Here is a 56,005-nt window from a genome sequence, read left to right on the forward strand (position 1 = left end):
CACGGGCAGCCCCGAGCCGTCGAGGGCGTACGCCAGGTCCGGTGCGGCCGAGCCGACGACGAGGGCAACGCCGTCGAACCAGCCGGGCCGCCAGAGCTTGAGCGGCAGCGGCGGCGCGGCGTGTGAGGGGAACGTCAGGGGCACGGGTTCTTTCTAGCCGAAGACTGGTGGACCCGCTCGCACGACGGAGAGCCGGAGGAGAAGCCCGGCTGATCCCTAACATGGGCTCGTGACCGTAGATCTGTTCGCGGGTCTGCCCGTCCGCGACTACCGTGCGGCGGCGGCCTGGTACGAGCGACTCCTCGGCGCCCCACCCTCGTTCCTGCCGAACGACACCGAGGCGGTGTGGGAGCTCGCCGAGCACCGGTACGTGTACATCGAGGTGCGGCCCGAGCACGCCGGGCACGCCATGCACACCGTCTTCGTCGACGACCTAGACGCCCGTCTCGCGCAGATCGCCGACCGGGGCCTGACGCCGGCCGAGCGCGAGACCTACGACAACGGGGTCCGCAAGGCCATCTTCCGCGACCCGGACGGCAACGAGATCGGCTTCGGCGGCGGCCCGGCCTGACCGGAGCCGGCCGGTGGCGGCGTCCGCCCTGCCGGACGGACGCCGCCGGTGGAGTCAACGCGGCTGGTACGCCTTCGGCAGGCGCATGCCCCGCTCGGCCATGAGCTGCCGCACGCGGTTCGGGTAGTTCGTGATGATCCCGTCGACGCCCAGGTCCATCAGCGCCGCCACGGTCGCCGGGTCGTCGCAGGTCCACGGCACGACCTTCAGGCCGCGGGCGTGCGCGTCGGCGATCATCTTCGCGTCCGGGTACAGCCGGAAGGCCGGATCGGCGATCGTGCCGTTCTGCGGGAAGCCGTAGTTGGGGGAGAGGGCGGTCACACCGGGGATGGCGGCCGCCGCGCGGACGAAGTCGCCGCCGAAGTCGTCCGCGTCCAGGCCGCCCAGCCAGGGCGAGGCGCCGGGCTTGCCGACCTGGAGGAAGTCGTAGTTGGTGAGCGCCACCAGCGGCCACCGCGGCGCGAGCCCGTGCATCACCCGCAGCGCACCCCAGTCGAACGACTGGATGGTGACCTGGTCCTCGATGCCCGAGGCGCGGATCTCCTCGAAGACCCGGCGGACGAACAGCTCGCGCGGTGCGGTCTGCTCGGGCGCGCCGGCCTCCACCTTCGTCTCGATGTTCAGCGTGAGCTGGTGGGCGCGCCAGCTCTTCACGAGGCCCAGCACGTCCCGCAGCTCGGCCATCCGGACACCGGCGATCTGCTCCTGCTCCGGGAAGCCGGGCAGCTGCTGGTAGCCGCAGTCCATGGTCTTGATCTGGGCCAGGGTCAGGTCCTTGATGTACTTCCCGACGTACGGGTACAGCGGGTCGCCCGGGGTCACCGGGCCGGTGTCGCGGCACTTCTGCGCACTGACCTGCCGGTCGTGCGTGACGACCACCTTCTCGTCCCGGGTGACCTGGGTGTCCAGCTCCAGCGTGGTGACGCCGAGGCGCATTGCCTTGGCGAAGCCGGCCAGGGTCTCCTCGGTGGTGAGCCCGATCCCGCCCCGGTGCGCCTGCAGGTCGAAGTGGGTCTTCTGCGGCAGCACGCCGGGGCCTCCGGCGGGAGCCGCGTGGGCGGCCGTGGGCACGGCCAGCACCGCCCCGGCGGCCAGCACCGTCATGAGCTGACGGACGGACATGGAAAAACCTCCGCTACTTCGGTTGAACGCGTGCGCAGCCGAAGCTAGGTGCGGGGGCGGTGTCCGCCGTGGCCCTGACGTGAGGAGACGGTGAACGTTCGCGGGCGCGCTGGGTGGCCCCCCGGCCGGGCCACGGCGTGCCGCGGCCCGGCCGGGGGGCGTCACCGGCGGGACTTGGGCAGGTCGAACTGGTCGGCCCGGCGGCAGTCCTTGGGGCCACCGATGGCGCCCGGCCCGACCCGGTCGAGGGCCTGGCGGGCCCGGTGCCGGCCCAGGTTCCAGGCGTACCAGGGGTCGGACTCCTCGAGGTCGTCGGCGATCCAGCTCAGCGTGCAGCGGCGGACCGGGTCGGGGAGCCGGGTCAGCGCGGGCGTCGCGTCGGCGGAGAGGGCCCGCAGGTACCAGGCGTCGATCTTGCCGGTCTGCTCGTACCGGAGGATGTTCCGCTTCGCCGCGTAGTCCTCCGGGTTCAGCACGGCCAGGCCGAGCAGCATGGCCACGGCCAGCGCGACCGTCGTGCCCGGGATCCACCGGCCCTGCCAGCGCACCCCGGCGGCCAGGACCATCAGGAAGACCGCGCCGAGCAGCAGCTCGAACGCCATCACGAAGATCCGCTCGCCGGTGAAGCTGTAGACCTTCTGGTACGTCCACATCCGGGACAGCGCCGACACCACGATCACCACGCTGAGGGCGCTGAGCAGGCCCAGCAGGACGCGCAGCAGCATCCGCTCGACCGGCCGCTCCCGGCTGGCCCAGCGGCTCACCCCGCCCAGCACGGCCAGGGTCAGCAGGGTGACGAACAGGAGCTGCCAGAAGCCGCTGCGGGCGTACTCCGAGTAGCTGAGCCCGGCCACCTTCCGCACGTGCCGCTCGCCGCCGAAGAGCACGGTGAACTGCACGATCACGAAGCCGACGAAGAGCAGCGTCAGCGCGCCGATGGCCGGCGCCCACTCCAGCACGCCGAGCCGGCGGGTGCCCGATCGGTCCACGGTGGACAGATCGGGCGGGGCGGCCATGGTGTAGACCGCCGCGACGGCGATGAGCCCGCCGACCGCGGCCAGGAAGATCCAGCGGAACACCGTACCGATGTTGATCTCGGGGACGATCGCGTTCAGCACCTCAGAGAAGGCGGCGTCGGCCGAGGCGAGCAGGCTGCCGAAGACCAGCAGCACCAGCACGGTGGCGACCACCGAGCCGGTGACCTTGCGAACCGTGCCGGCCTCCGGTGAGGCGGTGACGTGCCGCCGTACCCAGGGCAGGCCGCGGAACGCCGCGAACGGCGTGGCGGCCAGGCCGAACAGGATCGAGCGGACCAGCCGGCCGCCGACGATCGCCAGGGTGGCGCACCCCAGGGCGCCGAGTACGCAGAACGTCACCAGCCACCAGGCGTTGCGGAACGCCAGCACCGCCAGGAGGACCAGGGCCGCCGCCGCCCACCCGCCCCGGATCAGGCGCTCGGCGCGGGGCAGTCCGGCGGTACGCCGGCGCACCGCCACCAGGACGCCGAGAGTCAGCGTGAGCCAGCCCAGGAACCAGCCGATGCCGACCCGGCTCAGCGGCACGAAGAACGCGGTGCCGAGCGCCCCGGCCAGGACCGCGAGGGGGACCGCCCGGCCCGTGGCCTGCTTCGGGCCCGGCCAGCGCGCGCCGAGGAACGAGGTCCGCGGCGTCCTCGGCCGGGGCGTCCAGACGGCGGCGGGCGGGTAGCCGCCCCAGGGCTGCTCGGGATACGGCGGCGGGACCGGGGCGGCGGCCGGCGGGGCTGCCGGCGAGCCGGTCGTCGCCGGTCCGGCGGTGGGGACTGCGGCGGCTGCCGGCGCGGGCACGCGTTCCGGTTCCGTCCTGCTAACCGGTGTCGGCTCGGTGGCCGTCGGCTCCGCAGCGGCGGCGGGCATTTCGGCTGCTGCGCCGGCGGGCGTGGCAGCACGGTCGACGCGAACCGCCGGCGCGCCGCTCGGGGCCGGGCTCTCCACGGCCGGCGCGGCGGCCTGGGCGGGGACGCCCGGCGCGGCGGTCCGAGTGGGCGCGCCCGCCGCGGGGACCAGCATCCGTGGGCCGGCCGGCTGCCCGGAGGCGGTCGCGGGCTGCCCCTCGGCCACCGGCACCAGCGGCACGAACAGCGCGTAGCCACGGGTGCCGGGCGGCACGACCACGGGGATGGCCCAGGCCGGCTGCCCCTCCGGTCCGGGCCACGGCATCGCGGGCGGCGCGCCCGCCACCTCGGGCACGACGAGCAGGTGGGGCGTCACGTCGGCGGGGACGTCGCCGGTCGTGGACCCGGCCGCCGGGGCGGGTCGGGGCGCATCGGGCGTCTGTGGCGGCTCGGGCACGGCTCGCTCCTTGATCGCGGGGTGCCGTCACTGTAGGGCCCCACCCCGTCCCGCCGCCGCCCCTGCCGTCCGTTCGGTCAGCACACCCGAGCCGGGCCGTGGATCCCCCGCACCGGCGCACCGATCGAACCTTTGCCGCCCCGCCTCCGTACCAGTGCGCGGGAGGTGGATGACATGGCCGTACGCCGCACACTCGCCGCGCTCGCGGCCGTCGCCGCGACCCTGCTGCTCACCGCCGTGCCGGCGAGCGCCCACGGCGCACCCACCAGCCCGTTGAGCCGGGCGGCGGCCTGTGGTCCCGAGGGTGGCCGGGCGGACACGCCGGCCTGCCGGGCCGCGATCGCCGCCGGGGCCGCCGTGCGGGAGTGGGACAACATCCGGGTGGCCCGGATCGACGGGCGGGACCGGGAGCGCATCCCCGACGGGGAGCTGTGCAGCGGCGGGCTGTCGGCGTACCGGGGGCTGGACCTGCCCCGGACCGACTGGCCGGCCACCACGCTCACGGCCGGCGCCCGGTACACCTTCCGCTACCGCACCACGATCCCGCACAAGGGCACGTTCCGGTTCTACGCCACCACCGCCTCGTACGCCCCGACCCGCCGCCTGACCTGGGCGGACCTGGAGGAGAAGCCGTTCCTGACGGTCACCGACCCGCCGATCCGCGAGGGCGCGTACCAGATGCCGGGGCGGCTGCCGGCGGGGCGCACGGGCCGGCACATCATCTACACGATCTGGCAGAACTCCAACACCCAGGACACCTACTACTCCTGCTCCGACGTGGAGTTCCGGTCGCCGTCCGGCGGTGCGGCGACAGCGCCGCGTACCAGGAAGCCGGCCCCGCCACCGGCGAGCGCCGCGCCGCGTGCCGTGCCGCGGGCCGCGACCGGCGACCGGGCCGGTGAGCCGGCGGCGGGGGTGCCGGTGGCGGCGGTGACCGACACCCGCACGTTCCCCCGGCCGCTCGTGTTCGGTGCGGCGGCCGGGGTCAGCGTGCTGCTCGCCGCCGTGGTGGCGACGCGGTTGCGGCGGGCCGGCAGCGTGCCCGTCGGCCGGCCGTGCGGGGTCCGCAACCACCGCGCCGGCCGGCGCCGGATCTGGTAGGCCTCAGCCCAGGTGCCGGTCGATCTCGGCGAGTTCCTCGGCGCCGAGGTCGAGGTTGTCCAGCGCGGCGACGTTCCCCTCCAGCTGGGCGACGCTGCTCGCCCCGATGATCAGGCTGGTCATGCGGGGGTCGCGCAGCGCCCAGGCCAGCGCCAGCTGGGCCAGGCTCTGGCCGCGCCGCTCGGCCACTGCGGCGAGCCCGCGGATGGTCGCCATCTTCTCCTCGCTGAGGTCGCTCTCGTTGAGGAAGACGCTGGTGCGCACCCGGGAGTCGGCGGGAATGCCCCCCAGGTAGCGGTCGGTGAGCAGGCCCTGCGCCAGCGGGCTGTAGGCGATGCAGCCGGCGCCGGCCTGCTCCAGCGTGTCCAGCAGGCCGTCGGCCTCGGTCCAGCGGTTGAGCATCGAGTACGACGGCTGGTTGATCAGCAGCGGGGTGCCCAGCTCGCGGAGGATCTCGGCGGCCCGGGCGGTCTGCTCCGAGTTGTAGTTGGAGATGCCGACGTAGAGCGCCTTGCCGGAGCGGACGACTGCGTCCAGCGCGCCCATCGTCTCCTCCAGCGGGGTGTCCGGGTCGAACCGGTGGGAGTAGAAGATGTCGACGTAGTCGAGGCCCATCCGGCGCAGCGACTGGTCCAGCGACGAGATCAGGTACTTGCGCGAGCCCCACTCGCCGTACGGGCCGGGCCACATGAGATAGCCGGCCTTGCTGGAGATGACCAGCTCGTCCCGGTACGGCTTCAGGTCGGTGGCGAGCATCCGGCCGAAGTTCTCCTCGGCGGCGCCGGGCGGCGGGCCGTAGTTGTTGGCCAGGTCGAAGTGGGTGATCCCGAGGTCGAAGGCGCGCCGGACGATGTCCCGCTGCCGCTCGTACGGGCGGTCCGGCCCGAAGTTGTGCCACAGCCCGAGCGAGATGGCGGGCAGGCGCAGGCCGCTCCGGCCGCTGCGCCGGTAGATCATCGAGTCGTAACGGTCTTCGCTGGCGAGGTAGGTCACGCCTCCGACCCTAGTCCCGGCCCCTGACCAGGCCGGAGCGGAGGTGGGCCGGCGGAACCGGCGTGCGGTCCCGCCCGCTTGGGTAGCTTCGAGTCCATGCGCTACGTCCCGCTCGACACTCCCAAGCCCATCTCGAAGATCGGCCTCGGCACGTGGCAGTTCGGCTCGCGGGAGTGGGGCTACGGCCCCGACTACGAACAGCGGGCGGCGCAGATCGTCCGGCGGGCGCTCGACCTGGGCGTCACGCTCTTCGACACCGCCGAGATCTACGGCTTCGGCCGCAGCGAGCGCATCCTCGGCGCGGCGCTGGGCGACGACCGGGCCAAGGTCGTGGTCGCCAGCAAGATCTTCCCGGTGCTGCCGCTCGCCCCGGTCGTGCAGCAGCGGGCGGTCGCCTCGGCCGCCCGGCTCGGCGTGGCCGGCATCGACCTCTACCAGGTGCACCAGCCCAACCCGGTGGTCGCCGACACCACCACCATGCGCGGCATGCGGACGCTCCAGGACGTCGGGCTGGTCGGCGAGGTCGGGGTCAGCAACTACGGCCTGCGCCGCTGGCGGTTCGCCGAGGCCGCGCTGGGTCGCCGGGTGCTGAGCAACCAGGTCCGCTACAGCATGGTCGACCGCGGCCCCGAGAAGGACCTGATCCCGTACGCGGAGCAGGCCGGCCGCATCGTCATCGCGTACAGCCCGCTCGCGCAGGGCTTCCTGTCCGGCCGGTACGACGCGCGGAACCCGCCGGCCGGTGCGGTGCGGCGGGCCAACCCGTACTTCCTGCCGGCGAACCTCGACCGGGGCACCGAACTGATCGCCACCCTGCGCGAGATCGCCGACGCGCACGACGCCACGCCCAGCCAGATCGCCCTGGCGTACGTGCTCCGCCAGCCCAGCGTGGTGGCCATCCCCGGCGCGTCCGGGGTGGAGCAGGTCGAGCGCAACGCGGCCGCCGCCGAGATCGACCTGGCCGACGACGAGTACGCCGCGCTCGTCACCGCCGCCCACGCGTTCCGCCCGGTCACCGGGCTGGCCGCCGTACCCAAGCTGATCCGCGCCCGCACCGGGAAGTGACCACCATGGACGACATCACCGCACTGATCCTCGACGACCACGCCGCCTTCCGCCGCGGCTTCGCCCGGCTCGACGACGCCCGGGACCCGGCCGAGCTGCTGGCCGTCTGGGAGGCGCTCGCCCTGCACCTCGACATCCACGCCGAGGCCGAGGAGGCCATCCTCTACCCGCACCTCGTCAAGCACGGCGACGACGGCGCGGAGGAGACCGAGGACGCCATCGGCGACCACAACAAGATCCGCGACGCCGTCGCCGAGTCGAAGCTGCACGAGGTGGGCTCGGACGCGTGGTGGGCGGCCGTGTGGCGGGCCCGCCGGGAGAACAGCGAGCACCTGGCCGAAGAGGAGGACGAGGCGCTGCCCGACTTCCGCCGGCACGCCAGCGTCGAGCTGCGGGCCGAGCTCGGGCAGCGCTGGCTCACCTTCTACGGCGAGCACAAGAACGGCCGCAACCTGCCCTTCCGCGACAAGGACCCGGAGCGGTACGTCCAGGATCACCGCTGACCCGATCTCCCCGGCACGGGGGAGTCGGTGAGCCCTCGTCGGGCGGCAGAATGACCGGGTGACGGTCCCGGGCGTGCTGGCGCCGCTGGTGCGCGGGAGCACCTGGCGGCGCGCCGTGTTCCTGCTCCTCGGCGGGGTGCTCGCCCTGCCGTACGCGCTGCTCGTGGCGGCGTTCGCGCAACTGCTCGGCAACGCCGGCGTGCCCCGTCCGGTCGGCGGCGGGCTGCTGCTGGTCGGCGGGGGGCTCGCCGCCGTGCCGGTGTTCCTCGCCGGCAGCCGGGCGCTGGAGATCGCCGCCGCGCGGGCGCTGCTCGAGGTCGACCTGCCCGAGCCCGCGCCGGGCCACCGGATCGACCGGGAGACCCGGCTGCGCTCCGCGCTCTGGATCGCCCTGCACCTGCTCACCGGCGCGCTCGTGCTGTTCGCGGCGATCAGCGCGTTCCCCATGGCGCTGGTCTTCCTCGCCGGGCTGGCCGGCGTGGACACCGGCGCCGGCCCCGGCGACGGCTTCGGCCCGTTCGACCCGGACCGCCCGGTCGTGGCGGGACTGGCCGGGCTGGCCCTGCTGGTCGCGCTCGGGTACGCGGTCGCCGGGCTGGGCGCGCTCGCCGCCTCGATGGCGCCCGTGCTGCTCGGCCCGGCCCAGGCCGAGCGGATCGCCGCCCTGGAGGCCCGGTCCGCCCGCCTGGCCGAGCGCAACCGGCTGGCCCGCGAGCTGCACGACTCGGTGGGGCACGCCTTGACCGTGGCGACCCTCCAGGCCGGCGCCGCCCGCGAGCTGCTCGACACCGATCCGGAGTTCACCCGCCGGGCGCTGCGCGCCATCGAGGAGACCAGCCGCCGGGCGATGGACGACCTGGACCACGTGCTCGGCCTGCTCCGGGAGACGGCGGACGGGACGGCGCCCGCGCCCACCGCGCCGCAGGCCACCCTGAACGGGCTGGACCGCCTGGTCGCCGACACCCGGGCGGCCGGCCTGGCCGTGGAGTCCCGGGTCAGCGGGGCGCTCGACGGGCTGCCCGCCGTGGTGTCCCGGGAGGGCTACCGGATCGTGCAGGAGGGGCTGACCAACGCGGCCCGGCACGGCCGGGGACCGGTGCGCCTGCGGGTGGCCGTACCCCCTGGTCGTCTGGAGATCGAGCTGGTCAACGCGCTGCGCGGCACAACCGGGCCGGGTGGCGGCGGGCGCGGCCTGGACGGCATGCGGGAGCGGGTGCTGCTGCTCGGCGGGCAGCTCACGGCCGGCCCGGAGGGCGACCGCTGGCGGGTCCGGGTCACCCTGCCGGCGCCGAGGGGGGAGACCCGGTGACCATCGACGTGCTGATCGTCGACGACGACGAGCTGATCCGGGTCGGCCTGCGGGCGATCGTGGACGCCCAGCCGGACCTGCGGGTGGTCGGCGAGGCCACGGACGGCGCCGAGGTGCCGCCGCTGGTGGCCCGGCTGCGCCCCCGGGTGGTGCTCATGGACGTCCGGATGCCGGCCATCGACGGCATCCAGGCCACCCGGCGGCTGCTGGCCGCCTCCGCCGACCCGCCCCGGGTGCTCGTCGTCACCACGTTCGCCAACGACGAGTACGTCTACGAGGCGCTGCGCGCCGGGGCCAGCGGGTTCCTGCTCAAGCGGGCCCGCCCGGCCGAGGTCGTGGAGGCGATCCGGGTGGTGGCGGCCGGTGAGTCACTGCTCTTCCCGGCGGCGATCCGGCGGCTCGCCGGCGCGTACGGCGTCCGGGGCGGCGACGGGCTGCGCGCGGCCCGGCTCACCGAGCGGGAGGGCGAGGTGCTGCGGCTCATGGCCGCCGGGCTGTCCAACCCGGAGATCGCCGACCGGCTGGTGGTCGGCGTGGAGACCGTCAAGACGCACGTCGGCAACGTGCTGGCCAAGCTCGGGGTGCGCGACCGGACCCAGGCGGTGATCGCCGCCTACGAGTCGGGTTTCGTAATGCCGGCCGGCTGAGGAGTCCCTCCGGTGGGGGAGGCGGTCCACCCCGGCGCGGGAGGGATCCGGAGGGCGCCCGGCCGACGCTGGGAGCATGACGACAACGACCGATTCCCCACCTCGTCGGGCCGCCCGGACCCGGCTCGACCTGGCCGCCCCGCTCGCCGCCGCCTGGCTCGGCGGCTGGGGCGTGCTCGCCCTGGTCTCGACACTGACCGGCGCCGGCTACCCGTTCGGCGCCAACGACCCGCACGGCGGCGACGTCAGCCTGCTCCGGCTGGTCCCGGTCGACACCGGAGCGCCGATCTTCGCCGGGGTGCTGCTGCTCGCGGCGGTCGCGGCCCTCGCCATGAGCGGCCCCGCGACGGTACGCCGCCCCGGCCTGCCCCGCGCGCTGCTGCTCGGCTACGGCTGGGCGGTCGTCTTCGCGCTGACCGTGGTCGTCCCGGACGCCCGGGTGCTGATCGTGCTCGGCTACCTGCCAATCCTGATCATCGGCGCCCCGTTCGGCTGGCCGCCCGTCGACTACGGGCAGATCTTCGACTGGCCGCTGGCGGCCCGGTGCGCCGCACTCGTCGGCGGCGTCCTGCTGGCCGGGGCGCTGCTGCTCTGGCAGCGGCGGACCGCCGGCGCCTGCCCGGCCTGCGGCCGGGACGACCACGAGCGGGGCTGGACCTCGCCCGCCTCGGCGGCCCGCTGGGGGCGCTGGGCCGCGTACACGGCCGCCGTGATCCCCTTCGTCTACGCGCTCACCCGGTTTGCCTGGGCGGCCGGTATCCCGCTGGGCATCTCCCGGGACTTCCTGGCCGAGATGCGGGAGACCGGGCTGGTCTGGGCCGGGGCCGGGCTGGGCGGGTTCGCCACCGTCGGGGCGATCCTCACCCTCGGGCTGGTCCGCCCCTGGGGCGAACGGTTCCCCCGCTGGATGGTGGGCCTGGCCGGCCGGCGGGTGCCGATCAAGCTGGCGGTGATACCGGCGACGCTGGTCGCCGTGGCGGTGACGGCCGCCACCCTCGGGCTCATGAGCAACCCGGAGTTCTGGCGGATGGCCGGCGGGTTCAGCCTGGCCTCCGCGCCGGCGCTGCTGTGGCCGCTCTGGGGCGTCGCGCTGGGCGCGGCCACCCTGGCGTATTACCTGCGGCGGCGGGGTGCGTGCGCCCGCTGCGGGCGGCCCGTCCCCGGTCGGTGACGGGGCCGGCAACCCGGAAGGCGGCGCGCGGTCACCCGGCCGAGATAGCGTGGGTCGGGTGACTGCGCCCAACCAGGTTCCCCCGGTCCCGCCCGCCGACCTGCCCGGCACGCTCGGCGAGCTGCGGGCGTCCGGCCATCACTACCGCACGGTCAAGCAGGAACTCCGCGACAACCTCCTCGCCCGGATGCGCGCCGGCGAGGAGCGCTTCCCCGGCATCGTCGGGTACGAGGACACGGTGCTGCCCGAGGTCGAGCGGGCCCTGCTCGCCGGCCACGACATGGTGCTGCTCGGCGAGCGCGGCCAGGGCAAGACCCGGCTCATCCGCTCCCTCGGCGCGCTGCTCGACGAGTGGACCCCGGTGCTCCCCGGCTCGGTGCTCAACGAGCACCCGATGCACCCGCTCACCCCGGCGTCCCGCGCCCTCGTCGCCGAGCGCGGCGACGACCTGCCGATCGGCTGGCTGCACCGCTCGATGCGCTACGGCGAGAAGCTCGCCACCCCGGACACCAGCGTCGGCGACCTCATCGGCGACGTCGACCCGATCCGGCTCGCCCAGGGGCGTACCCTCGGCGACCCGGAGACCATCCACTTCGGACTCGTGCCGCGCACCAACCGGGGCGTCTTCGCCGTCAACGAGCTGCCCGACCTGGCCGAGCGCATCCAGGTGGCGCTGCTCAACGTGCTGGAGGAACGGGACATCCAGGTCCGCGGCTACCAGCTCCGGCTGCCGCTGGACCTGCTCCTGGTGGCCAGCGCCAACCCGGAGGACTACACCAACCGGGGCCGGATCATCACCCCGCTCAAGGACCGCTTCGGTGCGGAGATCCGCACCCACTACCCGCTCGACCTGGAGCTGGAGCTGGCCCTGATCCGGCAGGAGGCGGACCTGCACGCCACCGTCCCGGAGCACGTGCTGGAGGTGCTCGCCCGGTTCGCCCGCGCCGTCCGCGAGTCGCCGTCGGTGGACCCGCGGTCCGGCGTCTCCGCCCGCTTCGCCATCGCCGCCGCCGAAACCGTCGCGGCCGCCGCGCTGCGCCGCGCCGGCCTGCTGGCCGCCGCCGCCCACGAGGCCCCGGTCGCCCGGGTCGGCGACGCCGTCTCGGTGACCTCCACGCTGCGCGGCAAGGTCGAGTTCGAGAGCGGCGAGGAGGGCCGGGAGATCGAGGTCCTCGGTCACCTGCTGCGGACCGCCACCGCCGAGACGTTCCGGGCCCGGCTGGCCGGGCTGGACCTCTCCGGGTTCACCGCGCTGGTCGCCGAGGGCGCCGAGATCGAGACCGGCGAGCTGGTCTCCTCGGCCGAACTGCTCCGCCAGGTCGGCACCGTACCCGGGCTGGCCAAGGTGCTCGACCGGCTCGGCCTCGGCGACGCGCCCACCCCCGAGGAGGCCGCCGCCGGGATCGAGTTCGTCCTTGAGGGCCTGCACCTCACCCGCCGGCTGGGCAAGGACGTCACCGAGTCCGGGCGCACCGTCTACGGCGGCCGGGGCTGACCATGGCCGGCAACCGGTTCCGGTACGGGCAGTGGCGCGGCGGGCCCGACCCGCTCGCCCCGCCCTACGACGTACGCGCCGCCGTGGACGCGGTGGGCGCGGAGGTCCTCGCCGGCGGCAGCCTGCGGGACGCGCTGCGCGACCTGCTGCGGCGCGGCCCGCAGGGGCGCGGCGGCCTGGACGACGTGGCCGCCCGGGCCCGCCGGCTGCGCCGGGAGGCGCTGCGCCGGGGCGACCTGGACGGCGCGGTGACCCGTGCGCAGGCACTGCTCGACCAGGCCCTCGCCGCCGAGCGGGAGGAGCTGCGCGGGCGGGACGACGACGACGCCCGCTTCGCCGAGGCGGTGCTGGACAACCTGCCCCGCTCGACCGCCCGGGCCGTGGAGGAACTGTCCGGGTACGACTGGGCCAGCGACGAGGCGCGCGCCAGCTACCAGCGGATCCTCGACGGGCTGCGCGGCGAGGTGCTCGAGCAGCGCTTCGCCGGGCTGCGCGACGCGGCGCGGGCCGCCGCCGACCCGGCCGCCCAGCGGCAGCTGGCCGAGATGATGCACGACCTCAACGACCTGCTCGCCCGGCACGCCCGGTCCGAGGACACCACCGACGCGTTCGCCGAGTTCATGCGGCGGCACGGCGAGTTCTTCCCGGAGCGGCCGAAGGACGTCGACGAGCTGATCGACGTGCTGGCCCGCCGGTCGGCGGCCGGGGAGCGGCTCATGCGGTCGCTGTCCGACCGGCAGCGCGAGGAACTGGCCGGGCTCATGCGCCAGTCCCTCGGCGAGCAGCTGGCCGGGGAGCTGTCCCAGCTCGACGCCCACCTGCGGTCGCTGCGCCCCGACCTCAACTGGCAGCGCGGCGAACGGGTCCGAGGCGACCAGCCGCTCGGCTACGGCGAGGCCACCGGCGCGCTCGGCGAGATCGCCGAACTGGACGAGCTGCTGGACTCCCTCGACCAGGACCACCCCGGCGCCACCCTCGACGACGTCGACGTCGAGGCGGTCGCCCGGACGCTCGGCCGGGACGCCGCCGACGACGTACGCCGGCTGCAGGAGCTGGAACGCGAGCTGCGCAGGCAGGGCTGGGTGACCCGGGACGCCGAGGGGCTGACGCTCAGCCCGAAGGCGCTGCGCCGGCTCGCCGGCACCGCCCTGCGCCGGGTCTTCGCCGACCTGACCGCCGGCCCGCGCGGCCAGCACGACCTGCGCTCCGCGGGTGCCGCCGGCGAGGTGAGCGGCGCCTCCCGCCAGTGGGAGTACGGCGACGAGCAGCCCCTCGACGTGGTGCGCACCCTCACCCGCGCGGTCCGCCGGGCCGGCCCCGGGGTGCCCGTGCAGCTCGCGGTCGAGGACTTCGAGGTGATGGAGACCGAGCGGCGGGCATCGGCGGCGGTGGCGCTCTGCGTCGACCTGTCGTACTCGATGATCTCGCAGGGCCGTTGGGGGCCGATGAAGCAGACGGCGCTGGCCCTGTCGCACCTCATGGCGACGCGCTTCCCGCAGGACGCCCTGCAGATCATCGGTTTCGGCCGGGAGGCCATGCCGCTGACCCAGCAGGAGCTGGCCGCCGTGGAGCCGGACATGGAGCAGGGCACCAACCTCCAGCACGCGCTGCGGCTGGCCGGGCGGCACCTGCGCCGGCACCCGGGCGCCGAGCCGGTCGTGCTGGTGGTCACCGACGGAGAGCCCACGGCCCACCTCGACCCGGAGGGCGGGGAGGCGTACTTCCACTGGCCGCCGCTGCCCGAGACCATCGAGGCGACCATCCGCGAGGTGGACAAGCTGACCCGGTACGGCGCCACGCTGAACCTGTTCATGCTCGGTGACGACCCGGGGCTGCGCCGGTTCGTGGACGCGGTGGCCCGCCGATCCAAGGGCCGGATGTTCACCCCCGACCTCGACGACCTCGGCGAGTACGTCGTCTCCGACTACCTCCGCGCCCGCCACGGCCGCCGCTGACCTCGCTCCAGCTCGCCGAGGTGGCGCTGTCCTCAGGGTTCCGATACCGCCACCTCGCTGACCGCCCTCCAGCTCGCCGAGGTGGCGCTGTCCGCGGGGTTCCGATACCGCCACCTCAGCGAACTGGAATCGGGCGCCGTTGAGGCCACCCGGCCGCGCTGGCCCCGAGCGAGCTGACCGTTGCGCCGGGTGACCGGTAGCGGCGGCTGGGCGTGCTGGTGCCCTCGGGCCGGTCCCGGCCCTCTCGCTTGATCGACTCCGGCTCGGCGAGGTGGCGGAGTCGGCCTGTGCCGGGATGCCCCCACTTCGGCGGTCTGGAGTCGATCACGTCCATCTGGCCGGCCGGTGGGGCAAGGGCGGATCGAGGCCGGGCTCGGCAGTCTCCTACGAGCCCGCGCGCAGATCTTGGCGACTTGCCGTTCGCGGCGAACGGAAACTCGCCAAGATCGCTAGCTGTCGCGAGGAATGTCGGATTTCGCCATCACCCGGCCGCTGAGTGGAACGGCATGGATGTCTCCGCAGCCCGGATACACCCATGGTGTTCCACACGCCCGGGCCGGGCGTCATGTGCATGCGGTTCTGGGGCGATCTTGGACAGTTGCTGTTCGCTGCGAACGGTAACTGTCCAAGATCTGCAGCCGGCGCGACGATCGTTGCGCGGCTTGGGGTGAATGTCCGGATCGGGGCTGTGATCGGCGGCATCCCGGCGGTGGAATGGCCGGCGGGCGGGGGTCGTTGTATCCGGGTGAACGACCGAGGAAGGCGCCCCGCGGATCGGGGTGGCCGGCCCCCGGACCGCCCCCGAGATGGGCGCGGCGATCCCGGAATGATGGTGGGCCGCCGGTCGTTGTACATGGTCCCGGCGCGACGAAGAGGCTCAGCCCCGCGCGCCGATGATCCCCCAAGACTTTCTTTGAGCGCCTGACGTGGTGCTTGCGCACGGCCGACCCCCATCGGTGTGTGCGCCAACCCCCGAGGAGCTTTCTCATGAACACGATGCTGCGGAAGAGCGTGCTGGGTATTGCTGGTCTGGCCTTCACCGGTGGGATCTTCGCCGGTCCGGTCGCCGCCCACGCCGACGCTGCCCCGGTGCAGGGCACCAAGCCGGCTGCGGTCGCGGTGCAGGGTGACAAGCTGATCCCGCACGGCGTGCAGGGCGCCCAGTCGAAGATCGACCTGAACGACGAGCAGACCGCCAACGCCAAGGCGATCATCGCGGCGACGAAGAAGGCCGGTCTGCCGGAGCGGGCGGCGGTCATCTCGATCGCGACCAGCCTGCAGGAGTCGAAGCTGGAGAACCTGGGCCACCTCGGCGACGCCAACGACCATGACTCGCTGGGCCTGTTCCAGCAGCGCCCGTCCAGTGGTTGGGGTTCGCCGGAGCAGATCACCGACCCCGAGTACGCCACCCTGGCGTTCGAGAAGGGCCTGAAGCAGGTCGACGGCTGGCAGGACATGCCGCTGACCGAGGCCGCCCAGACCGTGCAGGTCTCGGCCTACCCCGACGCGTACGCGCAGTGGGAGCAGCAGGCCGCCGACATCGTCGCCCACAACTGGAACAGCTGACACACACAACGAACGCTGGCCGGCACCCCCAACACGGGGTGCCGGCCAGCGGCGTCTTCAGATCTTGGCGAGTTGTCGTCGGCAGGGAACGGCAACTTGCCAAGATCGCGACACGTCGGAAGCCCCATCCGGGTGAACGCGGCGGCGTACCCGCGGTGGGGGCGTCGCGGGCGGGGGTTGGATGCGGGCATGGACGAGGTGGACGCCGCGGCGTTGCGGCGGGCGTACGAAGAGGTGCTCGTGGAGGTGGACACGGGCGGGTTCGGGCCGCCCCCGGACGGGGAGTTGAGCGCCGAGCAGATCGTGGCGCACCTCGCCGCCAACGACGAGCTGATGAGCGAGGCGACCGAGGCGGTGCTGGTCGGCTCGCCGTTCGCCTACTACGACCTGGAGACCATCCACCGGCCGCAGCTCGACGCGCTGGTCTCCGAGTGCGGCGGCCTGGACGGACTCGCCGTGCTGCTCCGGGCCACGAGCCAGAAGCTCTGCGCCCTCGCCGACCGCCTCGGCCCGGCCGCCGAGACGCCGGTCGACACCGTGCTGCGGGAGGGCTTCGACCTCGACGTGGACGAGTCCCTGCCCTGGGGTCGGGCGCTCGACCTGCACACCCGCGTCCACCTCCCCATGCACCTGGCCCAGCTCCGCGCCCTCCGCCGCCAGCCCCACCTGGCCTGACCGCACGCGGCGGCCACTGAGCCGGGGCAGCCGCCGCAGCCGCCCGGCCACCTCACCTGACCGCAGCCAGCGGCCACCACGCCGGGCGGCCGCCACCGGAGCCTCGCCGATGCCAGGTCGGCCACCCAGCAGACGGAACAACCGCCCGTTCAGGGAACCGGGCGGAAGGTGCGGCGGTAGGCGCTGGGGGCCACTCCGACCCGCGAGTGGAAGTGCTGGCGCAGGGCTGCCGTGGTGCCGAAGCCGGCGTGCCGGGCGATCTGGTCGACCGTCAGGTCCGTGGTCTCCAGCAGCACCCGGGCGTGCTCGGTGCGCTGCTGGAGCAGCCACTGCGCCGGGCTGAGCCCGGTCTCCGAGCGGAAGTGCCGGGTGAAGGTGCGCACGCTCATCCGGGCGTGCGCGGCCAGTTCGCGCAGGGCGACCGGTTCGTGCAGCCGTTGCCGGGCCCACTCCCGGGTGGCCGCCGTGCCGGTGTCCGTGGTCCGCGGCACCGGGCGCTCGATGTACTGGGCCTGGCCGCCGTCGCGCCACGGCGGCACCACGCAGCGCCGGGCCGACCGGTTGGCCACCGCGCTGCCGTGGTCGGTGCGGATGACGTGCAGGCAGAGGTCGATGCCGGCGGCCACCCCGGCCGAGGTGAGCACCCCGTCGTCGTCGATGAAGAGCACGTCCGGGTCGAGGTCCACCTGCGGGTGGAACCGGCGGAACCGGTCCGCGTACGCCCAGTGGGTGGTGGCCCGGCGGCCGTCGAGCAGGCCGGCGGCGGCCAGCACGAACGCGCCCGTGCAGATCGACATGATCCGGGCACCCCGGTCGTGGGCGGCGCGCAGCGCGGCCGCCACCGCAGCGTCCAGCGTCCCGTCGGTCAGTGGGGGGCCGTCGTGGAGGCCGGGGACGATCACCGTGTCGGCGGAGTCCAGCAGCTCGAGGCCGTGGTCGGGCAGGACCTGGAAGCCGGCCGTGCTGCGGACGGGCCGGCCGCCCGGGGTGCAGACCTCGACGCGGTAGAGGGGGGTCAGGTCGCCGGTGCGGGCGGTGCCGAAGACCTGAGACGGGGTGCCCAGGTCGAGGCCGACCACGTCGTCGAGGGCAAGGACGGCGATACGGTGCATGGCCCGATTATTGCGCATGATGGCTTTCCGGCCACTCGTCGCGCCGGCCCGGCCCGCCGAGACTCGGAACGTGACCCGACACCGTCTGCATCCGGCCTGGCTCGTGGCCGGCGTCTCGTTCGTCGCCCTGGTCGGCGCCGCCGGCTTCCGCGCTACCCCCGGCGTGCTGTTGCACCCGCTGCACGCCGAGTTCGGCTGGCCGCTGGCCACCATCTCCGCCGCGGTCTCGGTCAACCTCATGCTCTACGGGCTCACCGCCCCCTTCGCCGCCGCACTGATGGACCGGTTCGGCATCCGCCGGGTGGTCGCCGGGGCGCTGCTGCTGGTGGCGCTGGGCAGCGCGCTGACCGTGGGTATGACGGCGAGCTGGCAGCTGATCCTCTGCTGGGGCGTACTCGTGGGGCTGGGCACCGGCTCGATGGCGCTGGCCTTCGTGGCGACGGTCACCGGGCGTTGGTTCGTCAAGCGCCGGGGCCTGGTCACCGGCGTGCTCACGGCCGGCGGCGCCGCGGGCCAGCTGGTGTTCCTCCCGCTGGTCGCCGTGCTGGTACGCGACCACGGCTGGCGGGTGGCGGCGCTGGTCGTGGCCGGGGCCGCGCTGGCGGTCGTACCCCTGGTGGTGTGGCTGCTCCGCGAGCACCCGGCGGATCTCGACCTGCCCGCCTACGGCGCGGCCGAGGTCGTGCCCCCGGCGCCGCCGGCCGGCGGGGCGGCGGCCCGGGCGATCGGCGCGCTGGCCGCCGCCGCGCGGACCCGGCCGTTCTGGCTGCTGGCCGGCGGCTTCGCGATCTGCGGCGCGACCACGAACGGCCTGGTCGGCACCCACTTCGTGCCGGCCGCGCACGACCACGGGCTGCCGGAGACCACCGCGGCCGGCCTGCTCGCCCTGGTTGGGCTCTTCGACATCGTCGGCACGGTCGCCTCCGGCTGGCTCACCGACCGGGTGGACAGCCGGCTGCTGCTCGGCGCCTACTACGCGCTGCGCGGCGCCTCGCTGCTGGTGCTGCCGAGCCTCTTCGCCGACTCCGCGCGGCCGAGCATGCTGGTCTTCATCGTCTTCTACGGCCTGGACTGGGTGGCCACCGTGCCGCCCACCGTGGCGCTGTGCCGGGAGTGGTTCGGCGCGTCCGGCGCGGTCGTCTTCGGCTGGGTGTTCGCCGCCCACCAGGTCGGCGCGGCGCTCGCCGCCACCGGGGCCGGGCTGGTCCGCGACCGGCTCGGCGACTACGCCCCGGCCTGGTACGTGGCCGGTGCCCTCTCGATCGGCGCGGCGGGGCTCTCCCTGCTGCTGCGCCGCCGGGGCGACGAGCCCGCGTTCGCCCTTCCCGTGGCGGTCGGCCGCCGGGCCTGGAGCTACCGGGGCTGACGGGTCAGCCGACCGCCCACTGCTGCTCGGGTGCGCCGTTGCAGGGGGCCTGTTCGAGCTCGCTCCCGGCCTCGGTGCCGGCGTCGTCGACCTGGGCGCACTTGCCGCTGTGCACGGCGACCAGCAGCACCGGGCCCGACCCGGTGGGGTTCAGCTTCCACTGCTGGTTGGCCTGGCCGTTGCAGGACCACTGCACCAGGTCCGTGCCGTCGTCGGTGCTCTGCCCGTACACGTCGAGGCACTTGCCGCTGGTCGCGTTGACCAGGACGTAGGTGTCGGCGGCCACCGGGGTGACCACCCACTGCTGCTCTGGCCCGCCCGTGCAGTCGGCCAGTGCGGCGTGCGCGCCCTCGGGGTCGTCGCCGGTCACCCCGAGGCAGAGGTTCGAGGGGATCCCGCGGATGACCTTCGGGGTGGCCGCGGGGACCGCCGGTGTGGTCGGCGCGGCGCTCGGCGAGGGCGCCGACGTCGTGGGGGCCGGCGCCGTCGTGGGCGCGGCCGGGCTCGACTCGCTCGCCGCCGGGGTCGGCACGGCCGCCGCCGGCACCACCGGCTCGTCGCCGCCGCCGGCGCCGAGCACGCCGGTGGCGAAGAACACCCCCAGGAGTACGCCCACCACGGCGACGCCCAGCGCGATCCGCATCAGCGGGTCCTGCGGCAGCCCGCGGCGGGCCGGCCGGCGACCGCCGTAGACGGTGCCGGACGGATCGGGGCGTGGGTCGGCCATGGGGGCATCCTGACCCACCGGGGCCGTCGAGGGCCAGTCGCCCCGGCGGCCGGGTGACTCAGTCGACGACCCGTACGTCCTTCCAGAACGCCACCCGGTCGCGCACCATCTCCGCCTCCGGCTTCGGGTCCGGGTAGTACCAGACGGCGTCCGGGCTGGTGGCGCCCGCGTGTTCGAGCGTGTAGTAGGAGGCGGTGCCCTTCCACGGGCAGACCGTGTGGGTGTCGGAGTCGCGGATCAGGTCGTCGCGCAGGGCCGATCGGGGGAAGTAGTGGTTGCCCTCGACCAGTACGGTGTCGTCACTCTCCGCGACGACCAGGTCGTTCCAGACGGCTTTCGGCATGCCCCCACGCTATGCCGGTGCTCCGGCGGGCGGCCACCGCTCAGCGGGCCGGTTCCGGATCGGTGACGTCGGCGACGGTCGCGTCGAGCGCGGCGAGGGCGGCGTCGGCGTCGACCGCCACGGCCACCCCGTGCTCGCCCGCGCCCAGCGTGATCTCCCGGCCGCGCAGCCGCTCGTCGGCGACCACCGGCCAGGCCGTGCTGGAGCCGAACGGGGTGATGGTGCCCCGCTCGTAGCCGGTGGCCGCCCGGGCGGCGGCCGCGTCCGGCATGGACATCCGGCTCACCCCGAGCAGTTGGCGCAGCTTCGGCCAGGAGACGACCCGGTCGCCCGGGGTCAGCACGAACAGGTGGTCGTCCTCGCCGCGCCGGACCACGATCGTCTTGACCACGTCGGGGACCGCGACGCCGCGCGCCTGCGCCGCCTCGGCGAGGCTGCGCACCGGGCCGTGCCGGATCACCCGGTAGGGCAGGCCGGCGGCGTCCAGAGCGGTGAGCGCGGGGGAGGACATGCCCGCCACGGTAACCCGCGGATCTCCGGGCGGCCCCGAAAAGGCCACCGTGGACATCCCACGAACTGTCGTACCCAGGCGTAAGGTCATCTCATGCACGCTGTCCGTGATCATGAGCGGGCGGTGGACGCACTGCGACGGTCATACGCCGCGGTGCCCGCCGGAGAACCCGTACGGCTGGCCAAGCAGACCTCCAACCTCTTCCGACCCCGATCCGCGCCGCGCACCCCCGGCCTGGACGTGAGCGGGCTCACCGGGGTGCTGTCGGTCGATCCGGATGCCCGGACCGCCGACGTGCAGGGCATGTGCACCTACGAGGACCTGGTCGACGCGACCCTGCCGCACAACCTGATGCCACTGGTCGTGCCGCAGCTGCGCACGATCACCCTGGGCGGGGCGGTGACCGGGCTGGGCATCGAGTCCACCTCGTTCCGCAACGGCCTGCCGCACGAGTCGGTGACCGAGCTGGACATCCTCACCGGGGCTGGCGACCTGCTCACGGCCCGGCCGGTCGGCGAGCACGCCGACCTGTTCCGGGCCTTCCCCAACTCGCTGGGAAGCCTGGGCTACTCCACCCGCCTGCGCATCGAGCTGCAACCGGTCCGCCGCTACGTGGCGCTGCGCAACATCCGGTTCAGCCGGCTGGAGGAGCTGACCGACGCGATCGCCGAGGTGGTCGCCAAGGGCTCCTGGGAGGGCGAGCCGGTCGACGGGATGGACGGGGTGATGTTCAGCCCCGGCGAGGCGTACCTGCTGCTCGCCACGTTCACCGACGAGGCCGACGGCCCGCCGAGCGACTACACCGGCCAGGACATCTACTACCGCTCGCTGCGCCGGCGCACCCGCGACGTGCTCACCACCTACGACTACCTGTGGCGCTGGGACACCGACTGGTTCTGGTGCTCGGCGGCGTTCGGGGTGCAGCACCCGGTGGTCCGCCGGCTGTGGCCGCAGCGCTACCGGCGCAGCGACTTCTACCACCGGCTGGTGCGCCTGGAGCACCGGCACCAGGTGGCCGCCCGGATCGACCGCTGGCGGGGCCGGCCGGCCCGGGAGCGGGTGGTGCAGGACGTGGAGATCCCGCTCGCCGGCACTCCGGACTTCCTGCGCTGGTTCGCCCGGGCGGTGCAGATGACGCCGGTGTGGCTGTGCCCGCTGCGGCTGCGGGAACCGGCCGGCCCGGGATCCGCCCGGGCCTGGCCGCTGTATCCCCTCCAACCGGGCGAAACCTATGTGAACATCGGTTTCTGGGGGAGCGTGCCGATCGCCGAGGGCGCCGCCGACGGCGACGTCAACCGGGAGATCGAGCGCGCGGTGTCGGAGGCGGGCGGGCACAAGTCGCTCTACTCCGACGCGTACTACGACCGGGCGGCGTTCGACCGGCTCTACGGCGGGGAGACCTGGCGCGCCGTGAAGGAACGCTACGACCCGGACCACCGGCTGACCGGACTGTACGAGAAGGCGGTAGCGAGAGCATGAGTCTGACCGACCGAACTCCCGGGGCGGCGAGTGCCCCGGCCGGCCCGCCGGCGGGGGGCCGGCGTGGCGGACCGACCGTGGCGGACGTGATCCGCGCGGTCACCAAGAGCGACCTGCCGGTGCGCATCACCGGATACGACGGCAGCGCGGTCGGCCCGGCCGACGCCGGGATCACCCTGGCGATCCGCTCCGAACGCGGGCTGTCCTACCTGCTCACCGCACCCGGCGACCTGGGCATGGCCCGGGCCTACGTGAGCGGCGACCTCGGGCTGGAGGGCGTCCACCCGGGCGACCCGTACGACGCGTTGCGGGTGCTCAAGGACGAGATGCCCCTGCGGATGCCGCCGGTGGGCGAGGCGCTCGCCCTGGTCAAGGGCCTCGGCTGGGAGCGGCTGCTGCCCCCGCCGCCCCCGCCGCAGGAGGCCGCCCCGCGCTGGAAGCGGGTGGTGAACGGGCTGCGCCACTCCCGCACCCGGGACAGCAACGCCATCTCCCACCACTACGACGTCTCGAACGCCTTCTACGAGAAGGTGCTCGGCCCGTCCATGACGTACACCTGCGCGGTCTTCCGCAGCCCCACCGACACGCTGGAGGAGGCGCAGCGGGCCAAGTACGACCTGGTCGCCGGCAAGCTGGCGCTCAAGCCGGGGATGCGGCTGCTCGACGTGGGCTGCGGCTGGGGCGGCATGGTCCGGCACGCGGCGCGCGAATACGGCGTCAAGGCGCTCGGGGTCACCCTGTCGCGGGCGCAGGCCGAGTGGGCGCAGGCCGCCATCGAGCGGGAGGGGCTGGGCGACCTGGCCGAGGTGCGCCACCTCGACTACCGGGACGCCCCGCGTGAGCAGTTCGACGCGATCTCCTCGATCGGGCTGACCGAGCACATCGGGGTGCGCAACTACCCGGCCTACTTCGGGGCGCTGCGCAGCCGGCTCAAGCCGGGCGGCCGGCTGCTCAACCACTGCATCACCCGCGCGGACAACCGGGCCCCGCACCGCTCCGGCGCGTTCATCGACCGGTACGTCTTCCCGGACGGCGAGCTGGCCGGCCCGGGCCGGCTCATCAGCGAGATCCACGACGCCGGGCTGGAGGTGCACCACGAGGAGAACCTGCGCCAGCACTACGCCCTGACGCTGGCCGGCTGGTGCCGCAACCTCGTCGAGCACTGGGACTTCTGCGTGGGCGAGGTCGGCGCGGCCACCGCCCGGGTCTGGGGGCTCTACATGGCCGGCTCCCGGATGGCCTTCGAGCGCAACGGCATCCAGCTGCACCAGGTGCTCGCCACGCACAACGGTCCGGAGAGCGTGAACGGCTACCCGCTGCGTCCCGACTGGACGCCCTGACCGTTCCCGTACCACGAAAGGCCGCGCAATCCGCGCGGCCTTTCGCCGAACCCATTGACAAAGAAGTTTTGTACGTACAAACTGATTTTGCCATGAGAGACGTCCTGTACCTGGAAGAGCGCGAGCAGGCCGAAGCCCTGCTCAAGCCGCAGCGCATCGAGGTGCTGCGGCAGCTGGCCGAGCCCCGCACCTGCACCGAGATCGCGGCCCGGCTGGAGCAGACGCCGCAGCGCGTCTACTACCACGTCAAGCAACTCGTCGCGGCCGGGCTGGCCGAGCAGGTCGCCGAGCGGCGGGTGCGCGGCATCAGCGAGGGCATCTACCAGGCCGTCGCCCGGTCCTACTGGCTCTCGCCGCGGCTGGTCGGCCGGATCGGCGGGGCGCGCCGGGCGCAGGACGAGCTGAGTCTCGGCTACCTGCTCGATCTCATGGAGGAGGTCCAGGCCGACATCGCCGCGCTGGACCGCACCGCCCCCGAGTTGCCGTCGATCGGCGTCTCCGGCGAGATCCGGGTGCCCGCCGAGCGGCGGCAGGAATTCCTGCACGACCTGCAGTCGACGCTGCAGGACCTTTTCACTCGCTACGGCGGCGCCGAGGGGGACGCCTTCAAGCTCGCCGTGGCCTGCTACCCGAAGGGCGACAACCATGAGTGACCTGCTGACCGTCCGGGCCCGCCTCGCCGCTCCGGTCGAGACCGTGCGCAACGCGCTGACCGACCCGGCCGAGCTGCGCGTGTGGCTGGCCGAGCACGCCGAGGTCGAGCTGCCCCGGCGCTACGAGTTCTGGGGCCGCTACACGCCCGAGGGCGCCGAGCCGCACCAGCGCCTGCTGCATGCCGACGAGCGGACGCTGCGCTTCGCCTGGACGCTCGACGGGGTGGAGACCACCACCGAGTTCGAGCTGACGCCGGAGGACAAGGACACCCTGCTCACTCTGCGGCAGAGCCACTTCAGCTTCGAGGAGGCGATGAGCGGCAGCAGCATCCGCGGTGTCCTGCAGACCTTCTGGGCGCTCGCGATCGCCAACCTCAACGCCCACCTGGAGGGGCGCCCGCTGCTGCCGCGCACCGACTTCACGTCCGCCGACCTGCGCGGTGAGCTGCTCATCGACGCGCCCATGGACAAGGTCTGGACCTCGCTCACCGACTCCGAGCAGGCCAGCGCCTGGTTCGGCTTCCCCATCGGCATCGAGCCGTGGGTCGGCGGCCGGTACGCCATGGGCGGCTTCGACGCCGGCTACGCGGCCAAGGTGGTCGACCTGACGCCGGGCCGGGCGCTCTCCGTCGACTGGGGACCGACCGGCGTCAGCACCTGGGAGCTGGCCGAGTCCGGCGGCCGGACCAAGCTGACCTTCGTGCAGTCCGGCTTCGACGAGACCAACCCCCCGTACGCGGCCTGGACCGGGAGCGTGGCCGGGCTCGCCGAGCTGCGCCGCTTCCACGAGATGGCCGACTGGCAGCCGATCTGGCTGGCCGAGGAGATGCCCAGCAACGCCTGAGCCCGTGTGAGGAAGGGCCCCTCGACGCCTCAGGCGCGTAGGGGCCCTTTCTGACGTATCAGGACGCCAGCTCGGCGGCCCGGCGGAGCAGCGCCCGCCGCTCCGGATCGGAACGGACCGCGTCGGCGGCGGCCCGGAACAGCGCGGCGGCGCGTACCGGGTCGCCCCGGCGGGCGGTCAACTCGGCCTCGGCGGCCACGGCCGGCGGGTAGCCGTCCAGCGCGCCGCCGGCCCGGGCCTCGGCGAGCAGGGCCAGCCCGGCGGCCGGGCCGTACGCGAACCCGTGGGCCACCGCCCGGTTGAGCCGGACCACCGGGGTCGGCTGGTGCGCGACCAGCGCGTCGTAGCAGCCGGCGATGGCCGGCCAGTCGGTCTCGGCGGCGGTCGGGGCGGTGGCGTGCACGGCGGCGATCCGGGCCTGGAGGGCGTACGGGCCGTCGCCGGCCCGGTCCAGCAGCGCGACGCCCTCGGCGATGGCGGCCCGGTCCCACCGGGTGCGGTCCTGCTCCTCGAGGGTGCGCAGGTCGCCGGACGGATCGCGGCGGGCCGCCCGGCGGGAGTGGTGCAACAGGAACAGGGCGAGCAGCCCGGCCGCCTCGGGCTGGTCCGGCAGGAGCGTGTGCAGCAGCCGGGCCAGCCGGATCGCCTCGGCGGCGAACGCGGGCTCGCCGTCGGCGTCGTACCCCCGGGTGAAGAGCAGGTAGAGCACGCCCAGCACGCCCGGCAGGCGCTCGACCAGCGCGGGCCCGGTCGGCACCCGGTACGGTACGCCGGCCGCCGCGATCCGGGCCTTGGCCCGGGTGAGCCGGCGGGTCATGGTCGACTCGGTGACCAGGAAGGCGCGGGCGATGTCCGCCGTCGGCACCCCGGCCACCGTGCGCAGGGTCAACGCCACGCGCGCCTCCAGGGCCAGCGCCGGGTGGCAGCAGGTGAAGATGAGCCGGAGCCGGTCGTCCACCACGTCTCCCTCCGGTGGCGCGGGCGCGGGATCGGTGAGCAGCGCCAGGTCGCGCAGCTTGCGGCGTTCCACGCTGGCCCGGCGCAGCACGTCCACGGCCCGGTTGCGGGCAGCGGTCATGAGCCACCCGCCCGGGTTGTCCGGCACGCCCTGCCGGGGCCAGCGCTCCAGCGCCGCCGCGAGGGCCTCCTGGGCGCAGTCCTCGGCGAGGGTCCAGTCGCCGGTGACGCGGATCAGGGCGGCCACGATCCGCGGGTACGCCTCGGCGCCCGCGTCGGCGACCGCCCCGGCCGCGTCCGTCATCCGGATCAGTCCTCCACCAGCGGGCGCAGTTCGATGCGCCCGGCGTACGCCATCGGGTGGGCGCGGGCCACCTCGACGGCCTCGTCCAGGTCGGCGCACTCCAGCAGGTCGAAGCCCACGATGACCTCCTTGGTCTCGGCGAACGGGCCGTCGCTGAGCAGCAGCTCGCCGTCGCGGACCCGGACCGTGGTGGCGGCCGACGGGGGTGCGAACCGGCTGCCGGTCAGCCGCTGGCCGTTGGCGTCCCGCTCAGCCACCCACTTCTCGATGTCGGGCGCGGCGTCCGGGTTCCGGTCGGGCTGGGTGTCGGTGCAGACGAGCATCATGTACTTCATCGCTTCACTCCTGTCGGTCGTGCTTCCAACCACCCTGACGAACGGGCGCCGCGCATCCGGACAGCCGTGGGAAGAAAATATCGGTGGTGATTTCCGGGGCCCGGCGGGGTAATGCCGGGCGATGTTCTTCATCTTCGGGCTCCGGACCAAGGTCGACCGGTCCGGCGTCGTCACCCAGGTGTGCCGCAACTGCGGCAACCGGGCCGCCCAGGTCATCACCCGGCGCGCCACGAAGTTCACCCTCTTCTTCATCCCACTGATCCCCGTGCGCACCCGCTACACGCAGCAGTGCACGGTCTGCGGCGCCGAGTACGACGTCTCCCGGGCCGAGGCCGAGCGCCTCCCGGTCGGCTGACCGTGGCGCGCTTCCTCTGCTGGCTGATCGGCCGCCAGCCGGTCACCCCGCCGGCCGCGCCGGTGCACACCGTCTCCCGCCCGCCCTGCACGCCCGGTCGCCGGCACCACCGCCGCACCCGGCCCACGGCGGGCGCCCAGTCGCCCCGCTCCCCCTGGAACCGGTCCGCCGGCCGCTGAGCGGTGGCGCAGCGGCGGGCAGCGCCTATCCTGGCGGATCATGACAGACACCGCGCAGCGCCTGGCCGAGATCCGGGGTGGCGTGCCGCCCCGGCGGCACAACGCCCGCACCATCGCCGCGCTGACCGGCAACCCCGGCTGCACCCGCCGCGCCGTGCTGGACAGCGCCGGGGTCGACAAGCCGAAGCTGGCCGAGCGGGTCGGCTTCCCGGCCCGGTTCGGCCAGTCCCGCTTCGCCATCACCCGGGGCAACGCGTTCGAGGCCCAGGTGAAGGCCGACGGCGGGGCGGAGCTGCTGCGCCTGGTCGCGGAGCGGCTGGGCGTACCGGTGCCGGACGGCGCCACCTGGACCGACCTGGGCGGCGACGAGGACCGGCCGGAGCGGTCCCGCGCCGCCCTCACCGCGCCCGGCGACGGGCCGGCGTTGTTCGACCACCCGCTGCTCGGGCTGGACGTCGCCGGCCGCCGGGTGCACCTGGAGCCGGACCTGGTGGCCGCCCGGCTCGCCGGCCGCTTCCACGTCGTGGAGGTCAAGTCCTTCCCGGTCATCGACGGCCAGGCCGACCCGGCCAAGGTCGCGGCCGCCGCGATCCAGTCCGCCGTCTACGTGCTGGCGCTGCGCGACCTGCTCGCCGCCGAGGGGCGGGATCCGGACCTCGTCTCGCACGAGGTGGTGCTGGTGTGCCCGCGCGACTTCGCCAACCGGCCGGTCGCCAGCCTCCTCGACGTGCGCAAGCAGTTGCTGGTGCTGCGGCGGCAACTCGACCGGATGGCGCGGATCGACGACCTGCTCGCCGCCGTGCCGGCCGGGTTCACCGCCGACCTCACGGCCGATCCCGCCACGCTGGCCGGCGCGCTCACCGGTGTTCCGGCCAACTACGCGCCGGACTGCCTGGCCGCCTGCGAGCTGGCCTACTACTGCCGGCACGAGGCGCGCGGCCACACCGGCGCGCTGGGCCGTCCGGTCCGCGAGGCGCTGGGCGGCGTCGCCGAGGTGGCCGAGGTGCTGGCGCTGGCCGACGGCGTTCGCGCCCCCGAACCGGAGCAGGCGGAGGCCGCCGCGCTGCTGCGCGCCGCCGCGCGCCTGCGCGCCGACGCCCTCACGGGCCACCCCGCATGAGTACGCCCCGACGCCCTCGCCTGAGTCCGTTCCCACACCCCGGCGGGAGGATCCGGTGAGCACACTGCGCGCGCTGGCCCAGGCGCAGGCGGTCGCCGCCGGGGTAGCCCAGCCGGTGGCCACGGTCCGGCACCTGCACCTGTCCGACCGCCCGCTGGTGGTGGTGCCGCTCGCCCTGGCCGGCGAGGCGAACGCCCCGCTCGCGGCCCTGGTCGGCGCCGCGCCCGACGAGGCCCGGCTGCTGGTCGTGCCGCAGCCCCGCAACCGGGACCAGCGCTTCGCGTTCGCGGCCGAGCTGGCCGGGATCGTGCTGCCCTACCTGGACGAGTTCCGGGACCGCACCGAGGCGGTGCCGATCGACCGGGGCCGGGACGTCCGGCACCGCTACGTCGACGCCCCGCAGCTGCTGGTGCCGAACCCGGCCGGGATCACCTTCCTGCGGCTGTTCGGCCGCTCCACCCGGTTCCGCCGGCCCGACGGCGAGTATCCGGTGCACCCGTCGGTGCCGCTGCTCGGCCGCTGGCTGACCTTCTTCGCCGAACGCGCCGAGCACCCCGGCTCGGCGGCGCTCGTGGCGCTGACCGACGCGCTGACCCTGCACTGGGCGACCGGGCAGAGCGCCCTGGAGGACCTGCACCTGCCCGCGCTGCTGGGCTGGCTCGACCCGCCGCCCGGACTGACCGGCGCCGAGGCGGCCGCCCGTGCCGAGGACCCGGCCCGCTGCCCACCGGCCGGCCCGGCCACCGACCCGGACCTCGACAACCACCGCCTCGCGCCCGCCATCGAGGCGTACGCCCGGGCGGAGGACGACCCGGTTGCCCGCGCGGCCGCGTACGCGGAGCTGGAAGGGCTTTTGCGCGACCAGCTGACGCCCACGTGGGAGCTGATGTGGCGCGGCGTCGGGTTGCTCCGCGCGCTGCCGCCCGGCGCGCGGGTGGCCGGCCGCTGGGACGGCGACAAGGACGCCTTCACGGCGCACGCCGAGCACGTCGACGCCGGCGGCGGCCCGCAGCCCCGCCGGGACGGTGCGGTGGCCGCGGCCGCGCGCCTGCACCGGCTGGAGCGGGCGCTCACCTCCTACGCGGTCCAGCGCGCCTACGACGACCCGCTGGTCATGGCCGAGCACCGGCTCACCGGCGAGGCGTTCGTGGGCGACGTGACCCTGGCCGACCCGAAGCGGGTGGACGACACCGGCAGACGGCCGGTGCTGCGCCCCCGGATCCAGGTGGTCACCACCGAGCCGGTGCTCGTGCCGGTCGGCGCGACGCTCCACTCGCCGGCCCGGCCGGGCCAGAAGGCGAAGGTCGTCTTCGTGACCCCGGCCGCGGACGGCAAGACCGAGGTGGTGCTGGAGCTGTCCGGCGGGATGGGGCGCGGGCTGACCGCCGCGCCGGGCAGTGTGCCGGAGGTGGGGGAGCGGCTCTGCCTCACCACCCTGTCGGACGGTTTCCTGCCGGTCGGCGCCTTTCCCGCCCCGGAGGAGACCCCGTGGACCCACGGCGGTCCGCCGACCGTGGCACCCGCTCCCGACGCCCCCACGGAGGAGTGGTCCTGACGCCTCAGCCGAGGGTGGCCAGCGCCTCGCGCGCCTCGGCCGCCGCCGGCCCCGGACGGTCCGCTGCCAGCAGGGCCTCCAGTGCCCTCCGGTACGCGACGTCGCGCGCCGCCCCGGCCGGCGTCTCCACGTCGGGGGCGACCCCGCAGCCCTCCCAGTTGGTGCCGCTGACGGCGTTGACCGGCCGGGCCACCGGCACGGTCAGCTCCAGGTGCGGGTGCAGCCGGTGCCCGACCCGCGGGTGCGCCCCGCCCCTGGTCCGCTCGCCGACCACGGTGGCCCGGCCGAGCTGCTGGAGGTCGTACGCGAGTTCCTCGCCGCCGGAGAACGTCTCCGGGCCGGTCAGCACGAGCACCGGCTTGTCCGGGGCGTAGCGGGGCACGGGGATCCAGGCTGCGCTCCAGTACTGGTGGGTGGTGCCGGCCCGCTCGTGCATGGTGTGCAGGTGGGCCGGTTCGGCGAAGAACCAGCCGCAGACCAGTGCCACCATGTCCGGGCTGCCGCCCCGGTTGCCGCGCAGGTCGAGCAGGAGCGCGTCGGTGCCGGCGAGCAGCCGCAGCGCGGCGACCAGGAGGTCACCGGCGAGCTGCGGCGGGAAGAGGTAGGGCGCGATCTCCAGCAGCCCCACGTTGCCGGGCAGCCGTTCCACCCGGGCCATGCCGCCCATGGTCCGCGCGGCGAGCTGGACGAACTGCACCTCGGCCGGGTCGTCGGCCACGTCGGCCAGCGGCGTCTCGTGGTGCTTGAGCCGCAGGTGCAGGTCGCCGTTGGCCTCCTGCAGGTCGGCGGTGACCAGCGCGCCGAGCGCCGCGGCGTCGGTCGCGCCGGCGTAGGCCCCGGCGCGGAGGCGGTCGCCGAGGTGGGCGGCGATCCGGCCGGCCACCTCGGGAAAGACGTACTGCTCGGCGACCAGCTTCGCGGCCCGCTCGACGATGTCGGTGATCTCATCCTGATGCATGTCCTGAGTAGAGCAGCCCGGTTGACAAAGCGTCAAGAGAATTAGACGCTTTACGGGTGAACCCCGAGACCGAGCTGGAGATCCGCACCCCGGCCCAGTTCAAGGCGCTGGCCCACCCGTTCCGGCACCGGCTGCTCTTCGCGCTGGGGTCCGGGCCGGCCACCATCAGCCAGCTCGCCAGCGGGCTCGGCGCGGCCAAGGGCACCGTCGCCCACCACCTCAAGGTGCTCACCGAGGCCGGCATGGTCCGCACCGCGCACACCCGCCAGGTCCGCGGCGGCACCGAGCAGTACCACGAGCGCGCCTTCCGCCGCCTGACCGGCGAGACCGCCGACGCCGGCGCCACCAGCGCGCTGTTCGGCGCGGTCGCCGAGGAACTGGCCGGCGACCCCGACGCGCTGCTGCACCTGCGCCACCTGCGGCTCACCCCCGCCCAGGCCGAGCGGCTCCGGGCCACCCTCGACGCGCTGGTCGGCGAGGCCGAGGAGGCCGGCGCCGACCAGCCCCGGTACGGCATCCTGGTCTCCCTCTACCGCCACGGCCACCCCGCCCAGCCCGGCCCGTCGGGGCGCTGACCCACGCCGAACGGCCCTGGCGGCGGCACCGGGGCCTGGCTAGGCTTGCGCCGTCCGCAACCCGGTCCTCACCGTCGAGGGTGCACGTCTGAGAGAGAGCCGGAGCGAATCCGTTGTACCGCAGCACGACGTGAGCCTCGCCGCCGTGGCGCCGGCCCGTCGCCCGCTCTCCGGCCGTGTCGGGCTCGTCGCGGCCGCCCTCGTCGTACTCGGAGAAGCGGTGTGGCTGGTGGCCGGCCTTCCGGGTGCCGCCCTGGTCAGCGACCTCGGCGCCGTGGCGCTGTCGAGCTGGGCGGCGGTGGCCTGTACCCGCGCGGCAAGGCGGCACCCGGCCCCGCTGCGCCGGTTCTGGGCCCTGCTCGCAGCCACCATGGTCCTCGCGGCGCTGGGCCGGACGGTGTGGACGATCGAGCGGCTGGGCGGGCGCGAGCTGCCGAACACCGCACTGGTCGGCGGGCTGTTCACCGCCGGCATCGTCACCGGCACCGCCGCGCTGCTCTGCTCCACGGCCGCCCCGCGCAGCCTCGTCGGGCAGGCCCGCACCCTGCTCGACGGGGTGATCGTCGGGCTGGCTCTCATCCCGATCGGCTGGGTCGTGGTGTTCCGCGACCTCGCCGACGCCGACCTGGCCGATCCACTGCGCACATTCGGGCTGCTCTACCCGATGCTCGACCTGATGCAGCTCACCATCCTGGTGGCGGTCGCCGGCCCCGGCCGTCCGATGTGGCGGGCGCTGACCGTCATCGGTGTCGGCCTGGCCACCCGGGCCGCCGCCGACGCCGTCTACGTCTCGCTCGTCGCGCACGGCGACTACGCCCCCGGCCACCCGATTGACGTCTGCTGGCCGCTGAGCTACCTGCTGATGGGCCTCGCCACCCGCTACCCGCCGCCACCCTCCTGCGAGGGTGAGGAGGAGACCGGCGAATCGCCGCTGCCGCCCTGGTGGCGGGTCGCCCTGCCCTACCTGCCGGTGGGCGGCGCGATCGTCGCCGTGGTGCTCGCCCGCCGACCCACCGGGCAGACCCCGCACCTCATCTTCCTCGGCATGATGACGCTGCTCGGCGTGCTCGCGCTGCGCCAGGGTCTGGCCGCCAACGAGAACCTGCGGCTGGTGGCCCGGCTGCGCCGGCTCGCGTACTCCGACCAGCTCACCGGCCTGCCCAACCGGCTCACCTTCACCCGGCGGCTGCGCCGGGCGCTGCGCGACGGCGGCCCGGTCGCCGTGCTGCTGCTCGACCTGGACGGGTTCAAACAGGTCAACGACCGCTTCGGGCACGCCGCGGGCGACCGGCTGCTCAGCACCATCGCCGAGCGCATGCAGGACGCGATCGGCCCGGACGGGATGATCGCCCGGCTCGGCGGGGACGAGTTCGCCGTGCTGGTCGCCGGTGACCGGCCCGTGCCGCCCGAGCGGCTCGCCCTCCGGCTGCTCGCCGCCCTCGAACCGCTGCCCGGCGAGGAGGACCTGGGGGTGCACCCGTCGGCCAGCATCGGCATCGCCGAGTACGGCCCGCAGCACACCTCCCACACCGACCTGCTGCGCGACGCCGACATCGCCATGTACGCGGCCAAGGCGGCCGGCAAGTCCGCGTACCGGACCTGCACGCCACAGCTGCGGGAATCGGCCGTCACCCGCGCCGAACTGATCGCCGACCTGCGCCGCGCGGTCGACGAGCGGCAACTGCTCATGGAGTTCCAGCCCATCGTCGACCTGCCCACCGGCGCGGTACGCAGCGCCGAGGCGCTGGTGCGCTGGCGGCACCCCCGGCTCGGGGTGCTCACCCCGGCGCGGTTCCTGCCGCTTGCCGAGGAGACCGGGCTGGTCCTGGCGATCGACCGGTGGGTCATCCACGAGGCGTGCCGGGCGGCGGCCACCTGGCGTGAGCGGGCCCCCGAGGTCACCGTGGCGGTCAACATCGCGGCCGCCCACCTGCGCCGGCCCGACCTCATCGCCACGGTCACCGAGGCGCTGGGCGCGGCCGGCCTGCCACCCCGCGCGCTCACCCTGGAACTCACCGAATCGGCGCTCATCGAGGGCAGCGAGGCGGTGCTCGACCGGCTGACCCAGCTCCGCGACCTCGGGGTCGGCATCGCCATCGACGACTTCGGCACCGGCTACTCCTCGCTGAGCTACCTGCACCGGATCCCGGCCACCGAGCTGAAGATCGACCGGTCCTTCGTGGCCCGCCTCGACGCCGACGACGCGCGGGCGTACGCCACGGTGGAGATGGTCAACCGGCTCGCCGGCGCCTTCGACCTGGCCGTGGTGGCCGAGGGCGTGGAGACCGGCGGCCAGCACGCCGCGGTGACCGCCATCGGCTGCCTGCACGGCCAGGGCTGGCGCTACGGCCGCCCGGCCACCCTGTCCGACCTGCTTCACACGCTCGCCCCGGTCGACGCCGCCCGCTGACAGGCCCGGCCGGCGCAGGGTCGAAGGTCCCGGGCAGGACGGGGGATTCGGCCCTGCTGGTGGTGCCCCGTCCACCGCCACGATGGTGTCGCAAGCAACGAGAGACACCATCCACACGGGAGCCAGAAATGAAGCGACGGACGCTCGACCTGTTGTTCAGCATCGGTGGGCTGGGCCTCGCGGTCCTGCTGCTCGTCGTCGGCGTCGTCCTGACGACGAACGCCAACTTCGCCAACCGCTACGTGCACGACCAGCTCGCCGCCCAGCACATCAGCTTCACCCCGGCCGACAAGCTCAGCGACGAGGAGAAGAAGGCGGACTGCCTGCGCGAGTACGCCGGCAAGCCGCTCACCACCGGCAAGCAGGCCGAGTGCTACGCCAACGAGTACATCGGCCTGCACCTCAAGTCGATCGGCGGCGGCAAGACGTACGCCGACCTGGGCGCCCCGCAGACCGCGCTGCGCGAGCAAGTGGCCCAGGCCGAGCAGGCCAAGGCCGCCAACCTGGCCGACCTGCAGAAGCAGCTCGCCGACGTCACCGCCCAGCGGGAGACCGTGTTCAAGGGCGAGACGCTGCGCGGCCTGCTGCTCACCTCGTACGGGTTCAGCGAGTTCGGCCGCAAGGCCGAGCAGGGCGCCCTGGCCATGTACCTCGGCGCGGCACTGCTCCTGCTGCTCTCGGTCGCCGGCCTGGTGCACGCCTTCCGGACCCCGGCCAGCGCGACGTTCGCCGCCCCGGAGAAGGAGCGGGTCACCGCCTGACCCGGCCCACCGATCGCCCCCTGGCCTCCTCCCACCCCCCCCGGGAGGCCGGGGGGCGATCGCCGTTCCCGGCCCCGGCCGGGTGGCGCGGGTCGCAGAATCGGGCTTGACCCTCACGCAACGGGAGGCGGCAGCCTTGGTCGCGGAAGGGAGGGAACCCATGGCATACACGGTGGGTCAGGTGGCGCGGGCGGCCCGGGTGACGGTCCGGACGCTGCACCACTACGACGAGATCGGGCTGCTCTCGCCGAGCGGCCGCACGGCGGCCGGCTACCGCCGCTACGACGACGCGGACCTGGAGCGGCTGCAGCTGATCCGGGCCTACCGGGAGCTGGGGTTCCCGTTGGAGGAGATCGCCGAGATCCTCGACGACCCGGGCGGCGACCCGTTGCCGCACCTGCGCCGGCAGCACGAGCTGCTGACCGGGCGGATCGGGAAACTGCGGGACATGGTCGCGGCGATCGAACTCGCGATGGAGGCGAGGAAGTTGGACATCCAGCTCACCCCGGAGGAGCGCTTCGAGGTGTTCGGGGACTTCGACCCGGACGAGCACGCCGAGGAGGCCGAGCGGCGGTGGGGCGGCACCGACGCGTACCGGCAGTCGACCGAGCGGGCCGCCCGCTACACCAAGGAGGACTGGCTCCGCAACAAGGCCGAGAACGAGGAGTGGGGGCGGAAGATCACCGAGCTCATGGCGTCGGGCGCCGCGGCCGACTCGCCGGAGGCCATGGCGCTGGCCGAGGAGCACCGACAGCTCATCAGCCGCTGGTTCTACGACTGCTCGTACGAGGTCCACACCGGGCTCGCGGACATGTATCTGGCCGACCCGCGGTTCACCGCGTACTACGAGAAGATCCGGCCGGGGCTGGCCGCGTACCTGAACGAGGCCATCCACGCCAACGCGATCAGCCGGGCCTGACCGGCCCCGGGTGCCAGGATGGGCCGGACGGCTCACCCTCGGGAGGTCACGTGATCATCGTCGCCGGCACCCTCTACGTCGACCCGGCCCAGCGGGACGCCTACCTGTCCTCCTGCACGGAGGTCGTCCGGGCGGCCCGCTCGGCGCCGGGTTGTGTGGACTTCGCGGTCAGCGCCGACCTGGTCGAGCCGGGCCGGATCAACGTCTACGAGCGGTGGGAGTCCGACGAGCAACTGCTCGACTTCCGCGGCTCCGGCCCGGACGCGGAGCAGGCGGCGATGATCCTCGGCGCCGAGGTGCACCGGTTCCGCATCTCCGGCGTCGAGGCGCCCTGACCCGGTCCGTCCGGGCGGGCCGCTGTGCGTGTCTGCCGAGTGCCGGCCAGATCTTGGAGAGTTGTCGTTCCGCCCGAGGAGCAACTCTCCAAGATCGGCGGGCGAGACCGCCCCGAGCTGGTGCGGCGACTGCTGGTGGCGCGCTTTCGAGCTGAGTCGATGGTGATGTCACGGAGCGGGGCCCCCGCCGGGCCTCCAGTGACCGTTCGCCGCTACCAGCGCGAATCGTCCACGTCATCGAGTTCGTAGCCGCTGCCAGGCACGTCCCCGCCGGGCCCCGACCCGCCGGCGCGGACCGTTCGCGAGTCATCCGCCGGCGCGGACCGTGCGATCCGCTGAGTCGTCTGCGACGTCAGCTCCCTAGCGGTCGTCGGCGCATGTCGCGCTGGCGGCTCGGCCGGCGCGGACCGTGCGATCCGTTGAGTCGTCTGCGACATCAGCTCGACAGGCGGTGACGAGCGGGCGCCCGACCGATCCGGTCGAGCGCCCGCGTGCGACAAGCGTCGGCTACAGCACCAAATCGAGCAGGAGGACGCCCGCGAAGCCGACCACCGAAATGATCGTCTCCATCACGGACCAGCTCTTGATGGTCTGCCCGACGGTCAGCCCGAAGTACTCCTTCACGAGCCAGAAGCCGGCGTCGTTGACGTGCGAGAAGAACAGTGACCCGCAGCCGATGGCCAGGGCCAGCAGCGCCACCTCGGGGCCCTGGAGGGTGGCCGCGAGGGGCGACACGATGCCGGCGGCGGTGATCGTGGCGACGGTGGCCGAGCCGGTGGCCACCCGGATGCCGACCGCGACCAGCCAGCCCAGCAGCAGCGGCGACAGGTTCGCGCCCTTGGCGGCGTCCGCGACCAGGTTGCCGACGCCCGCGTCGACGAGCACCTGCTTGAAACCGCCGCCGGCGGCGACGATCAGCAGGATGCCGGCGATCGCCGGCAGCGAGCCGCCCAGGAAGCCGGAGACCTGGCTGCGGCTGAATCCCGTCCGGTAACCCAGGAAGATCATCGCGAAGATGACGCCGGCGAGCAGCGCGACGATCGGGGTGCCGATGATGTCGAGCGCCTTGCGGCCGCCGGTGTCCTCGGCCAGGGTCAGCTCGCCGATCGCGCGCAGCAGCATGAGCACCACCGGCAGCAGCACGGTGACCACGGCGGCCCAGAGCGCCGGTTCGCGGCGGGCGCGCGGGCCGGCCGGCTCGTCGATCGGTGCGCCGGGGCGGCCGGCGCCCGGGTTGACCAGGTCGTCCTCGGTGACCAGGTCACCGTCGGCGTCGAGGCGGCCCTCGCCGGGGCGGGTCGGCCGCCGGTCCCCGCCGACGGCGAGCGGCCGCCGGGTGGGCAGCAGCGCCTCGGGGGCGGTGGCCGGCACGTACCGGGCGATGAAGTTGCCGAAGACCGGACCCGCGATGATCACCGTGGGGATCGCCACCAGCAGGCCCAGGGCCAGGGTCAGGCCGAGGTTGGCGCCGAGCGCGTCGATGGCGACCAGCGGGCCGGGGTGCGGCGGCACCAGACCGTGCAGCACCGACAGGCCGGCCAGCGCCGGGATGCCGATCTTCATGAGCGGCACGTCGACCCGGCGGGAGACCAGCAGCACGATCGGGACCAGGAGCACCACGCCGACCTCGAAGAAGAGCGGCAGGCCGATGAGCGCGGCCACGCCGGCCATGGCCCACGGCAGCGCGCCGCCGGAGACCCGGCCGACCACCCGTTCCACGATGCTGTCCGCGCCGCCGGACTCGGCGAGCATGCCGCCGATCATCGCGCCCAGTGCGATCAGCAGGCCGACGCCGCCGACGGTGGACCCGACCCCGCCGCTGAACGAGGTGACGATCTTGTCGGCGCTCACTCCGGCGACGACGCCGAGCACGGCCGCGCCGAGGATCAGCGCCAGGAACGGGTGGACCTTGCCCCAGGCGATGAGCACCACCACCACGGCGATGCCGAGCAGGGCGGCGACGACGAGCTGGGTGTCACCGGCGTTCGTGAGGGGTTCCGCTGGTGCGGCGAGCAGTGTGACCACGGCAATCACGACCTTCGGTAGTCGTCCGTGCCTCCGGGACGGGCGATCACTGGGGAGGAGCGGTGGGTGGTGGCTCCGGCGGCAGGCTCGGTGCCAGCCGCCGCAGCGACGCGAACGTCGGCACGAGCGCGTCGTACAGCTCGGAGAAGAGCGGCAGCAGGGCCGCGTACGTGGCGGCGGAGGCTGGGTCCGGGCGGACCGTCTCCTCGATCCGGACCAGGTCGGCGGCCACCTCGATCGACTCGATGAGGCCGAGCGCCTGCATGCCGAGCAGGGCCGCACCGAAGCTGGAGCCCTCGTGCCCGGCCGGGAAGCGCACCGGCATGCCGAGCGCGTCGGCGAGGATCTGCCGCCACAGCGGGCTGCGGGCGAAGCCGCCGCTGGCGCGGATCTCGCGTACCTCGTTGCCGGCCGCCCGGACCGAGGCGAGGACCAGCGCGAGCTGCTGGCAGACGCCCTCCAGCGCGGCCCGGACCAGGTGCGCCCGGCCGTGCCCGTGGGTCAGCCCCACGTACGCGCCGCGGGGCAGCGCGCTCCAGTGCGGGGCCCGCTCGCTGAGCAGGTACGGCAACATGATCAGCCCACCGGAGCCGACGGGCGCCCGGGCGGCCAGGTCGAGCAGTTCCTCCTCGGCGTGCTCGCCCAGCTCGGGGGTGAGCGCCTCGTTGGCCCACTGGAGGACGATCCCGCCGTTGTTGATCGCGCCGCCGACCACCCAGCGGTTCTCGGTCAGGGCGTAGCAGAAGACGCCGCCGAGCGGGTCGACGCCGGGGCGCTCCACCATCACCCGCATCGCGCCGCTGGTGCCGATCGAGCAGGCTACCTCGCCGGGGTGCACCGCGCCGATCCCGAGGTTCGCCAGCGGCCCGTCGCCCGCGCCGATCACGATCGGGGTGTCGGCGGGCAGGCCGGTGGCCCGGGCCGCCTCGGCGGTCAGGCCGGGCAGCACGTGGGTGGTGGGGACGAGCTGCGGGAGCTGCTCCTCGGTGATTCCGGCGACGCGGAGCGCCTCGGCGTCCCAGATCAACCGGTGGATGTCCATGAGGCCGGTGGCGGAGGCGACCGAGTGGTCGGTGACCAGCGCGCCGGCCAGCCGCAGCAGCACGTAGTCCTTGATGCTCACCCAGTGCGCGACCCGCTCGTGCAGCTTGGGTTGCTGCTCGGCGAACCAGACCAGCTTGGGCAGCGGGGCCATCGGGTGCACCGGGGTGCCGGTGCGTCGGTGGATGGCCAGCCCGGACGGCACGGCACGCAGCCGCTCGGCCTGTGCGCTGGCCCGCGAGTCCGCCCAGGTGACCGAGGGGGTGAGCGGGGTGCCGTCGGCGTCCAGCCCGATGAGGCTGTGCAGGGCGGTGCTGAACGACAGGCCGGCGATCGGCGGGCGCAGCTCCTCGGCCACCGCGCGGATCGACCCGACCACCGCGTCGAAGATTCGTGCCGGGTCCTGCTCGGCGTAGCCGGGCCGCGGCTCCTCGAGGGGGTAGCCGATCGAGTGGGTGGCGAGTTGCCGGCCACCGGTGTCGTACGCGACTGCCTTCGTGCTGGTGGTGCCGATGTCCACCCCCACCACGACGGCCGGGTCGCCCACCGGTGCACCTCCTCGCGTCCCGGGGGTCGCGGCGCGTCCCGCCCTGCGGCTGACGTTACCGACGCTCCGACCCGCTCGCATGGCGAAGCGACGCCGCCCGCAGCTCTGCCACCGAACACGGAGGGTTCCGCCTAACGTGTCCCGCAATCACCCATTCGGTCAAATCAGCGACTTGCGCGTGTCTTGGCACCCCCGCGCCGCAGTTGACATGAATGACACCCCGATTGGTGGGCTCGCGCGGCGGAGGAGTCGGCGTGGCGATGACTGATTCGACGGGTTCCACATGGCGTTACCGGTGGGCGCACCGGCACAACAGCCGGCGGCAGCGGGCCTTCCGCGCGGCCGACGAGGCGTGGCGACACCGCGACGAGGAGCTGCGGCGGCTGCGTACCCTCGCCGGGTCCTTCCACGGCTCGACCGAGGCTGGCGCGGGCCTGCCCATCGAGCTGGCCCCCGGCGAGGTGGTCTTCTGGACGCTGCCGGCCGCGCAACTGGTCGAGGTACGGCACACCGCCGTGCTGCCGGCCCCCGAGCTGACCGTCGACCCGGAACCGCCGGTGCTGCGCCCCCGCCGCCCCGAAGGGGTCAAGGTCGTCGACGCCGGGCTCGCCGTGCTCACCAACCGGCGTCTCGTCCTGCTCGGCGGGCGCGGCCGGCGCGACTGGACGTACGGGCGGATGACCGGCCTGTCCCACGACCCGGCGGCGCCGGTCACGCTGATCCAGGTCCTCGACCGGCGGCGTACCTCCGGCCTGCTGCTGCCCACCGGCGCGGTGGCCGACTTCCGGTTCAAGCTCACCCTGGCCTTCGCCGACGCGATCGAGCAACGCGCCGCGGTCGTCGCCCAGCTCGACGAGCTGATCGCGGAGCACGAGGCGGAGCGGCCGGAACGCCCGGCCGTGCTCACCCCGGCCCAGGCCCGGCTGTCCGGGCTGCTGCCCGGCGGCCGGCGGACCGTCGCGGTCGCCCTGGCCCTGGCCCTCATCGTGCCGGCCATGCTCTTCGAGTCCGACCCGCCGGTGCGCCCCGGCTCGGACCGGGCCGCCGCGGCCACCCCGGACGCGACCGCCACCCCGGCGGCCACCGCCGCACCCGCGCCACCGCCGATCGCCCCCGCCGTCCAGGTCAAGCCCAGACCCGAGCCGCAGCACAGCCGACCCACGCCGCCGACCCGCAGCACCACGCCGCGCCCGGCCGCCGAACGCCGCTGCGGCGCCCCGGCCAACCCCTACGGGTACGACTTCTGCGGCGGCTCCCGGATCCGCAAGCCGGACCGGGGGGTCTGCGACTGGTTCGACTGCGTGCCCGGCTTCTGGTCCGGCCGCGGCTGGCTCGTGCAGTGCCGCGACGGCACGGTGAGCCTCACCGGCGGGCGGCGCGACGCGTGCGCCGGCAACCAGGGCTTCCGCCGCACCTTCTGGGCCTGACCGTCCAGCCTGGACCCTAGCCGAGGCGCGGCGGGCGGGCCGTCGCCCGCAGCGGGAGCAACCCGGCGAGGACAAGGGCCGCGCCGACCGGAAGCAGGTCCAGGTTCACGGCGATGGCCACGAACCCGATCAGCGTCAGCACCGGCGCCCACACCGGCAGCAGCCGCGCCGCGGCGGCCCGGTACAGCAGCACCAGCAGGCCCACCTCGAACAGCGCCGGCCCGCCCAGCAGCACCAGGTCCGGTGTGTCCACCGCGTCGGCGAAGCGCGGGAACAGGTCGCCGAGGATCACCCACACGAAGGCGGCCGCGCCGACCAGGCCGGCCAGCGCCGCCACGTCGTCCACCGCCCGCAGCCGGGTCGAGCGGGTACGCAGCACGCCGTGCAGCCCGACGATCAGCGCCGCGAACCCGAGGATGCCGATCAGGAACAGGGTGTGCCCGGTGTTCCACGCCCAGGCGCCCTTGTCGCTGTGCCCGTCCAGCCGGTCGATGAGGCGGAGCAGGCCGTAGCCGAGCAGCAGCAGCGACGCGGTCACGGCCGCCGGCCGCAACCAGGGGTACGCGGGACGCGTCCGGATATCGGTGAGGGTCATGGCCTCAGCCTCGTCGCCGGGCCGGCCGGGGACATCCGGGCTCACCCCCACCGGCCCCGGATTAACCGTTCGCGTCCCTCAGGGGCGCGCCGCTAGCGTCCGGCAGGTGTCCCGCACCGTGACCCTGGTCCTCGTCGACGCCGACGGCCGGCCCCTCGGCGCCCTGCCCCCGTACGACGTGCCGGAGCCGTGGTGGCAGGAGGCCGGCTCAATCGTCGGCGAGGCCCGCCGCCGGTACGGCGTCGACGTGGCCGTGCTGCGGCTGCTCACCGGCGACCGCCCCGAACCGCCGGGCGGCCACGTCACCTACCTCGCTGAGGTCACCGAGCCACCCGCCGTACCCCTGACCCCGGCAACGGCGGACCTCACGCCGCACCCGCTGCGCGCCCCGTACGCCGAGCCCGGCGGCCCGGCCCGCAGCGTCGCCTGGGCCACCGGCGAGCTGCGCCGGCTCGGCCGGCCGGTGACCGCCGTGGCGCAGCAGCGCACCTGGAACCTGTCGGCGATCTGGCGGCTCGACGGCCCGGCGGGCAGCGCCTGGCTCAAGCAGGTGCCCCCGTTCTTCCGGCACGAGGCGGCCGTGCTGCGCTGGCTCGGCACCGCCGCGCCCGCGACCGCCCCCACCCTGCTCGCCGCCGACGACACCGGCCGGATGCTGCTCGACCACGTGCCCGGCGAGGACCGCTACGGCGCCGACGAGGCCGAGCGGGCCGCCGTCGCGGCGGACCACCACACCGTCCAGCTCCGCGCCGCCGGAGCGGCCGCCGGGCTGGTCGCGGCCGGCGTACCCGATCTGCGCGGCCCGGCCCTGGCCGGCTGGATCCGCGACCGGCTGGCCCCCCACGACCCGGGCGTGGCCGCCGACCTGCTCGCCGGCCTCGACGACCGGCTCGACCAGGTCCGCGACTGCGGCCTGCCCGACACCCTCGTCCACGGGGACCTGCACCCCGGCAACGTCCGCGGCGACGGGACCCGGCGGACCGTCATCGACTGGGGCGACGCCTTCGTCGGTCACCCCGCCTTCGACATCCTGCGGCTCACCGAGACGCTCGACCCGCCTGTCGCGGGCCGGCTGCGCGACGCCTGGGCGGCGCGCTGGCGGGCCGACGTGCCGGGCAGCGACCCGCAGCGCGCCGTCGAGCTGCTGCGGCCGGTCGCCGAGCTGCGGCTGGCCGCCGTGTACGCGATGTTCCTGGCCGGCATCGAGCCGAGCGAACACCCCTACCACCACGGCGACGTGCCGGCCTGCCTGGCCCGAGCCGCCGCAGCGACCTGACCGAGTCGGGCGCTGGCGTGGGTGTCGCATCATGGCTTCGTGATCATGCGGAAGCGGCGCCACAAGAAGAAGCACCGGGACTGGTGCAACTGCGACCTGCCCGACTGTGACGGCCCCGGCTGCTGCGACCTCGGCCTCTTCTCGCTGTTGCTGACCCTCGGCTCGGTCGCCGCCGGCGTGGTGCGCCGCCCGGCCGTGGACCGCGCCGGCCGCGCCGCCATCCTCGGCTACCGCCGGTGGCTGTCGCACCGCTGGCCCGCCCAGTGCCGCTACACCCCCACCTGCAGTGCCTACGGCCTGGCGGCCGTGGAGCGGTACGGCCTCGCGGTGGGCGGGCGGCTGGCCGCCGACCGGGTCCGCCGCTGCCGGCCCGACGTCCCGCGCGGCACCCACGACCCGCTGCGCTGACCCCTCAACCCAGTGGCGCCGGACCGCCGAACACGACCGGGATGCCGGGGGAGTAGAGCACGCTCACCGGCGGCCCGGCCGGCGGCGGCAACCCGGCGGCGGTGACCAGGTCGTCGTCCAGGTGCAGCAGTTCGGCCCGGTGCAACGGCCACTGCGGATGCCAGTTCGGCAGGTGCAGGGTGCGCCCGTACGCCCGGGTGTGCAGGCCCCAGCGGGCGGTGAGGAAGTGCTCCAGCGGCGTCGGCTCGCCGACCCGCACCGCCATCCGGCTCGACGCCCCGGCGGGACCGGGCCAGCGCCGGCGGCAGCGGTAGGTGAGGCGGTCCCCGTCCCGCTCCAGCCGCATCGCCGACCACTTGTACGGCAGCCGCAGGCTCAGCTGCGCGACCAGCACCGGCACGAGGCGGGACGCGTCCAGCGAGCGGAACACCACGGCCCGCCGCCCGGTGCCGTCGACGGAGTACAGCCGGACGTTGGTCTCCCAGAAGGTGCCGAAGTACGGCACACCCGGCCCCCGGCCGAGACCGAGCCCGACCATCCGGAACCCGATCAGCCCGACGTAGCTGAGCCCGTCGAGGGTGTCGGGCTGGGTGCCGGGCGGCAGCAGCGGCGCGACGACCTCCGGCGCGACCGCCCAGTGCAGGAAGGTGAGATCCTGCCAGCGCTGCCGCAGCCAGGCACGCGGGAACGCCCGCACGGGCGCGCAGTCGACCGGCTCGACGTCCACGCCTCCATCGTGCACTCCGGGCGGTCAGGACAGGAACGCCAGCAGGCGCCGGAGGGTCTCGTCGGGTGCCTCCTCCGGCAGGAAGTGCCCGGAATCCACGGGCCCGCCCTCGACCTGATCCGCCCAGGCCCGCCACACCTCCAGGGGCCGGTACCACGTCGCCACCGGACCGGCGTGACCCCACAGCGCCAGCACCGGACAGGCGATCCGCCGCCGGCCCCGGTCGGCCCGGTCGTGCTCGTAGTCCAGGGTCGCCGCGGCCCGATACTGCTCACAGATCGCGTGGACGGCCGCCGGCCTGCCGAGCTTCGCCACGTACTCCGCCCGCACCGACGCGGGGAAGGCGTCGGGCACCTCCGACAGGTTGTCGAGCATGTGGTCGACGATGACCTCCGGCGCCCGCGCGACCAGCCGCTCCGGCACCGGCTCGGGCGCCGCGAGGAACGACCACAGCCAGAAGCCCAGGCTGAACGCCATGTCGGCGCGGTCGAACGCGTCGCCGGTGGGCACGATGTCCAGCACCGCGAGGCGGCTCACCGCGTCCGGGTGGTCCAACGCCATCCGGTACGCGCACCGCCCGCCACGGTCGTGCCCCACCACGGCGAACCGCTCGTAGCCCAGCAGCCGCATGACCTCGACCTGCTCGGCCGCCACCCGGCGCATGCTGTAGGGGGCGTGGTCCGGCGTGCTGGGCGGCGTGCCGCTGTCACCGAAGCCGCGCAGGTCGGTGGCCACCACGGTGAACCGCTCGGCGAGCCCCGGCGCCACCCGGTGCCACATGAGGTGCGTCTCGGGCATGCCGTGCAGCAGCAGCACCGGCGGCCCGTCACCACCCCGGCGCCCGTGAATGGTGGTGCCGGAGGTGATGACGTCCAGCTCCTCGAAGCCCTCGAACACCGGATGCCGCCCCTTCCGGGCCCTCGTGGGCCCGTCCGGTTCAACGACCGGAGGCCTCACTCGGGCCGGTGGCACACCGCCTCGACGTTGTTGCCGTCGGGGTCGCGGACGAACGCCCCGAAGTAGGTCGGGTGGTATTCCGGCCACACCCGCGGCGCGTGCAGCACCTCGGCGCCGGCCGCCACCGCGGCGTCGTGGAACGCCTGCACGGCGGCCCGGTCCGGGGCGGTGAAGGCGATGTGCGACTCCAGCGGCGCGTCGGCGTCGGCGGGCGCGGGCACCAGCCAGAAGTCGGGACGGTCTACGCCGTAGCCGATCGGGCCGGGCTCCATGATCCGGCGGCCGCCCAGCGGGGCGAGCACCGCGTCGTAGAAGGCGGCGCTGGCCGGCAGGTCGCGCACCATGACGGAGAAGTGGTCGAGCACGTGGCCTCCCAGCGATCGTCGATGACCGCGCCAGGCTACGAGCCGCCTGTGACACTTCCCGCCCGCGCGGTGCCGGACCCGCGCAGGTGGTGGCGGAACGCCCGCCCGGCCTGCTGTGATGTGCGCGTGGGGGAGTCCGAGGCGCGGCGCACCGTCGAGGCCGTGTGGCGCATGGAGGCCGCCCGCGTCGTCGCCGGCATCGCGGCGCTCGTCCGCGACGTCGGCCTGGCCGAGGAACTCGCCCAGGACGCGCTGGTCGCCGCGCTGGAGCAGTGGCCGCGCGACGGGGTCCCGGCCAACCCGGGGGCGTGGCTGACCACCGTCGGCAAGCGCCGGGCCGTCGACACGCTGCGCCGCCGGCAGACCCAGCAGCGTACGCTCGCCGAACTCGGCCGCGACCTCGACGAACAGGTCACCCCCGACTTCGACGCCGGCCTCGACGAGCCCATCGAGGACGACCTGCTGCGGCTCGTCTTCGTGGCCTGCCACCCGATCCTGTCGCCGATCGCCCGCGCCGCGCTCACCCTGCGACTCGTCGGCGGCCTCACCACCGGTGAGATCGCCCGCGCCTTCCTCACCACCGAACCCACCGTCGGCCAGCGCATCACCCGGGCCAAGCAGGCTCTCGCCGCCGCCCGGATCCCCTTCGAGGTGCCCGGCCCGGCCGAGCGGGCCGAACGCCTCGACTCGGTCCTGGAAGTCGTCTATCTCATCTTCAACGAGGGCTACTCGGCCACCGCCGGCGACGACTGGATGCGCCCCACCCTCTGCCAGGAGGCCCTGCGGCTGGCCCGGCTGCTCCAGGGGCTCATGCCCGCCGAGCCCGAGGTGCACGGCCTCGCCGCGCTGCTGGAGATCCAGGCGTCCCGCACCGCCGCCCGCACCGGCCCCGACGGCGCGCCGATCCTCCTCAACGACCAGGACCGCGGCCGCTGGGACCAGTGGCTCATCCGCCGTGGCCTCGCCGCCCTCGACCGGGCCCGCACCGACCATCCCGGCCCGTACGCCCTCCAGGCCGAGATCGCCGCCTGCCACGCGCGGGCGCGTACCCCAGAGGAGACCGACTGGGCGCGGATCGCCGCCCTCTACGCGGAGCTGGCCCGGCTCGTGCCCTCGCCCGTGGTGGAGCTGAACCGGGCCGTCGCCGTGGCCCAGGCCGACGGGCCCGCCGCCGGCCTGAAACTGGCCCGGGAACTGGAGTCCGAGTCGGCGCTGGCCGGCTACCACCTGCTGCCGAGCGTGATCGGTGACCTGCTGTTCAAGCTCGGCCGGCTGCCGGAGGCCCGGGCCGAGTTCGAGCGGGCCGCCTCCCTCACCGGCAACGCGCGGGAGCGGGCATTGCTGCTCGACCGGGCCGCCGCCTGCGGCCCGTAAAAAATCTTGAGAAGTCATGTCGGATCCCGGCCGGCTCGATCGACGCGTCAGCGAGAACCGATGACGAGGAGATCGAGATGACCAGCACGACGCTCACCCGGGCCGCGACGGCACGGGGTGTCCGGACCACCACCCTGCTCGGCGCCGGGGCCGCCGCCGGGCCGCTGTTCCTCGGCCTGGGGCTCGCCCAGGCGTTCACCCGCGACGGCTTCGACCTGAGCCGGCAGCCGCTCAGCCTGCTCTCCCTCGGCGAGCACGGCTGGATCCAGATCGCCAACTTCGTCGTCTCCGGGCTGCTGGCCCTGGCCGGTGCCGTCGGCTTCCGGCGGGCGCTGCGCGGCGGGCGGGCCGGGACGTGGGGGCCGGCGCTGGTCGCGGTGCTCGGAGTCGGGCTGATCGTCGCCGGGGTGCTCCGCGCCGACCCGAGCATGGGCTGGCCGGCGGGCGCGCCGGAGGGCAACCCCGAGACGATGAGCTGGCACTCCTACGGGCACGGGGTCGGGGCGATGCTCTCGTTCGGCTCGCTCACCGTCGCCTGCCTGGTCTTCGCCCGCCGCTTCGGGCGGGTCGGGGCGCTGTCGTCGGTCCTCGTCGCCGCGGCGACCGTCGTCGTCATGGCCTGGCCCGACCAGGACAGCATCAGCGTCCGGATGGTGCTCGGCTCGGCCCTGGTCTTCGGCTGGCTCACCGCCGTTTCCCTGCACACGATCACGACCATCGAGAGGAAGCACTGAAATGCGATTCATGATGATGCACAAGCTGGACGAGGCCGTTCCCGGCAACTTCGAGCCGTCGCCGGAGTTCCTGAAGCGGATGGGCGCCTACATGGAGGAGGTCTCCAGGGCCGGGATCCTGGTGGCTGCCGAGGGGCTCTGCAAGAGCAGCGAGGAGTCGGCGCGGATCACCGCCACCAAGGGCAAGAAGACCGTCACGGACGGGCCGTTCACCGAGACCAAGGAGCTGATCGCCGGCTTCGGGCTGGTCGAGGTCCGGTCGAAGGAGGAGGCGGTCGAGTGGGCGAAGCGGTTCGTGGATGTCTTCACCGAAAGCGGGATCGACGTCGAGGTGGACGTCCGACGGGTGAGTGAGGGACCGCACGAAGGCTGACGGCGAGATCCGGCCGCCCGGCGGTCACACCGCCGGGCGCCCGGCCGTCTCCTGGGCATGACTGCACTGGTACGTGGCACGGCCGCCCTGCTCGGCGCGGCGTCACTGGTCGTCGGGGTCTGGGCGCTGACCCGGGCCGACTCGTTCAGCTCGGCGGTGAACTTCCCGCCGCACGAGCACTTCGTGCACGACGTCGGGGCGTTCCAACTCGGCATCGGCGCGACCCTGCTGCTGGCGCTCATCTGGGGCGACGCCCTGGCCGTCGCGCTGGCCGGCTACGTGGTCGGCGCCGCGGCGCACACCCTGTCGCACGTGGTCGACGCCGACCTGGGCGGCAGCGCGGGCCAGACCTGGCTGGTCCTGCTGTCGGCCCTGCTGGCCCTGGCCGCGCTGGTGGTCCGGCTGCGGCAGCTCGGCTGGGTGGTCGGCTACGTCGACACCGCCCCGGCCCCTGCGTGGGCGCCGCTGGTGCGGCAGAAGACCGTGGTGCTGACGACGTTCAAGCGGGACGGGACGCCGGTGCCGACGGCGGTGAGCGTCGCGGTGGTGGGGGAGCGGGCGTACGTGCGCAGCTTCGAGAAGGCGTGGAAGACCCGGCGGATCCGCAACAACCCGCACGTGACCCTGGCCCCCTCGACGGCCCTCGGCAAGCCGACCGGGGCGGCGGTGGAGGCGGTGGCGCGCCGGCTGAGCGGGCCGGAGTACCGGGCGGCGAGCCGGGCGCTGGTCCGGAAGCACCCGCTGCTGCACGGGGTGCTCGTGCCGCTGACGCACCGGCTCGGCCGGGCGCGGACCGGCCGCACCGTGCACTTCGAACTGACTGCACGCTGAAGGTATATACGCGAGGTATACCCTCAGGGTATGGTGACGTCATGAGCGTTCCCATGACCCTCCTCGGCCTGCTCGACCGCGAGCCCAGCCACGGCTACGACCTCAAGCGCGACTATGACGCCTTCTTCAGCCGGGGCAAGCCCCTGCCGTTCGGCCAGGTCTACGCGACGCTGAGCCGGCTCGCCCGCGACGGCAAGATCGTGATCGGCGAGGTCGAGCCGGGCGTCGGCCCCGAGCGCAAGCGCTACGTCATCACCGAACGCGGCGCCACCGAGGTCGAGTCGTGGCTGACCGAGCCCGTCCCGGCCGAGCCCAACCTCCAGACGGTCCTGTTCACCAAGGTGGTGCTGGCGCTCATGCTCGGCCGCCCCGCCGAGGACTACCTCGACCGGCAGCGCGCCGCCCACCTGGGCCGCATGAAGGAGCTCACCGAGATCAAGCGCTCCGGCACCCTGGTCGACGCCATGCTGGCCGACCACGGCCTGTTCCACCTGGAAGCCGACCTGCACTGGATCGACACCACGGCCGCCCGGCTGAACGCGCTCGCGAAGGAGGTACGGGGATGACGGCCGTCGAGGCGCGCGACGTGAAGCTGTCCTTCGGCGAGACCCCGGCGCTGCGCGGCGCCAGCGTCGCGGTGGAGCCCGGCGAGATCGTCGCCGTCATGGGCCCCAGCGGCTCCGGCAAGTCCACACTGCTGCACTGCCTGGCCGGGATCCTGGTGCCGGACTCCGGCGAGATCCACTTCGACGGCCGGCGGATCGACACCCTCAGCGAGACCCGGCGCAGCGTCCTGCGCCGGGACCGGTTCGGTTTCGTGTTCCAGTCCGGGCAGCTCGTGCCGGAGCTGACCGCCGAGGAGAACGTGGCGCTGCCCCTGCTGCTCAACGGGGTGAAGCGGGCCGCCGCGCTCAAGGAGGCGCGGCCCTGGTTCCAGCGGCTCGACCTGACCGGGCTGGAGCGGCGCCGCTCCGGCGAGCTGTCCGGCGGGCAGGCGCAGCGCGTCGCCCTCGCGCGCGGCCTCGTGGCGCGGCCCGGCGCCCTGTTCGCCGACGAGCCGACCGGCGCGCTCGACTCGCTGACCGGCGAGCAGGTCATGGACCTGCTGGTCTCCTCGGCCCGCGAGGAGGGCACCACCGTCGTCCTCGTCACCCACGACGCCCGCGTCGCCGCGTACGCCGACCGGCAGGTCATCGTGCGCGACGGCAAGGTGAACGCGCTGGTGACGGCATGATCCGGTTCGCGGTCCGGCTGTCCCTGGCCGGCGGGCGGGAGGCCGCAACAAGGCTCGTCGTCATCGCCGCCGCCGTGGCGCTCGGCGTCGGCATGCTCCTGGCCACCCTCGCCGGCATGAACGCCGTCGACGCCCAGAACCAGCGGTACGCCTGGCTCAACACCGCCGTCGCCCCGGCCTCCACCGACCCGGCGGCCGAGCCGATGTGGTGGCTGATCCGGGAGGACTACCACGACGGCGACTCGATCGGCCGGGTCGAGGTCGCCGCGACCGGCCCGGAGGCGCCCGTCCCGCCGGGCATCCCGCGCCTGCCCGGCCCCGGCGAGTACTACGTCTCACCCGCCCTCGGCGAGCTGCTGCGGAGCACCCCGGCGGCGCAACTCGGTGACCGCTTCCCGGGCCACCAGGTGGGCACCATCGGCCGGGAGGCGCTGCCCTCGCCGGACTCGCTGCTGATCGTCATCGGCCGCACCCCGGCCGACCTCGAACAGCTGGGCGCGCGCAAGGTCACCCAGATCATGACCACCTCGCCGGACGGCTGCCCCAGAGGCTGCTACGTCGGCATCAACCACGACGGCATGGCCCTCGTGCTCTCCATCGTCGCCGCCGCGCTGCTGTTCCCGGTGCTCATCTTCATCGGCACCGCCACCCGGCTGGCCGCCACCCGCCGGGAACAGCGCTTCGCCGCCATGCGCCTGATCGGCGCCACACCACGGCAGATCTCCGTCATCTCCGCCGTGGAGTCCGTGCTCGCCGCCGCAGTCGGCACGGCCGTCGGGTTCGGCCTGTTCCTCGCCGTCCGCCCGGCGCTGGCCGAGATCCCGTTCACCGGCGAGCGCTTCTTCACCGCCGACCTCGCACTGACCCTCACCGACGTCCTGGCCGTCGCGGCCGGCATCCCGCTCGGCGCTGTGGCGGCATCCTGGCTGGCGCTGCGCCGGGTGCAGATCTCCCCGCTGGGCGTCGCGCGCCGGGTCACCCCGAAACCGCCACGCGCCTGGCGGCTCATCCCGCTGGTCGCCGGGCTCGTCGAGCTGGCGTACTTCGTCGGCCGGCGGCCGCCCACGACCAACGGGCAGCTCACCGCGTACCTCTCGGGGTTCCTGCTGATCCTCACCGGGCTGGTGCTGGCCGGGCCGTGGCTGACCATGGTCGGCGCGCGGCTGCTGGCCGGGCGGGCGAGTCGGCCCGCGGCGCTCATCGCCGGGCGGCGCCTCGCCGACAATCCCCGGGCCGGCTTCCGGTCCGTGAGCGGGCTGATCGTGGCGCTGTTCGTGACGAGCGTGGCCACCGGCATCATCACCACCTACGTGGCCAACCGGGGCGAGCCGCGCACCGACTCGGTGGCCGCCACGTCCCTGACCACGTGGTTCCCGCCCGAGGACGGCCCCGCGCCCACCGCGGACCAGATCCCGGCCGGGCTCGCGACGATCCCCGGGGTACGCAGCGTGACCCTGGTCCACGCCAACCCCGTCACGGAGCCACCCCCGATGGAGGTGTACGGGCCGGCGGACGCCCCCGTCCAGCGGTGGTGGTATCCGGGCGTCATCACGTGCGCCGAGCTGGACCGGCTCGCGGTGTTCGGCGCCTGCCCACCCGGCGCGCGGGTCGCGACGGTGGCCGACGACCTCATCGGCGAGCGCGCGTGGGACCTGACCAACGACGACTACGTCTGGCCCGCCGCCGACCTGGACCCGGCGCAGGTCGAGCGGCAGCCAATCCGGTCGGTGGTCGTCAACACCACCAGCAGCGCCGCGTTCGAGCGGGCCCGAACCATGCTGATCAACGCGTTCCCGACGAATCGATTCCCAGGCAGCGTCGCCGAGTGGGAGTCCGACTCCGCCCGGCTCCTGGTGCAGTTCCAGCAACTGGCCGACGTGGTCATGCTGGCCAGCCTGCCCATCGCCGGCTGCAGTCTGGCGGTGAGCGTGGCCGGCGGGCTGAGCGACCGGAAGCGGCCGTTCAGCATGCTGCGCCTGACCGGGGTGCAGCTGCGTACGCTGCGGCGGGTCGTGGCGCTGGAGACCGTCGTGCCGCTGCTGGCCGTCGCGGCGGTGGCCATCGGGATGGGGTTCCTGGCCGCGCACCTGTTCCTGCGCGCGCAGCTCGGCTACACGCTGCTGGCGCCGCACGGGTCGTTCTACCTCATGGTGGCCGGTGGGCTGGCGGTGTCGCTGGGGATTGTCGCCTCGACGCTGCCGCTGCTGCGCCGGATCACCGGCCCGGAGACGGCGCGGAACGACTAGGCCCGCTACCCGAGCGGGACCTGGACCGCCACGTCGTGCTTGGGGTAGTAGCTCTCCACCGTGTCGGCGCCGTACTTGGCCTTGAACAGCTCCACCACGTGATTGACCCGGTCGGCCTCGGTGATCGGGGTGGCACTCGAACTCAACGCCATCCCGTTCGCCGACACCTCGATCATCGGGGTCTGCCGGACGTTCTTGTACCACTGGCTGTCGGAGCCGGTCACCGGGACGAGGAAGACGCTGTCCTCGTCCAGCACGAACCACACCGGGTGGGTGATCTGCCGGCCGGTCCTGCGGCCGGTCACGGTGATCTCGACCTCGCGGACCCCGTCGAGGGCGTCCCAGACCGCGTTCGCCACGATTTCCCCCTTGTGCCTCTTTGGCCAGGCTAGGCGCTTGCGCGCCCGGCCGAGGTGGATTCCGCGACCCCGTCACCGCCCGGATCGCGGTCCACTGAGGAGACTTCGCCGCTGTAAGGTTGGCGGGCGGAGCATGGGGGACCGGTCCGACCTCGCTCGGGGGATGGCACAGATGGATCAGCAGGCCAGGGAACAGTTGAAGCTTCTGCGCAGGCTCGAGAAAGTCATCTCGGAAACCGAGTTCTCCTGGTCGCTGTGCCTGGTCGGCGAGGACCAGTCCCGCAAACTCAACGAACTGGCCGCCGAATTGCAGCGCCCCTTCTCGTCCACCGGTGACGAGAAACGGATCGTATCCGGCTATTCCTATTGGGGCATCGAGCCGGCGGTCAACTGGCAGCGGGCCTGCACGGACCCCAACTACCCGGTCATGCGCGACGGGATCGAGACGTTCAGCCGGCGCTGGCGGAACCTGCACTCCCGGCACAACGACCGGCCCTACCACTACATCAGTCTCGGCCCCGGCACGGGCGAGAAGGACGCCGTGGTGCTGGCCGACCTCCAGCGGGCGAACCCGGAAATGTACTACGTGCCCGTCGACATGAGCGCGGAAATGCTGCGCCTGGGCCTGAAGCCGATAAAGTCCCTGCCGTTCTTCCGGCAGTTCCGCAATCAACTGCTGCCGGTGCAGCTCGACTTCTCGGTCGAGGAAAACGTGGCCGAGCTCAACGAACTGCGCGGCCGGCTCATCGGCGACGAGCCGGTGCTGTTCTCCCTGCTCGGCAACACGATGGCCAACTTCGACGAGGACGTCGAGCTGGTCGAGCGCCTGAGCCGGCAACTCCTGCGCCCACAGGACCGGCTCATGGTCGAGGTCGCCACCGCCTCCCACCTCGACGACCGGATGGCCCAGCAGGCCGCCCGCGAATACGAGACCAGCTGGGTGTTCCGCGAGTTCGTCATCAGCGCCCTGCGCCAGAACACCGACCTCTCGGTGAACATGAACTACGTCCGCTTCGAGGGGGTCGTCGAGGAGGGGCGGTCGCTGGTCATCAAGGTGATCTACTGCAACCAGTCGGCCGAGGACCTGAAGATCGTGCTCCCGAACCGCAGCGAGGTCCACTTCCCGAGCGGCGACACCATCCGGCTCCTCATCACCCGGAAATACCAGCTCAAGGCCCTGGCGGCCGCGCTGGCCAAGGCCGGCCTCTTCGTCGAGAGCGAGGCGTTCACGCAGTTCCAGGCGTACGAGCGGGCCCGCCGGTTCGGCATGGACCTCATGCTCCTGTCGAGCAGCGAGGCCGGCAACGGCCACGACAGCGCCGCCCGGGACGTCTTCCGCCGCCCCGGCACATGACGCGCGGACGGCCACGCGCGGTGCCCCTGCCGTCGTGGGTGACGGCACCCCGTACCTGGATCATGGTGGTCACCGCCGGCAGCCTCACGGTGGCCTTCGTCGTCAGCGCCGCCTGGTGGACCCGGTCGGCCGGCACGAGCCGCTTCGAACCGGCGGTGCAGATCCTGGGCCTGCTCGGCGGCATCACCGGCATCGTGGCCGAACGCTGGGCGGCGGGCCGGGAGCGGCGCGCCGAGGCCCTCCAGGCCATCGGCGAGGAGTTGCGGGACAACCGGAGGATCCTCGCGTCCCCGCCCTTCTCCGTGGGCGCCGCGCAGCCGGCCCGTCGGCAGGTCTACCCCCGGATGAACCTGTCGGCGGTGAACGCCGCCCTCTCCTCGGCCGTGCTGTCCCCCAGGCGCGACGAGGGGCTGTCCAGCATGCTCCACGACTGGCGGAACGAGGCGGAGATCTTCAACCACCAGCTCTCCCTCGCCGAGATCCTGGCCTTCACCAACGGCTCCGACGAGGTGCTCCGGGACCTGCACCAGGGCCTGCACGGCGCCGACGGCCCGCTGGAACGGATGCAGGAACACCTCAGCGGCCTGCTGGCCACGCCACCACTGACCGCGGCGCTCGCTCGTTAGGCGCTCGTGCGGCGGTGCGGCGGTGCGGCGTCCGAAAAGGATTGCACCCCGACGGTACGATCAACGGCGAGTAGTGAAGGCTGCCGTCATCGTGACGGGCGGGCCCATGTGCGCTCTGGGCTCCGGACAACAGTTGAGCCGAACACATCGGGGGAAACCATGTTCGAGCGGCTGGGCAGATTCGTCGTCGGCAAGGCGTGGTGGGTCATCGCCGGCTGGGTGGTGGCGGCCGCCGCCAGCATCCTCACCACCCCGTCGCTGAGCGACATCACCTCCGCCGACCAGGAGAGCTTCCTGCCCCGCTCCTATGAGTCGGTGCAGGCCACCGAACTCGGGCAGAAGGCGTTCCCGCAGCAGGCCACCGCCACGGCCACGATCGTGGTCAAGCGCGCCGACGGGCAGAAGCTCACCCCCGCCGACGAGGCGAAGGTGGGCCAGGTCGCCCAGGCGCTCAAGGCCCGGAACATCCCCCGGACGTCCGGCTACCAGACCGGCCCGCCGGCCGTCGCGCCCGACAAGTCCGTCCAGGTGGTCAACGTCGGCCTCGACGCCACCACCCCCGACGACCCGGCGCTGCTCGACGCCGTACGCGACCTGCGCTCCGCCATCGGCCCCGAGCTGGCGGGCAGTGGCCTGAGCGCCGGCGTGGCCGGCGACGTGGCCAGCTTCGTCGACAACGAGGACACCTTCAACAAGGCCTTCGCCGTGGTCGGCGTCGCGACGATCATCCTGATCATCGGACTGATCCTGATCATCTTCCGCAGCCCCATCGCCGCGCTGCTGCCCGTCGTGGTCGTCAGCGCCGTCCTCACCATCACGACCGGGCTGGTCGCCGCCGCGGGCAAGGCGTTCGACCTCAACGTCAGCCAGGACCTGCAGACGATCCTGCTGATCGTGCTGTTCGGCATCGGCACCGACTACATCCTGTTCCTGCTCTTCCGCTACCGCGAACGGCTGCGCGCCGGCGACGACAAGCGCACCGCGATGATCGTGTCCGTCCAGCGGGTCGGCGAGGTCATCACCTCCGCGGCCGGGGCCGTCATCGTCGCGTTCCTCGTGCTGCTGCTGGCGTCCCTGGGCTTCTTCGGCTCACTCGGCCCGGCGCTCGCCATCGCCGTCGCCGTCATGCTCATCACCTCGCTCACCCTCATCCCGGCCGTCGTCTCGCTGCTGGGCCGGTACGTCTTCTGGCCGTCCAAGGCCTGGCAGCGCGCCCCCAAGGCCACCCTGTCGCGCCGCCTCGGCACCACCGTCGGCCGCCGCCCCGCGATCGTCGCGGCGGCCTCCGGCATCGTGCTGGTCGCGCTCGCCGCGGGCGTGCTCAGCTACAAGGCCGACTACGACTTCAGCGCCGGCTTCCCGCAGGACACCGAATCGGCCAAGGCCGCCAAGGACCTGCAGCGCGGCTTCGCCGCCGGCGCACTCGCCCCCACCGAGGTCTACCTGACCACCGGCAACGGGACGCCGCTGAGCGAGCAGCAGGTCACCGACTTCGCGGCGGCCGCGGCGAAGGCGCCCGGTGTTGGCCAGGCGCAGCCGCCGGAGCGCAGCACCGACCCGAGCGTGGCCCGGGTCAACCTGCTGCTCAACGAGAACCCGGTGTCCAACGAGGCGATCACCCTCGTCCGGGACGACCTGCGCGACGCCGTGCACGAGGCGGCGCCACCCGGCACCAAGGCGCTGGTCGGCGGCACCACGGCGATCTTCGCCGACATCAACTCGGCGAACAACCGCGACCTCTCGGTGATCCTGCCGGTCGCGGCGGGCCTGATCGCGCTGATCCTCGCGTTGCTGCTGCGCAGTCTCGTCGCGCCGATCTACCTGGTGATCGCGGTGCTGCTCAACTTCGCGGCGACGCTGGGGGC

At 74.0% G+C, this 56,005-nt stretch carries 56 protein-coding genes (2 of these 56 running past the window's edge); 38 read left to right on the forward strand and 18 right to left on the reverse strand.

Translation table 11 applies throughout. From position 1 onward, the window contains the following. On the reverse strand, positions 1–144 hold the 5' portion of the coding sequence (locus GCE86_RS30660; protein WP_154230140.1) for a DUF4184 family protein. 558 nt of this gene lie to the left of the window's left edge; the window shows 144 of its 702 coding nt (coding positions 1–144); the start codon lies at positions 142–144; its stop codon lies off the left edge, out of view. Positions 145–229: 85 nt separating this feature from the next. Here GCE86_RS30660 and GCE86_RS30665 point away from each other — a divergent pair, with 85 nt between their 5' ends. Continuing rightward, positions 230–571 carry a VOC family protein gene (locus tag GCE86_RS30665; RefSeq protein ID WP_154230141.1) on the forward strand — a complete coding sequence of 114 codons (342 nt, stop codon included), beginning with the start codon at positions 230–232 and terminating at the stop codon, positions 569–571. A 54-nt stretch (positions 572–625) separates the two neighbouring features. Here GCE86_RS30665 and GCE86_RS30670 read toward each other — a convergent pair whose 3' ends face one another. Beyond that, positions 626–1,693, reverse strand: a complete 1,068-nt coding sequence (locus tag GCE86_RS30670) for a glycerophosphodiester phosphodiesterase family protein (RefSeq protein ID WP_154230142.1) — start codon at positions 1,691–1,693, stop codon at positions 626–628. Positions 1,694–1,854: 161 nt separating this feature from the next. Continuing rightward, positions 1,855–4,023, reverse strand: coding sequence for a DUF4153 domain-containing protein (locus tag GCE86_RS30675; RefSeq protein ID WP_154230143.1), 2,169 nt, complete (start codon positions 4,021–4,023; stop codon positions 1,855–1,857). A 174-nt stretch (positions 4,024–4,197) separates the two neighbouring features. Here GCE86_RS30675 and GCE86_RS30680 point away from each other — a divergent pair, with 174 nt between their 5' ends. Then, entirely contained in the window at positions 4,198–5,124 is a 927-nt protein-coding gene (locus tag GCE86_RS30680) for a lytic polysaccharide monooxygenase auxiliary activity family 9 protein (RefSeq protein WP_154230144.1), read from the forward strand. A gap of 3 nt (positions 5,125–5,127) precedes the next feature. Here the strand turns inward: GCE86_RS30680 and mgrA are convergent, their stop codons facing one another. Then, entirely contained in the window at positions 5,128–6,117 is a 990-nt protein-coding gene (gene mgrA / locus GCE86_RS30685; RefSeq protein ID WP_154230145.1) for an L-glyceraldehyde 3-phosphate reductase, read from the reverse strand. A gap of 96 nt (positions 6,118–6,213) precedes the next feature. On the opposite strand from mgrA, the gene GCE86_RS30690 reads away from it, so the two are divergent. The 9 genes from GCE86_RS30690 (at position 6,214) to GCE86_RS30730 (ending at position 16,503) form a co-directional block, all read left to right on the forward strand. Next, positions 6,214–7,182: an aldo/keto reductase gene (locus tag GCE86_RS30690; RefSeq protein ID WP_154230146.1), complete on the forward strand. Its 969-nt coding sequence runs from the start codon at positions 6,214–6,216 to the stop codon at positions 7,180–7,182. Positions 7,183–7,187: 5 nt separating this feature from the next. Beyond that, positions 7,188–7,685, forward strand: a complete 498-nt coding sequence (locus GCE86_RS30695) for a hemerythrin domain-containing protein (RefSeq protein WP_154230147.1) — start codon at positions 7,188–7,190, stop codon at positions 7,683–7,685. 58 nt (positions 7,686–7,743) lie between these two features. Then, entirely contained in the window at positions 7,744–8,994 is a 1,251-nt protein-coding gene (locus tag GCE86_RS30700) for a sensor histidine kinase (protein WP_154230148.1), read from the forward strand. Next, entirely contained in the window at positions 8,991–9,641 is a 651-nt protein-coding gene (locus GCE86_RS30705; protein ID WP_154230149.1) for a response regulator, read from the forward strand. The genes GCE86_RS30700 and GCE86_RS30705 overlap by 4 nt, the downstream gene beginning before the upstream one ends. Positions 9,642–9,717: 76 nt before the next feature. Continuing rightward, positions 9,718–10,812: a hypothetical protein gene (locus tag GCE86_RS30710; RefSeq protein ID WP_154230150.1), complete on the forward strand. Its 1,095-nt coding sequence runs from the start codon at positions 9,718–9,720 to the stop codon at positions 10,810–10,812. A 49-nt stretch (positions 10,813–10,861) separates the two neighbouring features. Continuing rightward, positions 10,862–12,307 carry a magnesium chelatase ATPase subunit I gene (locus tag GCE86_RS30715; protein WP_154230151.1) on the forward strand — a complete coding sequence of 482 codons (1,446 nt, stop codon included), beginning with the start codon at positions 10,862–10,864 and terminating at the stop codon, positions 12,305–12,307. Positions 12,308–12,309: 2 nt separating this feature from the next. Then, positions 12,310–14,262, forward strand: a complete 1,953-nt coding sequence (locus GCE86_RS30720) for a vWA domain-containing protein (protein ID WP_154230152.1) — start codon at positions 12,310–12,312, stop codon at positions 14,260–14,262. Positions 14,263–15,249: 987 nt separating this feature from the next. Further along, a complete protein-coding gene (locus tag GCE86_RS30725) occupies positions 15,250–15,828 on the forward strand; it encodes a hypothetical protein (RefSeq protein WP_154230153.1) in 579 nt (192 codons plus the stop codon). A 198-nt stretch (positions 15,829–16,026) separates the two neighbouring features. Then, positions 16,027–16,503, forward strand: a complete 477-nt coding sequence (locus GCE86_RS30730) for a hypothetical protein (protein ID WP_154230736.1) — start codon at positions 16,027–16,029, stop codon at positions 16,501–16,503. 149 nt (positions 16,504–16,652) lie between these two features. On the opposite strand, the gene GCE86_RS30735 is transcribed toward GCE86_RS30730, so the two are convergent. Next, positions 16,653–17,633, reverse strand: a complete 981-nt coding sequence (locus GCE86_RS30735) for a GlxA family transcriptional regulator (RefSeq protein WP_154230154.1) — start codon at positions 17,631–17,633, stop codon at positions 16,653–16,655. A 52-nt stretch (positions 17,634–17,685) separates the two neighbouring features. Here GCE86_RS30735 and GCE86_RS30740 point away from each other — a divergent pair, with 52 nt between their 5' ends. Further along, a complete protein-coding gene (locus tag GCE86_RS30740; RefSeq protein WP_154230155.1) occupies positions 17,686–18,981 on the forward strand; it encodes an MFS transporter in 1,296 nt (431 codons plus the stop codon). A 4-nt stretch (positions 18,982–18,985) separates the two neighbouring features. On the opposite strand, the gene GCE86_RS30745 is transcribed toward GCE86_RS30740, so the two are convergent. Genes GCE86_RS30745 through GCE86_RS30755 form a run of 3 tightly spaced genes read right to left on the reverse strand, consistent with a single transcriptional unit; the run spans position 18,986 to position 20,562 of the window. Continuing rightward, positions 18,986–19,708: an RICIN domain-containing protein gene (locus tag GCE86_RS30745; protein WP_154230156.1), complete on the reverse strand. Its 723-nt coding sequence runs from the start codon at positions 19,706–19,708 to the stop codon at positions 18,986–18,988. A 58-nt stretch (positions 19,709–19,766) separates the two neighbouring features. Next, the gene (locus tag GCE86_RS30750; RefSeq protein ID WP_091269458.1) at positions 19,767–20,051 is read right to left on the reverse strand and encodes a DUF427 domain-containing protein; all 285 of its coding nucleotides are present in this window, start codon (positions 20,049–20,051) and stop codon (positions 19,767–19,769) included. Between the two features lie 40 nt (positions 20,052–20,091). Continuing rightward, the gene (locus tag GCE86_RS30755) at positions 20,092–20,562 is read right to left on the reverse strand and encodes an aminoacyl-tRNA deacylase (protein ID WP_239543202.1); all 471 of its coding nucleotides are present in this window, start codon (positions 20,560–20,562) and stop codon (positions 20,092–20,094) included. Between the two features lie 93 nt (positions 20,563–20,655). On the opposite strand from GCE86_RS30755, the gene GCE86_RS30760 reads away from it, so the two are divergent. The 4 genes from GCE86_RS30760 to GCE86_RS30775 all read left to right on the forward strand — a co-directional run bounded on the left by GCE86_RS30760 (position 20,656) and on the right by GCE86_RS30775 (position 24,878). Next, on the forward strand, positions 20,656–22,041 hold the full coding sequence (locus GCE86_RS30760; RefSeq protein ID WP_154230158.1) for an FAD-binding oxidoreductase: 1,386 nt from the start codon (positions 20,656–20,658) through the stop codon (positions 22,039–22,041). Next, complete coding sequence (locus GCE86_RS30765; protein ID WP_154230159.1) at positions 22,038–23,381, forward strand: class I SAM-dependent methyltransferase; 1,344 nt, start codon at positions 22,038–22,040, stop codon at positions 23,379–23,381. The genes GCE86_RS30760 and GCE86_RS30765 overlap by 4 nt, the downstream gene beginning before the upstream one ends. 92 nt (positions 23,382–23,473) lie before the next feature. Next, the gene (locus GCE86_RS30770) at positions 23,474–24,034 is read left to right on the forward strand and encodes a winged helix-turn-helix domain-containing protein (protein ID WP_091269462.1); all 561 of its coding nucleotides are present in this window, start codon (positions 23,474–23,476) and stop codon (positions 24,032–24,034) included. Then, positions 24,027–24,878: an SRPBCC family protein gene (locus GCE86_RS30775; protein ID WP_154230160.1), complete on the forward strand. Its 852-nt coding sequence runs from the start codon at positions 24,027–24,029 to the stop codon at positions 24,876–24,878. The genes GCE86_RS30770 and GCE86_RS30775 overlap by 8 nt, the downstream gene beginning before the upstream one ends. Positions 24,879–24,936: 58 nt before the next feature. On the opposite strand, the gene GCE86_RS30780 is transcribed toward GCE86_RS30775, so the two are convergent. After that, a complete protein-coding gene (locus tag GCE86_RS30780; RefSeq protein ID WP_154230161.1) occupies positions 24,937–26,139 on the reverse strand; it encodes an RNA polymerase sigma factor in 1,203 nt (400 codons plus the stop codon). Positions 26,140–26,144: 5 nt separating this feature from the next. Beyond that, complete coding sequence (locus GCE86_RS30785) at positions 26,145–26,474, reverse strand: YciI family protein (RefSeq protein WP_091269466.1); 330 nt, start codon at positions 26,472–26,474, stop codon at positions 26,145–26,147. A 121-nt stretch (positions 26,475–26,595) separates the two neighbouring features. Here GCE86_RS30785 and GCE86_RS30790 point away from each other — a divergent pair, with 121 nt between their 5' ends. The 4 genes from GCE86_RS30790 to GCE86_RS30805 are packed head-to-tail and all read left to right on the forward strand — an operon-like array spanning position 26,596 to position 29,683. After that, the gene (locus GCE86_RS30790; protein ID WP_154230162.1) at positions 26,596–26,829 is read left to right on the forward strand and encodes a zinc-ribbon domain-containing protein; all 234 of its coding nucleotides are present in this window, start codon (positions 26,596–26,598) and stop codon (positions 26,827–26,829) included. A 2-nt stretch (positions 26,830–26,831) separates the two neighbouring features. Then, positions 26,832–27,008, forward strand: coding sequence for a hypothetical protein (locus GCE86_RS30795; RefSeq protein ID WP_154230163.1), 177 nt, complete (start codon positions 26,832–26,834; stop codon positions 27,006–27,008). Positions 27,009–27,048: 40 nt separating this feature from the next. Next, on the forward strand, positions 27,049–28,128 hold the full coding sequence (locus tag GCE86_RS30800) for a hypothetical protein (protein WP_154230164.1): 1,080 nt from the start codon (positions 27,049–27,051) through the stop codon (positions 28,126–28,128). A 55-nt stretch (positions 28,129–28,183) separates the two neighbouring features. Next, on the forward strand, positions 28,184–29,683 hold the full coding sequence (locus GCE86_RS30805; protein ID WP_154230165.1) for a hypothetical protein: 1,500 nt from the start codon (positions 28,184–28,186) through the stop codon (positions 29,681–29,683). A 4-nt stretch (positions 29,684–29,687) separates the two neighbouring features. Here GCE86_RS30805 and GCE86_RS30810 read toward each other — a convergent pair whose 3' ends face one another. After that, positions 29,688–30,641 carry a S41 family peptidase gene (locus GCE86_RS30810; protein ID WP_154230166.1) on the reverse strand — a complete coding sequence of 318 codons (954 nt, stop codon included), beginning with the start codon at positions 30,639–30,641 and terminating at the stop codon, positions 29,688–29,690. 56 nt (positions 30,642–30,697) lie between these two features. Here GCE86_RS30810 and GCE86_RS30815 point away from each other — a divergent pair, with 56 nt between their 5' ends. From GCE86_RS30815 to GCE86_RS30835, 5 genes are all read left to right on the forward strand, one after another. Continuing rightward, complete coding sequence (locus tag GCE86_RS30815; protein WP_208818051.1) at positions 30,698–31,216, forward strand: helix-turn-helix domain-containing protein; 519 nt, start codon at positions 30,698–30,700, stop codon at positions 31,214–31,216. A 130-nt stretch (positions 31,217–31,346) separates the two neighbouring features. After that, positions 31,347–33,626 carry a putative bifunctional diguanylate cyclase/phosphodiesterase gene (locus GCE86_RS30820; RefSeq protein WP_208818052.1) on the forward strand — a complete coding sequence of 760 codons (2,280 nt, stop codon included), beginning with the start codon at positions 31,347–31,349 and terminating at the stop codon, positions 33,624–33,626. Positions 33,627–33,754: 128 nt separating this feature from the next. Beyond that, positions 33,755–34,387: a hypothetical protein gene (locus tag GCE86_RS30825; protein ID WP_154230167.1), complete on the forward strand. Its 633-nt coding sequence runs from the start codon at positions 33,755–33,757 to the stop codon at positions 34,385–34,387. A 160-nt stretch (positions 34,388–34,547) separates the two neighbouring features. Beyond that, positions 34,548–35,306, forward strand: a complete 759-nt coding sequence (locus GCE86_RS30830) for a MerR family transcriptional regulator (RefSeq protein ID WP_154230168.1) — start codon at positions 34,548–34,550, stop codon at positions 35,304–35,306. Between the two features lie 50 nt (positions 35,307–35,356). After that, positions 35,357–35,641, forward strand: coding sequence for a putative quinol monooxygenase (locus GCE86_RS30835; RefSeq protein ID WP_154230169.1), 285 nt, complete (start codon positions 35,357–35,359; stop codon positions 35,639–35,641). Positions 35,642–36,148: 507 nt separating this feature from the next. Here GCE86_RS30835 and GCE86_RS30840 read toward each other — a convergent pair. After that, positions 36,149–37,666, reverse strand: a complete 1,518-nt coding sequence (locus GCE86_RS30840) for a GntT/GntP/DsdX family permease (RefSeq protein ID WP_154230170.1) — start codon at positions 37,664–37,666, stop codon at positions 36,149–36,151. Between the two features lie 46 nt (positions 37,667–37,712). Beyond that, positions 37,713–39,254, reverse strand: a complete 1,542-nt coding sequence (locus GCE86_RS30845; RefSeq protein WP_154230171.1) for a gluconokinase — start codon at positions 39,252–39,254, stop codon at positions 37,713–37,715. Between the two features lie 254 nt (positions 39,255–39,508). Here GCE86_RS30845 and GCE86_RS30850 point away from each other — a divergent pair, with 254 nt between their 5' ends. Then, on the forward strand, positions 39,509–40,681 hold the full coding sequence (locus tag GCE86_RS30850; RefSeq protein ID WP_154230172.1) for a hypothetical protein: 1,173 nt from the start codon (positions 39,509–39,511) through the stop codon (positions 40,679–40,681). A gap of 16 nt (positions 40,682–40,697) precedes the next feature. Here GCE86_RS30850 and GCE86_RS30855 read toward each other — a convergent pair whose 3' ends face one another. After that, a complete protein-coding gene (locus tag GCE86_RS30855) occupies positions 40,698–41,276 on the reverse strand; it encodes a hypothetical protein (RefSeq protein WP_154230173.1) in 579 nt (192 codons plus the stop codon). A 106-nt stretch (positions 41,277–41,382) separates the two neighbouring features. Here GCE86_RS30855 and GCE86_RS30860 point away from each other — a divergent pair, with 106 nt between their 5' ends. Both GCE86_RS30860 and yidD read left to right on the forward strand, forming a co-directional pair. After that, entirely contained in the window at positions 41,383–42,552 is a 1,170-nt protein-coding gene (locus tag GCE86_RS30860) for a phosphotransferase family protein (RefSeq protein ID WP_154230174.1), read from the forward strand. Positions 42,553–42,597: 45 nt separating this feature from the next. Then, positions 42,598–42,960 carry a membrane protein insertion efficiency factor YidD gene (yidD, locus tag GCE86_RS30865; RefSeq protein ID WP_239543222.1) on the forward strand — a complete coding sequence of 121 codons (363 nt, stop codon included), beginning with the start codon at positions 42,598–42,600 and terminating at the stop codon, positions 42,958–42,960. A 4-nt stretch (positions 42,961–42,964) separates the two neighbouring features. Here yidD and GCE86_RS30870 read toward each other — a convergent pair whose 3' ends face one another. The 3 genes from GCE86_RS30870 to GCE86_RS30880 are packed head-to-tail and all read right to left on the reverse strand — an operon-like array spanning position 42,965 to position 44,988. Continuing rightward, the gene (locus GCE86_RS30870) at positions 42,965–43,687 is read right to left on the reverse strand and encodes a YqjF family protein (protein ID WP_154230176.1); all 723 of its coding nucleotides are present in this window, start codon (positions 43,685–43,687) and stop codon (positions 42,965–42,967) included. Between the two features lie 24 nt (positions 43,688–43,711). Further along, positions 43,712–44,584 (reverse strand): alpha/beta fold hydrolase, encoded by an 873-nt coding sequence (locus GCE86_RS30875; protein ID WP_154230177.1) that lies wholly within the window; start codon positions 44,582–44,584, stop codon positions 43,712–43,714. A 56-nt stretch (positions 44,585–44,640) separates the two neighbouring features. Then, entirely contained in the window at positions 44,641–44,988 is a 348-nt protein-coding gene (locus GCE86_RS30880) for a VOC family protein (RefSeq protein WP_204343023.1), read from the reverse strand. Positions 44,989–45,135: 147 nt separating this feature from the next. Here GCE86_RS30880 and GCE86_RS30885 point away from each other — a divergent pair, with 147 nt between their 5' ends. The 7 genes from GCE86_RS30885 (at position 45,136) to GCE86_RS30915 (ending at position 51,801) form a co-directional block, all read left to right on the forward strand. Next, on the forward strand, positions 45,136–46,383 hold the full coding sequence (locus tag GCE86_RS30885; RefSeq protein ID WP_244317120.1) for an RNA polymerase sigma factor: 1,248 nt from the start codon (positions 45,136–45,138) through the stop codon (positions 46,381–46,383). Positions 46,384–46,460: 77 nt separating this feature from the next. Next, a complete protein-coding gene (locus GCE86_RS30890; protein ID WP_154230180.1) occupies positions 46,461–47,117 on the forward strand; it encodes a DUF998 domain-containing protein in 657 nt (218 codons plus the stop codon). Position 47,118: 1 nt separating this feature from the next. Then, a complete protein-coding gene (locus GCE86_RS30895) occupies positions 47,119–47,490 on the forward strand; it encodes a YciI family protein (protein ID WP_154230181.1) in 372 nt (123 codons plus the stop codon). 57 nt (positions 47,491–47,547) lie between these two features. Beyond that, positions 47,548–48,321: a PPOX class F420-dependent oxidoreductase gene (locus GCE86_RS30900; RefSeq protein WP_154230182.1), complete on the forward strand. Its 774-nt coding sequence runs from the start codon at positions 47,548–47,550 to the stop codon at positions 48,319–48,321. Positions 48,322–48,362: 41 nt separating this feature from the next. Next, positions 48,363–48,887: a PadR family transcriptional regulator gene (locus tag GCE86_RS30905; RefSeq protein ID WP_154230183.1), complete on the forward strand. Its 525-nt coding sequence runs from the start codon at positions 48,363–48,365 to the stop codon at positions 48,885–48,887. After that, a complete protein-coding gene (locus GCE86_RS30910) occupies positions 48,884–49,555 on the forward strand; it encodes an ABC transporter ATP-binding protein (RefSeq protein WP_154230184.1) in 672 nt (223 codons plus the stop codon). The genes GCE86_RS30905 and GCE86_RS30910 overlap by 4 nt, the downstream gene beginning before the upstream one ends. Then, complete coding sequence (locus GCE86_RS30915; protein WP_154230185.1) at positions 49,552–51,801, forward strand: FtsX-like permease family protein; 2,250 nt, start codon at positions 49,552–49,554, stop codon at positions 51,799–51,801. Before GCE86_RS30910 ends, GCE86_RS30915 begins: the two co-directional genes overlap by 4 nt. A 5-nt stretch (positions 51,802–51,806) precedes the next feature. On the opposite strand, the gene GCE86_RS30920 is transcribed toward GCE86_RS30915, so the two are convergent. Further along, entirely contained in the window at positions 51,807–52,160 is a 354-nt protein-coding gene (locus GCE86_RS30920; RefSeq protein WP_154230186.1) for a nitroreductase/quinone reductase family protein, read from the reverse strand. Between the two features lie 172 nt (positions 52,161–52,332). Here GCE86_RS30920 and GCE86_RS30925 point away from each other — a divergent pair, with 172 nt between their 5' ends. The 3 genes from GCE86_RS30925 to GCE86_RS30935 form a co-directional block, all read left to right on the forward strand. Further along, positions 52,333–53,514 (forward strand): L-histidine N(alpha)-methyltransferase, encoded by a 1,182-nt coding sequence (locus GCE86_RS30925; RefSeq protein ID WP_204343008.1) that lies wholly within the window; start codon positions 52,333–52,335, stop codon positions 53,512–53,514. Positions 53,515–53,552: 38 nt separating this feature from the next. Continuing rightward, the gene (locus GCE86_RS30930; protein ID WP_154230188.1) at positions 53,553–54,140 is read left to right on the forward strand and encodes a hypothetical protein; all 588 of its coding nucleotides are present in this window, start codon (positions 53,553–53,555) and stop codon (positions 54,138–54,140) included. A 159-nt stretch (positions 54,141–54,299) separates the two neighbouring features. Further along, positions 54,300–56,005 carry the 5' portion of an MMPL family transporter gene (locus tag GCE86_RS30935; protein WP_154230189.1) on the forward strand. 448 nt of this gene lie beyond the right edge of the window, so the window shows 1,706 of its 2,154 coding nt (coding positions 1–1,706); its start codon is at positions 54,300–54,302; the stop codon falls past the right edge of the window.

Source organism: Micromonospora terminaliae, assembly GCF_009671205.1.
Classification (GTDB): domain Bacteria; phylum Actinomycetota; class Actinomycetes; order Mycobacteriales; family Micromonosporaceae; genus Micromonospora; species Micromonospora terminaliae.

Coding starts and splice junctions, on each gene's coding strand:
- GCE86_RS30670 (WP_154230142.1), bottom strand. CDS start 1,693: ATGTCCGTCCGTCAGCTCATGACGGTGCTGGCCGCCGGGGCGGTGCTG.
- GCE86_RS30680 (WP_154230144.1), top strand. CDS start 4,198: ATGGCCGTACGCCGCACACTCGCCGCGCTCGCGGCCGTCGCCGCGACC.
- GCE86_RS30690 (WP_154230146.1), top strand. CDS start 6,214: ATGCGCTACGTCCCGCTCGACACTCCCAAGCCCATCTCGAAGATCGGC.
- GCE86_RS30695 (WP_154230147.1), top strand. CDS start 7,188: ATGGACGACATCACCGCACTGATCCTCGACGACCACGCCGCCTTCCGC.
- GCE86_RS30710 (WP_154230150.1), top strand. CDS start 9,718: ATGACGACAACGACCGATTCCCCACCTCGTCGGGCCGCCCGGACCCGG.
- GCE86_RS30720 (WP_154230152.1), top strand. CDS start 12,310: ATGGCCGGCAACCGGTTCCGGTACGGGCAGTGGCGCGGCGGGCCCGAC.
- GCE86_RS30725 (WP_154230153.1), top strand. CDS start 15,250: ATGAACACGATGCTGCGGAAGAGCGTGCTGGGTATTGCTGGTCTGGCC.
- GCE86_RS30735 (WP_154230154.1), bottom strand. CDS start 17,633: ATGCGCAATAATCGGGCCATGCACCGTATCGCCGTCCTTGCCCTCGAC.
- GCE86_RS30745 (WP_154230156.1), bottom strand. CDS start 19,708: ATGGCCGACCCACGCCCCGATCCGTCCGGCACCGTCTACGGCGGTCGC.
- GCE86_RS30750 (WP_091269458.1), bottom strand. CDS start 20,051: ATGCCGAAAGCCGTCTGGAACGACCTGGTCGTCGCGGAGAGTGACGAC.
- GCE86_RS30755 (WP_239543202.1), bottom strand. CDS start 20,562: ATGTCCTCCCCCGCGCTCACCGCTCTGGACGCCGCCGGCCTGCCCTAC.
- GCE86_RS30760 (WP_154230158.1), top strand. CDS start 20,656: ATGCACGCTGTCCGTGATCATGAGCGGGCGGTGGACGCACTGCGACGG.
- GCE86_RS30765 (WP_154230159.1), top strand. CDS start 22,038: ATGAGTCTGACCGACCGAACTCCCGGGGCGGCGAGTGCCCCGGCCGGC.
- GCE86_RS30770 (WP_091269462.1), top strand. CDS start 23,474: ATGAGAGACGTCCTGTACCTGGAAGAGCGCGAGCAGGCCGAAGCCCTG.
- GCE86_RS30775 (WP_154230160.1), top strand. CDS start 24,027: ATGAGTGACCTGCTGACCGTCCGGGCCCGCCTCGCCGCTCCGGTCGAG.
- GCE86_RS30780 (WP_154230161.1), bottom strand. CDS start 26,139: ATGACGGACGCGGCCGGGGCGGTCGCCGACGCGGGCGCCGAGGCGTAC.
- GCE86_RS30785 (WP_091269466.1), bottom strand. CDS start 26,474: ATGAAGTACATGATGCTCGTCTGCACCGACACCCAGCCCGACCGGAAC.
- GCE86_RS30790 (WP_154230162.1), top strand. CDS start 26,596: ATGTTCTTCATCTTCGGGCTCCGGACCAAGGTCGACCGGTCCGGCGTC.
- GCE86_RS30800 (WP_154230164.1), top strand. CDS start 27,049: ATGACAGACACCGCGCAGCGCCTGGCCGAGATCCGGGGTGGCGTGCCG.
- GCE86_RS30810 (WP_154230166.1), bottom strand. CDS start 30,641: ATGCATCAGGATGAGATCACCGACATCGTCGAGCGGGCCGCGAAGCTG.
- GCE86_RS30825 (WP_154230167.1), top strand. CDS start 33,755: ATGAAGCGACGGACGCTCGACCTGTTGTTCAGCATCGGTGGGCTGGGC.
- GCE86_RS30830 (WP_154230168.1), top strand. CDS start 34,548: ATGGCATACACGGTGGGTCAGGTGGCGCGGGCGGCCCGGGTGACGGTC.
- GCE86_RS30855 (WP_154230173.1), bottom strand. CDS start 41,276: ATGACCCTCACCGATATCCGGACGCGTCCCGCGTACCCCTGGTTGCGG.
- yidD (WP_239543222.1), top strand. CDS start 42,598: ATGCGGAAGCGGCGCCACAAGAAGAAGCACCGGGACTGGTGCAACTGC.
- GCE86_RS30880 (WP_204343023.1), bottom strand. CDS start 44,988: ATGGTGCGCGACCTGCCGGCCAGCGCCGCCTTCTACGACGCGGTGCTC.
- GCE86_RS30890 (WP_154230180.1), top strand. CDS start 46,461: ATGACCAGCACGACGCTCACCCGGGCCGCGACGGCACGGGGTGTCCGG.
- GCE86_RS30895 (WP_154230181.1), top strand. CDS start 47,119: ATGCGATTCATGATGATGCACAAGCTGGACGAGGCCGTTCCCGGCAAC.
- GCE86_RS30900 (WP_154230182.1), top strand. CDS start 47,548: ATGACTGCACTGGTACGTGGCACGGCCGCCCTGCTCGGCGCGGCGTCA.
- GCE86_RS30905 (WP_154230183.1), top strand. CDS start 48,363: ATGAGCGTTCCCATGACCCTCCTCGGCCTGCTCGACCGCGAGCCCAGC.
- GCE86_RS30910 (WP_154230184.1), top strand. CDS start 48,884: ATGACGGCCGTCGAGGCGCGCGACGTGAAGCTGTCCTTCGGCGAGACC.
- GCE86_RS30915 (WP_154230185.1), top strand. CDS start 49,552: ATGATCCGGTTCGCGGTCCGGCTGTCCCTGGCCGGCGGGCGGGAGGCC.
- GCE86_RS30925 (WP_204343008.1), top strand. CDS start 52,333: ATGGATCAGCAGGCCAGGGAACAGTTGAAGCTTCTGCGCAGGCTCGAG.